45 protein-coding genes are annotated in these 44,865 nt (G+C 71.4%); 19 read left to right on the forward strand and 26 right to left on the reverse strand.

Annotation, left to right across the window (positions count from 1 at the left end):
- Positions 1-217 precede the first annotated feature (217 nt).
- Positions 218-2,260, forward strand: coding sequence for a tetratricopeptide repeat-containing sulfotransferase family protein (locus G3573_RS04230; protein WP_163259606.1), 2,043 nt, complete (start codon positions 218-220; stop codon positions 2,258-2,260).
- 137 nt (positions 2,261-2,397) lie between these two features.
- Here G3573_RS04230 and G3573_RS04235 read toward each other — a convergent pair whose 3' ends face one another.
- Positions 2,398-3,018, reverse strand: coding sequence for a TetR/AcrR family transcriptional regulator (locus tag G3573_RS04235; protein WP_163259607.1), 621 nt, complete (start codon positions 3,016-3,018; stop codon positions 2,398-2,400).
- A gap of 103 nt (positions 3,019-3,121) precedes the next feature.
- Between G3573_RS04235 and G3573_RS04240 the strand changes: the two genes are divergently transcribed.
- The 3 genes from G3573_RS04240 (at position 3,122) to G3573_RS04250 (ending at position 7,766) form a co-directional block, all read left to right on the forward strand.
- Positions 3,122-3,862 (forward strand): 3-oxoacyl-ACP reductase family protein, encoded by a 741-nt coding sequence (locus tag G3573_RS04240; RefSeq protein WP_205598066.1) that lies wholly within the window; start codon positions 3,122-3,124, stop codon positions 3,860-3,862.
- 154 nt (positions 3,863-4,016) lie between these two features.
- Complete coding sequence (locus G3573_RS04245; RefSeq protein ID WP_163259609.1) at positions 4,017-5,198, forward strand: low temperature requirement protein A; 1,182 nt, start codon at positions 4,017-4,019, stop codon at positions 5,196-5,198.
- A 243-nt stretch (positions 5,199-5,441) separates the two neighbouring features.
- On the forward strand, positions 5,442-7,766 hold the full coding sequence (locus G3573_RS04250) for a TonB-dependent receptor (RefSeq protein ID WP_240454508.1): 2,325 nt from the start codon (positions 5,442-5,444) through the stop codon (positions 7,764-7,766).
- Between the two features lie 85 nt (positions 7,767-7,851).
- Here the strand turns inward: G3573_RS04250 and G3573_RS04255 are convergent, their stop codons facing one another.
- From G3573_RS04255 to G3573_RS04265, 3 genes are all read right to left on the reverse strand, one after another.
- Entirely contained in the window at positions 7,852-8,493 is a 642-nt protein-coding gene (locus tag G3573_RS04255; protein WP_346427341.1) for a LysE family translocator, read from the reverse strand.
- Entirely contained in the window at positions 8,490-8,888 is a 399-nt protein-coding gene (locus tag G3573_RS04260; RefSeq protein ID WP_163259611.1) for a cupin domain-containing protein, read from the reverse strand. The genes G3573_RS04255 and G3573_RS04260 overlap by 4 nt, the downstream gene beginning before the upstream one ends.
- A gap of 131 nt (positions 8,889-9,019) precedes the next feature.
- Positions 9,020-9,430, reverse strand: coding sequence for a hypothetical protein (locus G3573_RS04265; RefSeq protein ID WP_163259612.1), 411 nt, complete (start codon positions 9,428-9,430; stop codon positions 9,020-9,022).
- A 161-nt stretch (positions 9,431-9,591) separates the two neighbouring features.
- Between G3573_RS04265 and G3573_RS04270 the strand changes: the two genes are divergently transcribed.
- Positions 9,592-9,993, forward strand: coding sequence for an SseB family protein (locus tag G3573_RS04270; protein WP_163259613.1), 402 nt, complete (start codon positions 9,592-9,594; stop codon positions 9,991-9,993).
- 163 nt (positions 9,994-10,156) lie between these two features.
- Here G3573_RS04270 and astB read toward each other — a convergent pair whose 3' ends face one another.
- The 4 genes from astB to G3573_RS04290 form a co-directional block, all read right to left on the reverse strand.
- The gene (gene astB, locus G3573_RS04275; protein WP_163259614.1) at positions 10,157-11,494 is read right to left on the reverse strand and encodes an N-succinylarginine dihydrolase; all 1,338 of its coding nucleotides are present in this window, start codon (positions 11,492-11,494) and stop codon (positions 10,157-10,159) included.
- Between the two features lie 202 nt (positions 11,495-11,696).
- Entirely contained in the window at positions 11,697-13,160 is a 1,464-nt protein-coding gene (gene astD / locus G3573_RS04280) for a succinylglutamate-semialdehyde dehydrogenase (RefSeq protein WP_163259615.1), read from the reverse strand.
- Positions 13,157-14,164 carry an arginine N-succinyltransferase gene (locus G3573_RS04285; RefSeq protein ID WP_163259616.1) on the reverse strand — a complete coding sequence of 336 codons (1,008 nt, stop codon included), beginning with the start codon at positions 14,162-14,164 and terminating at the stop codon, positions 13,157-13,159. The genes astD and G3573_RS04285 overlap by 4 nt, the downstream gene beginning before the upstream one ends.
- Positions 14,164-15,453 (reverse strand): hydrolase, encoded by a 1,290-nt coding sequence (locus G3573_RS04290; RefSeq protein ID WP_163259617.1) that lies wholly within the window; start codon positions 15,451-15,453, stop codon positions 14,164-14,166. Before G3573_RS04290 ends, G3573_RS04285 begins: the two co-directional genes overlap by 1 nt.
- A gap of 462 nt (positions 15,454-15,915) precedes the next feature.
- On the opposite strand from G3573_RS04290, the gene G3573_RS04295 reads away from it, so the two are divergent.
- On the forward strand, positions 15,916-16,533 hold the full coding sequence (locus G3573_RS04295) for a hypothetical protein (RefSeq protein WP_163259618.1): 618 nt from the start codon (positions 15,916-15,918) through the stop codon (positions 16,531-16,533).
- Positions 16,534-16,575: 42 nt separating this feature from the next.
- On the opposite strand, the gene G3573_RS04300 is transcribed toward G3573_RS04295, so the two are convergent.
- On the reverse strand, positions 16,576-17,028 hold the full coding sequence (locus tag G3573_RS04300) for a chemotaxis protein CheW (RefSeq protein WP_163259619.1): 453 nt from the start codon (positions 17,026-17,028) through the stop codon (positions 16,576-16,578).
- Between the two features lie 219 nt (positions 17,029-17,247).
- The gene (locus tag G3573_RS04305) at positions 17,248-17,673 is read right to left on the reverse strand and encodes a hypothetical protein (RefSeq protein ID WP_163259620.1); all 426 of its coding nucleotides are present in this window, start codon (positions 17,671-17,673) and stop codon (positions 17,248-17,250) included.
- Positions 17,674-17,836: 163 nt separating this feature from the next.
- Between G3573_RS04305 and G3573_RS04310 the strand changes: the two genes are divergently transcribed.
- The 3 genes from G3573_RS04310 (at position 17,837) to G3573_RS04320 (ending at position 19,111) form a co-directional block, all read left to right on the forward strand.
- On the forward strand, positions 17,837-18,136 hold the full coding sequence (locus G3573_RS04310) for an antibiotic biosynthesis monooxygenase (RefSeq protein ID WP_163259621.1): 300 nt from the start codon (positions 17,837-17,839) through the stop codon (positions 18,134-18,136).
- A 424-nt stretch (positions 18,137-18,560) separates the two neighbouring features.
- Positions 18,561-18,947 carry a GreA/GreB family elongation factor gene (locus G3573_RS04315; protein ID WP_163259622.1) on the forward strand — a complete coding sequence of 129 codons (387 nt, stop codon included), beginning with the start codon at positions 18,561-18,563 and terminating at the stop codon, positions 18,945-18,947.
- On the forward strand, positions 18,944-19,111 hold the full coding sequence (locus tag G3573_RS04320) for a hypothetical protein (RefSeq protein WP_163259623.1): 168 nt from the start codon (positions 18,944-18,946) through the stop codon (positions 19,109-19,111). Before G3573_RS04315 ends, G3573_RS04320 begins: the two co-directional genes overlap by 4 nt.
- Positions 19,112-19,135: 24 nt before the next feature.
- Here G3573_RS04320 and G3573_RS04325 read toward each other — a convergent pair whose 3' ends face one another.
- The 4 genes from G3573_RS04325 to G3573_RS04340 all read right to left on the reverse strand — a co-directional run bounded on the left by G3573_RS04325 (position 19,136) and on the right by G3573_RS04340 (position 26,714).
- Complete coding sequence (locus G3573_RS04325; RefSeq protein WP_163259624.1) at positions 19,136-19,618, reverse strand: hypothetical protein; 483 nt, start codon at positions 19,616-19,618, stop codon at positions 19,136-19,138.
- A gap of 248 nt (positions 19,619-19,866) precedes the next feature.
- Positions 19,867-20,226 (reverse strand): hypothetical protein, encoded by a 360-nt coding sequence (locus G3573_RS04330; RefSeq protein WP_163259625.1) that lies wholly within the window; start codon positions 20,224-20,226, stop codon positions 19,867-19,869.
- 289 nt (positions 20,227-20,515) lie between these two features.
- A complete protein-coding gene (locus tag G3573_RS04335; protein ID WP_163259626.1) occupies positions 20,516-24,688 on the reverse strand; it encodes a translocation/assembly module TamB domain-containing protein in 4,173 nt (1,390 codons plus the stop codon).
- 241 nt (positions 24,689-24,929) lie between these two features.
- The gene (locus tag G3573_RS04340; RefSeq protein WP_163259627.1) at positions 24,930-26,714 is read right to left on the reverse strand and encodes an autotransporter assembly complex family protein; all 1,785 of its coding nucleotides are present in this window, start codon (positions 26,712-26,714) and stop codon (positions 24,930-24,932) included.
- Positions 26,715-26,929: 215 nt separating this feature from the next.
- On the opposite strand from G3573_RS04340, the gene G3573_RS04345 reads away from it, so the two are divergent.
- Positions 26,930-27,490: a lipid-binding SYLF domain-containing protein gene (locus G3573_RS04345; protein WP_163259628.1), complete on the forward strand. Its 561-nt coding sequence runs from the start codon at positions 26,930-26,932 to the stop codon at positions 27,488-27,490.
- A gap of 353 nt (positions 27,491-27,843) precedes the next feature.
- A complete protein-coding gene (locus G3573_RS04350) occupies positions 27,844-28,245 on the forward strand; it encodes a hypothetical protein (protein ID WP_163259629.1) in 402 nt (133 codons plus the stop codon).
- A gap of 10 nt (positions 28,246-28,255) precedes the next feature.
- Here G3573_RS04350 and arsC read toward each other — a convergent pair whose 3' ends face one another.
- The 6 genes from arsC to G3573_RS04380 all read right to left on the reverse strand — a co-directional run bounded on the left by arsC (position 28,256) and on the right by G3573_RS04380 (position 31,411).
- Positions 28,256-28,672 (reverse strand): arsenate reductase (glutaredoxin), encoded by a 417-nt coding sequence (gene arsC, locus G3573_RS04355; protein WP_163259630.1) that lies wholly within the window; start codon positions 28,670-28,672, stop codon positions 28,256-28,258.
- A 4-nt stretch (positions 28,673-28,676) separates the two neighbouring features.
- Entirely contained in the window at positions 28,677-29,384 is a 708-nt protein-coding gene (locus G3573_RS04360) for an MIP/aquaporin family protein (RefSeq protein ID WP_163259631.1), read from the reverse strand.
- Between the two features lies 1 nt (position 29,385).
- Positions 29,386-29,736: a metalloregulator ArsR/SmtB family transcription factor gene (locus tag G3573_RS04365; RefSeq protein WP_163259632.1), complete on the reverse strand. Its 351-nt coding sequence runs from the start codon at positions 29,734-29,736 to the stop codon at positions 29,386-29,388.
- A gap of 75 nt (positions 29,737-29,811) precedes the next feature.
- A complete protein-coding gene (locus G3573_RS04370; protein WP_163259633.1) occupies positions 29,812-30,273 on the reverse strand; it encodes an ArsI/CadI family heavy metal resistance metalloenzyme in 462 nt (153 codons plus the stop codon).
- A 56-nt stretch (positions 30,274-30,329) separates the two neighbouring features.
- Positions 30,330-30,647, reverse strand: coding sequence for a helix-turn-helix transcriptional regulator (locus G3573_RS04375; protein WP_240454509.1), 318 nt, complete (start codon positions 30,645-30,647; stop codon positions 30,330-30,332).
- Positions 30,648-30,796: 149 nt separating this feature from the next.
- A complete protein-coding gene (locus G3573_RS04380; protein ID WP_163259634.1) occupies positions 30,797-31,411 on the reverse strand; it encodes an FMN-dependent NADH-azoreductase in 615 nt (204 codons plus the stop codon).
- Positions 31,412-31,541: 130 nt separating this feature from the next.
- On the opposite strand from G3573_RS04380, the gene G3573_RS04385 reads away from it, so the two are divergent.
- Both G3573_RS04385 and G3573_RS04390 read left to right on the forward strand, forming a co-directional pair.
- A complete protein-coding gene (locus tag G3573_RS04385; RefSeq protein WP_163259635.1) occupies positions 31,542-32,453 on the forward strand; it encodes a LysR family transcriptional regulator in 912 nt (303 codons plus the stop codon).
- Between the two features lie 104 nt (positions 32,454-32,557).
- On the forward strand, positions 32,558-33,187 hold the full coding sequence (locus G3573_RS04390; RefSeq protein WP_205598068.1) for an exopolysaccharide biosynthesis protein: 630 nt from the start codon (positions 32,558-32,560) through the stop codon (positions 33,185-33,187).
- A 161-nt stretch (positions 33,188-33,348) separates the two neighbouring features.
- Here G3573_RS04390 and G3573_RS04395 read toward each other — a convergent pair whose 3' ends face one another.
- The gene (locus G3573_RS04395; RefSeq protein ID WP_163259636.1) at positions 33,349-33,681 is read right to left on the reverse strand and encodes a hypothetical protein; all 333 of its coding nucleotides are present in this window, start codon (positions 33,679-33,681) and stop codon (positions 33,349-33,351) included.
- 128 nt (positions 33,682-33,809) lie between these two features.
- Here G3573_RS04395 and G3573_RS04400 point away from each other — a divergent pair, with 128 nt between their 5' ends.
- The gene (locus G3573_RS04400) at positions 33,810-34,139 is read left to right on the forward strand and encodes a hypothetical protein (RefSeq protein ID WP_205598069.1); all 330 of its coding nucleotides are present in this window, start codon (positions 33,810-33,812) and stop codon (positions 34,137-34,139) included.
- Positions 34,140-34,256: 117 nt separating this feature from the next.
- Positions 34,257-35,390 carry a sterol desaturase family protein gene (locus G3573_RS22520; RefSeq protein ID WP_205598070.1) on the forward strand — a complete coding sequence of 378 codons (1,134 nt, stop codon included), beginning with the start codon at positions 34,257-34,259 and terminating at the stop codon, positions 35,388-35,390.
- On the opposite strand, the gene G3573_RS04410 is transcribed toward G3573_RS22520, so the two are convergent.
- The gene (locus G3573_RS04410; protein ID WP_163259637.1) at positions 35,372-36,340 is read right to left on the reverse strand and encodes a WYL domain-containing protein; all 969 of its coding nucleotides are present in this window, start codon (positions 36,338-36,340) and stop codon (positions 35,372-35,374) included. The two genes, G3573_RS22520 and G3573_RS04410, sit on opposite strands and share 19 nt — an antisense overlap.
- A gap of 105 nt (positions 36,341-36,445) precedes the next feature.
- Here G3573_RS04410 and G3573_RS04415 point away from each other — a divergent pair, with 105 nt between their 5' ends.
- Complete coding sequence (locus tag G3573_RS04415; protein ID WP_163259638.1) at positions 36,446-36,928, forward strand: hypothetical protein; 483 nt, start codon at positions 36,446-36,448, stop codon at positions 36,926-36,928.
- Between the two features lie 68 nt (positions 36,929-36,996).
- Complete coding sequence (locus G3573_RS04420) at positions 36,997-37,707, forward strand: NIPSNAP family protein (protein ID WP_163259639.1); 711 nt, start codon at positions 36,997-36,999, stop codon at positions 37,705-37,707.
- A 37-nt stretch (positions 37,708-37,744) separates the two neighbouring features.
- On the opposite strand, the gene fixJ is transcribed toward G3573_RS04420, so the two are convergent.
- Positions 37,745-38,347, reverse strand: coding sequence for a response regulator FixJ (gene fixJ, locus G3573_RS04425; RefSeq protein ID WP_163259640.1), 603 nt, complete (start codon positions 38,345-38,347; stop codon positions 37,745-37,747).
- The gene (locus G3573_RS04430; protein WP_163259641.1) at positions 38,340-39,863 is read right to left on the reverse strand and encodes a PAS domain S-box protein; all 1,524 of its coding nucleotides are present in this window, start codon (positions 39,861-39,863) and stop codon (positions 38,340-38,342) included. Before G3573_RS04430 ends, fixJ begins: the two co-directional genes overlap by 8 nt.
- Before the next feature lie 186 nt (positions 39,864-40,049).
- Here G3573_RS04430 and G3573_RS04435 point away from each other — a divergent pair, with 186 nt between their 5' ends.
- Entirely contained in the window at positions 40,050-40,754 is a 705-nt protein-coding gene (locus tag G3573_RS04435; RefSeq protein WP_163259642.1) for an alternative oxidase, read from the forward strand.
- A gap of 404 nt (positions 40,755-41,158) precedes the next feature.
- On the forward strand, positions 41,159-43,006 hold the full coding sequence (locus G3573_RS04440) for a potassium transporter Kup (RefSeq protein ID WP_276208672.1): 1,848 nt from the start codon (positions 41,159-41,161) through the stop codon (positions 43,004-43,006).
- A 196-nt stretch (positions 43,007-43,202) separates the two neighbouring features.
- Here the strand turns inward: G3573_RS04440 and G3573_RS04445 are convergent, their stop codons facing one another.
- Both G3573_RS04445 and G3573_RS04450 read right to left on the reverse strand, forming a co-directional pair.
- Entirely contained in the window at positions 43,203-43,895 is a 693-nt protein-coding gene (locus G3573_RS04445; RefSeq protein WP_163259643.1) for a response regulator, read from the reverse strand.
- The coding region (locus G3573_RS04450) for an ATP-binding protein (RefSeq protein WP_240454510.1) at positions 43,895-44,865 on the reverse strand (971 nt) is incomplete at its 5' end. The genes G3573_RS04445 and G3573_RS04450, both read right to left, overlap by 1 nt.

Below are 44,865 nucleotides of genomic sequence, written 5' to 3' on the forward strand. Positions count from 1 at the left end.
CCTTGACCACGGGCGAGGGGCCGGCCGCGCCGCGCCGTCCGCCGCGCGGCGCGCCGGCCGCGCCGCCGAGGATCTGGTCCAGCAGTCCCATGGGCTCGTCCTTTCGTTTGAATTCCAACGCCGAACACGCGGCCGGGCGTGGGCGTTCCGGACGATTGACAGGCCCGCGCGAAGCGCCGCTCATTCGTGGCGTGACTTCGCGGGGGCGGGGGTTTTGGTGACGCGTACGGCTTCCGAGCCCTCAGGCTCTCTGGCGACGGCGCTGGCCCACGGCGCGCGGCTGCTGGAACGCGCCCCGGCGCTGGCGGCGCAGCAGGCCCGCGAGATCCTGGCCGCGGCCCCCGGCCATCCGCAGGCGACCCTTCTGCTTGGAACGGCGCTCCGCGCCGCACGCGACATTCCCGGCGCGCTGGCGGTGCTGACCCCCTTGGCGACGGCGGCGCCCGACTGGCCGGCGGCCCAGGTCGAGGCCGCGCTCGCCCTGGCCGACGCGGGGCGCACCCGTGAAGCGGTCGACGCGCTGCACCGCGCGGTCCGCCATAACCCCCACCACGCCTTCGCCTGGCGGGCCCTGGGCGATCAACTGACCCTGACCGGCGACACCGACGGCGCCGACGCGGCCTACGCCCGACACCTGGTCTCTTCGGTGAAGGACCCGCGCCTGGTCGAGGCGGCCGAGGCGCTGTGTGAGAACCGCCTGGCCGTGGCTGAGCGCCAGCTGAAGGCCTTCCTGAAGGCCCACCCCACCGACGTGGCGGCCATGCGCATGCTGGCCGAGGTGGCCGGCCGGTTGCGCCGCTATGAGGACGCCGAAAAGCTGCTGGCCCGCTGCCTGGAGCTGGCCCCGGGCTTCGCCATGGCGCGGCACAACTATGCGCTGGCCCTCTACCGCCAGAACAAGGGCGCCGAGGCGGTGGCCGAACTGGACGTGCTGCTGGCCCGCGAGCCGGGCCACGCCGGCTACATGATCCTGAAGGCCGCGGCGCTGGGCCGGATCGGCGAGTACGAGCGGGCCATCGACTGCTACGACGCCGTTCTGGCCCGCTGGCCCGAACAGCCCAAGGCCTGGATGAGCTACGGCCACGCCCTGAAGACGCTGGGCCGCCAGGGCGAGGCGATCGACGCCTACCGCAAGTGCATCGCGCTGCTGCCGGGCCTGGGCGAGGCCTGGTGGAGCCTGGCCAACCTGAAGACCGTGCGCTTCTCCGACGACGACGTCGCGGCGATGCGGGCCCAGCTGCAGCGCGCCGACCTGTCCGAGGAAGACCGCTTCCACCTGCACTTCGCGCTGGGCAAGGCGCTGGAGGACGCGGGCGAGGCGGCTGGATCGTTCGAGCATTACGCCGCGGGCAACGCCCTGCGCCGCGCGGGGCTGGACTATGACGCCGACGAGAACCGCGCCCACGTCGACCGGTCGAAGGCCTTCTTCACCCCGGCCGTGTTCGCGCAGCGGGCGGGGCAGGGGTGTTCGGCGCCCGACCCGATCTTCGTGGTCGGCCTGCCGCGGGCCGGCTCGACCCTGATCGAGCAGATCCTCTCCAGCCACTCGCAGGTCGAGGGGACCATGGAGCTGCCCGACGTGGTCTCCATGGCCAAGCGGATCGGCGGCAAGAAGACCAGGAGCGCCGTCTCGACCTATCCGGAGGCGCTGGCCGAGCTCGACGCCGACGCCCTGCGCGCGCTCGGCGAAGAGTACCTCGAGCGCACCCGCGTGCAGCGCAAGACCGGCCGGCCGTTCTTCATCGACAAGATGCCGAACAACTTCGCCCACGTCGGCCTGATCCGGCTGATGCTGCCGAACGCGAAGATCGTCGACGCGCGCCGCCACCCGCTGGGCTGCTGCTTCTCCGGCTTCAAGCAGCACTTCGCCCGCGGGCAGGGCTTCACCTACGACCTGACCGAGCTGGGCCGCTACTACGCCGACTATGTCGAGCTGATGGCCTGGTTCGACCGGGTCGCACCGGGCGCCGTGCATCGGGTGATCTACGAACGCATGGTCGCCGACCCGGAAACCGAGGTGCGGGCGCTGCTCGACTATTGCGGCCTCCCGTTCGAGGAGGGCTGCCTGCGCTTCTACGAGACCGAGCGGGCGGTGCGCACCGCCAGCTCCGAACAGGTGCGCCAGCCGATCTTCACCGACGCGGTCGAGCACTGGAAGGCGTACGAGCCGTGGCTGGGGCCGCTGAAGACGGCGCTCGGGCCGGTGCTGGACGCTTATCCGGAGGCGCCTGACTTCAACACGCCGTCATCCCGGCCGTAGCGGAGCGTTAGCTCCGCGTAGAGCCGGGACCCAGCAAGCGCGCCGCTTGTTGCAGCGCGTTGGACCGTTGATCTCGAGCTTGCTGGGTCCCGGCTCTCCGCGCTTCGCGCTGCGGCCGGGATGACGGAGGTTTTTGGCTAGGTCTCCGGCCACGCCCGCATCGCCGTGCGCCCCACCGCCAGCAGCTCCTCGCGGCTGGCGCCGTCGCGAGCCTGGACCGACAGGCCCTGCTGCACGGTCATGAGGAAGCGGGCCAGCGCGCCGACGTCGATGTCGGCGGCCAGGTCGCCGCTCTCGATCCCGCGGCGCAGCCGATCCTCATAGGCCCGGACCGCCTGCAGCCGCCGCTCGGCCACCGCCGCGCGCACGCCCTCGGCCGCGGGCGAACACTGGGTCTCGGTCGCGGCGACCATGCAGCCGCGCGGCTGGTCGGCGCGGGTCAGTTCGAAGGCGGCTGTCTCATACAGCCGTTCGAACGCCGTCCGCGTCGGCAGGTCGGCGGCCAGGATGGGCAAGACGTAGGCGCCCGGCCCGGCCACGTAGTGGTCCAGCGCCTGCGCGTAGAGCTGGGCCTTGCCGCCGAACGCGCCGTACAGGCTGGACGGGCTGATGCCCATTGCGACGGTCAGCTCGTCCATCGACGCCGCCTCGTAGCCGCGGTCCCAGAACAGCCGCATGGCCTTGTCCAGCGCCAGCTCGCGGTCGAAGCCGGGCGGGCGGCCGCGCGGGCGGCGGGCGGTCGGGTCGACATTTTCCATAACGATCGTTCCGAATATCTCTTGAACCCCTCGGGGCGGTTCCCCACCTGCCGCCCCATGGATCGGGAGCAATCGTTCCCGAAATAAGAAGATGGGTCCAGACATGACGGATTTGAAGCGGAAGGTCGCCCTGGTCACCGGCGGTTCGCGGGGCATCGGCGCGGCGATCGCCAAGCGGCTGGCGGCCGACGGCGCGGCGGTGGCGATCACCTACACGGCCTCGTCCGAAAAGGCCGACGCGGTTGTGAAGGCGATCGAGGCTGACGGCGGAAAGGCCCTGGCCATCCAGGCCGACGCCGCCGATCCCGCCCAGGTGAAGGCGGCGGTCGCGCGTACGGTCGAGGCGCTGGGCGGGCTGGACATCCTGGTCAACAACGCCGGCGTCCTGGCTCTGGGGCCGATCGGCGAGCTGGCCCTGGAGGACTTCGACCGCACCCTGGCGGTGAACGTGCGCGGCGTGTTCGTGGCCAGCCAGGAAGCCCAGCGCCACATGAAGGACGGCGGGCGCATCATCAACATCGGCAGCGTCAATTCCGACATCGCCCCGTTCCCGGGCCTAACGGCGTACTCGGCCAGCAAGGGGGCGGTGGCCGCCCTGACCATCGCGCTGGCCCGCGAGCTGGGTCCGCGCGGCATCACCGTCAACAACCTGCAGCCCGGCCCGGTCGACACCGACATGAACCCGGCCGCCGGCGACTTCGCCGACACCCTGCGCGGGATCATGGCGCTAGGGCGTTACGGCCACGCCGACGAGATCGCCGGCCTGGTGGCCTATCTGGCCAGCGACCAGGGCGGCTACGTCACCGGCGCCAACCTGCGCATCGACGGCGGCTTCGGGCTGTAGGTCCTCCCCCGAGCGAAGCGGTGGAGGGGGCTCCAGCGGAGCGCCTCGGTCTCAGCTGCGCCGTCGCGCCAAGACGAGCCCCCTCCACCATGCTACGCATGGTCCCCCTCCCCCAGAGGGGGAGGATTGAGCCGCCGCGTAGGGGCCCTGGGGCATGACCATCTTCGCCGCGCCGAGCGGTCTGCTGCGTGAACGACGCGGCCACGACCACGCCCGGGTCACCTTCGTCGAGCTGTTCTTCGACCTGGTGTTCGTCTTCGCGGTCACCCAGCTGTCCCACACCCTGCTGCACGACCTGAGCCTGGGCGGCGTGCTGGAGGTCGGCCTGCTGGCCATGGCCGTGTGGTGGGTGTGGGTCTACACCTCCTGGCTGACCAACTGGCTGGATCCGGAACGCAGTCCGGTGCGGCTGGGCCTGTTCGTGCTGATGCTGGCGGGCCTGGTGCTGTCGACCTCGCTGCCGCGGGCGTTCGGCGACCGCGGCCTGGCCTTCGCGGCGGCCTACGTCTTCATGCAGGTCGGGCGCACCGGCTTCATGCTGTGGGCGCTGGGGCCCCACAGGCCGACCCTGACGCGCAGCTTTCAGCGGATCGGGGCCTGGTTCGTCGCGTCCGGCGCGGCCTGGCTGGCCGGCGCCTTCGTTGAGGGCGAGGCGCGGCTGGCGTTCTGGGCGCTGGCCGTGCTGATCGAGTATCTCGGTCCGTCGGCGGGCTACTGGTCGCCGGGACTGGGGCGTTCGTCCACCGGAGACTGGAACATCGAAGGCGGGCATCTGGCCGAGCGCTGCGGCCTGTTCGTGATCATCGCCCTGGGCGAGTCCGTCCTGGTCACCGGCGCGACCTTCGCCGAACTGGTCTGGACCTTCGACACCGCGGCGGCCTTCGTCGTCGCCTTCGCCGGCAGCGTGGCCATGTGGTGGCTCTACTTCGACGGGGTGTACGAGGCCGCCAGCCAGCGCATCGCAGGCTCCGCCGACCCGGGCCGGATCGGCCGGTCGGCCTACACCTACGTGCACCTGCCGATCGTCGCGGGGATCATCGTTGCGGCTGTGGAGGACGAGCTCACCCTGCACGAGCCGCTGGGGGCGCTGGAGCCGGCCATGGTCGCCGCCGTTCTGGGCGGGCCGGCGCTGTATCTGCTGGGCCTGTTGCTCTTCAAGCGGACGGTGTTCGGCTACTGGTCGCCGAGCCGGCTGGGCGGGCTGGCCATGCTGGCCGCCCTGGTCCCGCTGGCGGGCGTGCTGACGCCGCTGTGGCTGTCCACCGGCGCGGCGGCGGTGCTGGTGATCGTGGCCGCCTGGGAGCGGCGGCTGCAACGCCGGCAGGCTCGGGCCTGAGCGACATTTCCTTGGGTTGAAAGGCGATTTCTAGAATTCGTGCCGTATCGGCACGTCTTCGCCGTGTCGTCGGCGACACGTTCGTGAAATCGGGCTTTTCTTCCAGCTTGACAGTTACCATGACTCCGGCGCGACACTACCGCTTAGCTTGAGGCTGATCCTGGGGGGATGAGTATGCGTCGGCTGTCGCCCGCTAAACTGCGGGGTGCTCAACTGTTTTCTGCGACGCTTCTGGCGTCGACCATGCTCACCGGGGTCGGCGTCGCCGCCGCCCAGGACACCGCGACCGCCACCCTCGACGAGGTGGTGGTGACCGCCCAGAAGGTGTCGCAAAGCCTGCAGGACGTGCCGTTCAGCATCCAGGCCATGGGCACGGAGAAGCTGGAGCAGCTGCAGGTCGCCGACTTCAACGACTTCGCCAAGTTCCTGCCCAGCGTCTCCTACCAGACGGTCGGGCCGGGCTTCACCAGCATCTACATGCGCGGCGTGGCCAGCGGCGGCGACGGCAACCACTCCGGCTCCATGCCCAGCGTCGGCATGTACCTGGACGAACAGCCGGTCACGACCATCCAGGGCCCGCTGGACATCCACGTCTACGACATCGAGCGGGTCGAGAGCCTGGCCGGGCCGCAGGGCACGCTCTACGGGGCCAGCTCGCAGGCCGGCACCATCCGCATCATCACCAACAAGCCCAGCATGGCCGGCTTCGAGGCCGGCTGGGACGCGGGCGTGAACACGGTGGCGCACGGCGGCGTCGGCTACGTGGCCGAGGGCTTCGTCAACCAGCCGCTGGCCGACAACGTCGCGGTCCGCCTGGTCGGCTGGTACGAGCACGACGCCGGCTACATCGACAACGTCCCGGGCACGCGCACCTACCACGAAGGCGAGAACGCCGACGCCGGCGGCGACGAGATTCCCGACTTCACCATCAACAACAACGCGCTGGTGAAGGACGACTTCAACGACGCCGACACCTACGGCGCGCGCGCGGCCCTGCGCATCGACCTGAACGACGACTGGACCATCACGCCGCAGCTGATGGCGCAGGACCAGAAGACCAACGGCGTGTTCGGCTTCGATCCGGACGTCGGCGACCTGAAGGTCGACCGCTACAAGCCCGACAGCTCGCACGACCGCTGGGTGCAGGCGGCCATGACCATCGAGGGCCGGATCAGCGACTTCGACCTGACCTACGCCGGGTCGTACCTGAAGCGGAACGTCGACTCCGAGTCCGACTATTCCGACTACTCGTTCTTCTACGACAACCTGTACAACTACGGTCAGTACTGGGTGGACGACACCACCACGCCGCTGGGCGACCCGTCGCAGTACATCCAGGCCAAGGACCGCTACACCAAGCAGACCCACGAAATCCGGCTGGCCTCGCCGCAGGACAAGCGGTTCCGCTTCATCGTCGGCGCCTTCTACCAGCGCCAGTACCACAACATTCAGCAGGACTACCGGATCGACGGCCTGGCCGACTTCGAGTCGGTCACCGGCTGGGACGACACCCTGTGGCTGACCAAGCAGGAGCGCGTCGACATCGACACCGCCGCCTTCGGCGAGGCGTCCTTCGACATCACCGACAAGCTGTCGGTCACCGGCGGCGTGCGCTTCTTCAAGGTCGACAACAGCCTGAAGGGCTATTTCGGCTTCTCGTCCTGGTACAGCGGCTCGACGGGCGAGGCGGCCTGTATCTCGCCGACCCCGGTGGTGCCGGGCGGGCCGTGCACCAGCTTCGACAAGAGCGTCCAGGAAGACGGCAACACCCACAAGCTGAACCTGACCTACAAGTTCGACGAAGACCGGATGGTCTACGCGACCTGGTCGACCGGCTACCGTCCGGGCGGCCTGAACCGTCGCGGCACCCTGCCGCCGTACCTGTCGGACTTCCTGACCAACTACGAGCTGGGCTGGAAAACCACCTGGGGCGGCAACCTGCGCTTCAACGGCGCGGTGTTCATGGAGAAGTGGGAGGACTTCCAGTTCTCGATCCTGGGCCCCAACGGCCTGACCGAGATCCGCAACGCCGCCCAGGCCGAGATGAAGGGCGTCGAGACCGAGATCAACTGGCGGGTCAACGAGGGCCTGACCATCTCCGGTTCGGCCGCCTACACCGACGCCCAGCTCAGCGCGAACTACTGCGGCTTCACCGATCCGGACGGCACGCCGGTGACGGACTGCCCGAGCCCCCTGGCGCCCAAGGGCCAGGAACTGCCGGTCACGCCGAAGCTCAAGGCCAACCTGACGGCCCGCTACGAGTGGACCTGGGCCGATTTCGACGCCCACCTGCAGGGCTCGCTGGTCACCCAGAGCGGCGCCTGGACCGACCTGCGGACCACCGAGCGCGGCATCGTCGGCCGGATCCCTGGCTACACCAGCGCCGACGTCGTGTTCGGGGTGGAGAAGAACGACTGGACCGCGGAGCTGTCGATCCTCAACGCCCTCGACGAGCGCGGCGAGGTCACCCGTACGGTGGCCTGCGCCGAGGCGGTCTGCGGCACCCGCGCCTACACCGTTCCGATCCAGCCGCGCACCATCGGCGTGCGGATCGGCAAGCGTTACTAGAGCGCGTTCAACGCGCCCCGGGGCGGGAGAGGGCGGCGTCGCGAGAGCGGCGCCGCCCTTCTTCTTTGGCTCGCGCGGGTCCGGCTCAGCCGCGGGTGTCCCAGGCCAGCCACAGCGCCACCACGGCGATCGCGACGGCGAAGGCGCGGCGCACCCTGCGGGCCTTCGGATGGTCGCCCGCCGCCCCCAGCCCGGTCCCGGCCCTGGCGGCCAGCAGCACGATCGCGCTGTGCACGACGACGCTGATGGACAGGTGCATGGCCCCCAGCGTCAGCGCCTGGGGCAGGGCGGGCCGCGCCGGCGAGATGAAGCTGGGCAGCAGCACCACGTAGAAGGCCGCCGCCTTGACGTTGAGCAGGTTGGCGAACAGGCCGTGCCGGAACCACTCGCCGTAACATGCCGCGCCCTGCGGCCCGCGCGGCGCGGCCTCGCGCTCGGCCGACCACGCCTCGAAGGCCAGCCACAGCAGGTAGATCACCCCGGCCCAGCGCAGGGCCTGGTAGAGCAGGGGATAGGCCAGCAGCACCCCGGTCAGGCCGAAGGCGGCGGCGATCATGTAGGCGGCCAGGCCCAGCGTCACGCCGGCGACCGCGGTCAGCCCCGCCTTCCGGCCGCACGCGGCCGAAAGGGAGGCGAGGTAGCCCATGTTCGGCCCGGGCGTCAGCTCCACCACCGCCATGGCGACGAAGAAGCGGGGCAGGACGTCCGGGTCGAGGCCGCCGATCACTCGGTGGTTTTGCCGTCGAAGTGCTCGTCTTCGTCCGCGTCGGCCTCGGCCTTGGTGCGGTGGACGATCCCGTCGCGGTGATGGGGCGGGCTGTAGAGGGTGTAGAGCTTCAGCGGCTCGGCGCCGACGTTCTTCACGTTGTGGCGCGCGCCCTTGGGCACGATCACGGCCGAGCCGTCGCCGACCTTGTGGGTGACGCCGTCGATCAGCACCTCGCCTTCGCCGCTCTCGACGCGGAAGAACTGGTCCTCCTTGTCGTGCACCTCTTCGCCGATCTCGCCGCCGGCGGGGATGGCCATCAGCACCAGCTGGGTGGAGCGGGCGGTGTAGAGCACGCGACGGAAGTCGGTGTTCTCCTGGGTCAGGCGCTCGATGTCGTCGACATAGCCCTTCATGGGTCGTCCTCTCGCCGGTGTGCGTGCAAAAAACCCCGGCGCGGCGGCCGGGTTCTCGCACCCACTTAATGACGCGGCGAGCGGGGCGGTAGGGGGCGAACGGCGTTACGCCCGCCCCCGGCCCTGAAGCGTCAGCAGCCGGCCTGGGCCAGGCCCTGTTCGCGGGCCTTGGCGCTGACCGCGGCCGAACCGCCGCCCGCCGGGGCGCCGCCCTTGGCGGAGTCGCGCGCCACGTCGACGGCGACCTGGGTGGCGGCGGCCGTCAGCGGATTGTCGGAGCGGGCGGCGATCTGCGGCGCGGCGGCCTGCAGGGCCGAGGCGGCGAAGCCCAGCAGCTTGCGGGCGGACTTGGAGCGCTCGGTCTCGTTCGGCTTGGCCGGGGCGGCGGCGACCGCCTGGACGTCGCCCTGGTTCTGCATGATGGAGCGGGCGATGGCGCAGGCCTCGGCCGGCGGGCGCTCCTGGCGGGCGGCGGCCGGCTGGGCGGCGGCCACGACGGCGGCGACGGCGGTCAATAAGGCGACGGTCTTGCGGACGGTCATGGTGGGGTCCTCTGGCGTCTGCGCCGGGTCCCAGGCCGATCCCGCCCCGCGCGTCCCCTCCGCTCTAGCTCCGGCCGGACCGCGAAGGGCGCGAGGTGCGACGAGGATTCGACAAGCGACGAAGCTGAGACGAAGGTGGCCGCCCGGCCCGGAGACGCCCGATGGACGACGCGCACCTGACCTTTCAGCCGCTGAACGAGCTCGAAGCGCTGATGGTCGCCGCCCACGCCGACCCGGCCCGCAAGGCGGCCTTCCGCGACGCCCTGCTGGCGGCGCCGCTGTGCGCCCTGACCCAGGCGGTGGTCGACGGCGGCCGCAAGCTGGAGCCCGGCGACCGGGTCCAGTTGGCCACCGCGCCGCAAGCGGACGGGCGCGCCGCGATCATCCTGTTCACCGCGCCGGCCCGGATCGGGCAGGTCTATCCGGTGGGCGTGTCCTACATCCAGGGCCCGGGCGTGGAGATGCTGAAGCTGGCCCGCGACGGCGCGGCGATGCTGAACCCGGGGATCCCGTACGGGGTGCTGTGGACGTCGGGCGAGATCGAGGCGCTACTGGCGGGGTAAATCCTCCCCCGAGCGAAGCGGTGGGGGAGGGGGACCGCGAAGCGGTGGAGGGGGCTCCAGCGGAGTGCTCCCTCTCAGCTGCGCGGTCGCGCCAAGACGAGCCCCCTCCACCATGCTTCGCCCAAGGGCTAAGCACGGTCCCCCTCCCCCAGAGGGGGAGGATTTAGACCCGCTGGAACGGGTAGAAATCCCCGCCCAGGTTCAGGATCGCGGTCAGCTGGTCCAGCGCGCCGCGGGTCTCGGTCAGCAGTTGCGGGTCGGCCAGGTCGGCGGGGCGCAGCTCTTCGCGGTACCAGCGCTCGGCCCATTCGCAGAGACGCCCGTAGAGGCCGGCGTTGAGGCGCTGGAAGGCGTTGGCCGAGGCCAGCTCCTGTTCGGTCAGCACCACGCGCAGGCGCAGGCAGGCCGGGCCGCCGCCGTTGCGCATGCTCTGGCGCACGTCGACGTACTCGACCCGCCCGATGGGGCCGTTGGCGGTGGCCAGGGACTGCGCCGCCGCATGCGCGCGCGGATTGTCGGCGGTCTCGGTCGGGGCCAGCAGGACCAGGCGGTCCTCGCCCGGCACGACCAGCAGCTGCGAGTTGAACAGGTAGGACTTCACCGCGTCCTCCAGCGGCAGGTCGGCCGCGGAGATCTCGACGAACTCGGGCTGGAACAGGCCCTCGGCGGCGGCGCGGATGGCGGCCAGCGTGCCCGCCTTGTCCTCGAAGGCCAGCTCGTGGAACAGCAGGGCCGTCCGCGTGCCCACGCAGACCACGTCGTTGTGGAAGGTGCCGCCGTCTATGGCCGCTTTGGCCTGGCGGGCGAAGACCGGGCGGTGCGCGCCGTGGCGGCGGGCGATCGCCTGACAGGACTCCAGCGTCTGGCGGGCCGGGTACTTGCCCTCCCAGCGCTCCCAGGCCTCGCGGCCCCAGACCAGCAGGTTGACGCCGGGCGCGCCGTGCTCGGCGGCCAGGCGCACGTGGTTGGCCGCACCCTCGTCGGCCAGGTGGGCGACCGGGTTCAGCGCGTCGTGCACCGCGAAGCGGCGCGGATCGGGGAACAGCCGGCGCAAGGATCGCGTGGTCTGCTCGTGCTCCAGGCTGCGGTGCAGGTTGGTGACCAGGTTGGCCGGGGTGAAGTGCACCCGCCCGTCCGGCGCGTCGACCGAGGGCGTGACCGTGGCTGCGTTGGCCGCCCACATCTGCGAGGACGAGCAGGCCGCCGCCGCGAAGGCAGGGGCCTCCTTCCAGGCGCGCTCCAACACCTCGGCGTCCGTGCCGGAGAAGCCCAGCGCGCGCAGGAAGGGCGTGAAGGGCCGCTCGTGCGGCGGCAGGACGAACTGCGGGATCCCCAGATCGGCCAGCCGCTTCATCTTGGCCAGGCCCTGCAGGACCGCCGCGCGCGGGTTGGACGCCTCGCCGGCGTTGACCTGGCTGGCGATGTTGCCGGGCGCGAGCCCCGCGTAGGAGTGCGTCGGCCCGACCAGGCCGTCGGCGTTGGCTTCCACCGTGGACATCACATCCCCCTCGCACTGACCCCTCTCCCCCTGAGGGAGAGGGAGGGTCCCACGCACCGGAGCGTAGCGTAGGTCTGCGTGGGAGGGTGAGGGGTCGCACGCCGGCCGGCGGCGGCGAGACCCCTCATCCTCCCGCGCGGGCCTTCGGGCTTCCGCCCTCCGGCGCGCGGGCTCCGTCCTTCTCCCTCAAGGGGAGAAGGAAGAACTAGGGCCGCAGCCCCTTGATCTCGCCCAGGATCGACCTGGCCTTGTCGGCCTCGAAGGTCGCCACCGGGTAAGCCACGTAGTCGGCCGCGTAGTAGGCGCTTGGGCGGTGGTTGCCGCTGGCCCCCACGCCGCCGAACGGCATGTCGCCGGCCGCGCCCGTGGTCGGGCGGTTGCGGTTGACCACGCCGGCGCGCGAGCGGGCCAGGAAGCGGCGCCAGCGGGCCTCGTCGTCGCTGATCAGGCCGGCCGACAGGCCGAACTTCGTGTCGTTGGCCTTGGCGATGGCGGCGTCGAAGTCGGAGACGCGGAAAACCTGCAGCACCGGCGCGAAGATCTCGTCGTCGGGCAGGCCCTCGACCCCGGTCATGTCGAACAGGCCCGGCGTGACGAAGGCGTGCGTGCCGTCGACGCGGTGGAACTTGCGCACCACCTTGCCGCCCATCTCGATCAGGCCCCGCGCCTTGGTCAGCGCGCCGTCGGCCGCCTTGGCCGAGATCAACGGGCCCATGTAGGGCTCGGGGTTGGCGTCCCAGGGGCCGACGGTCAGGCGGTCGGCCAGCGCGGCCACCGCCTCGATCACCGCGTCGCCCTCGGCGCCGTCCTTGACGATCAGCCGGCGCGCGCAAGAGCAGCGCTGGCCGGTCGTGACATAGGCCGACTGGACGACCAGCGAGGCGGCGGCCTGCGGGTCCTCGACGTCCCAGACCACCAGCGGATTGTTGCCGCCCAGCTCCAGCGCCAGCACCACGTGCGGGTTGTCGGCGAACTTGCGGCGGAAGAAATCGCCGGCCTGGGCCGAGCCGGTGAACAGCAGGGCGTCGATCGGCTGCTCGATCAGGGCCGCGCCGGTTTCGCGCCCGCCCTGCACCAGGTTGACCACGCCCTTGGGCAGGCCGGCCGCCTCCAGCGCCTCGACCAGCATCTGGCCGGCCAGCGGGGTCTCTTCCGAGGGCTTGAACACCACGGTGTCGCCGGCCAGCAGGGCCGGGACGATGTGGCCGTTCGGCAGGTGGCCGGGGAAGTTGTAGGGGCCCAGCACGACGGCGACGCCGTGCGGCTTGTGGCGCAGCACGGCGCGGCCGAAGGCCATCTCCGCCTCGCGCTCGCCGGTGCGCTCGCCATAGGCGCGGATCGAGATGTCGACCTTGCCGATCATCGAGTTCAGCTCGGCCGTGGTCTCCCACAGGGCCTTGCCGGTCTCGCGCGACAGGGCCTTGGCGAACTGAGGCGCGCGTTCCTGCAGCACCGCCTTGTAGCGGCGCATGAACTCGACGCGCTCCTCGCGCGGGCGCTCGCTCCAGTCCTCGAAGGCCTTGCGGGCGCAGCGGACGGCCTGCTCGACCTCGCCGCGGGTCGCCGACGCGCCGGTCCAGACCTGCTCGCCGGTGGCCGGATCGGTCGAGACCAGTCGTTCGCCCGCGCTCTCGCGCCACTCGCCGTCGATAAACAGACGCCCGTTCATGCCTTCACCCGAACCAGTTCCCCGCCTTTCACGCGCAGCAGGTCGGCGACGTCGCGGGTCATCAGGACCTGCTCGTCCTCGGCCGTCACCGCTGCGCGGGTGGCGCGGAAGTTTTCGATATCGTCCACCGAAACCAGCGAGGGCGTCGCGTGATCCAGCGCGTCCACGAGGCGCACGACGAGGCGGCGGCTGTCGCGCACGGTGCGGATTTCGTCGCGGGGGCAGGCCACGGTCGGGCCGGCGTCGAAGATGTCGACCAGGCCCGTCGCGCGGAAGCCCTCGCGCTCCAGCAGGGCGCGGGCCGCTTCCCCTTCGCGGTGGACGTTGCCGATCACGCGGCGCGCCGGCTCCGGCAGAAGCTCCACATAGATGGGGTGGCGCGGCGCGAGGTCCAGGATGAACTGGCCGTCGGAGGCGGCGCTCATGCGGTCGGCCTCGCCGAACGGCATGTGGAAGAACTTGGCGGCCACGTGCTCCCAGAACGGGCAGGAGCCGTCCTCCTCGAACCAGCCGCGCAGCTCGGCCAGCACGTTCTCGGAGAACCGCTGCGGGTCCGACCCGATCAGCATGTAGCGCGACTGGGCCAGCAGGCGCCCGGCGCCGCCGGTGCGCTTCTCGGCCTTCAGGAACAGCGAGCCGACCTCCGACCAGCCGGAGCACTCGTTCACCAGCACGAGCGCCTTGTGATCGAACTTCAGGCCCAGGTTGGCCGAGTACTGGGTCAGGCCCACCACGCGGAACGAGAAGAACGGCCGCTTCACACCCACCGCCGCCTTCACGCCGGCCACGCCGTCGATCTGGCCGGTCTCGGCGTCCTCGAGCATCAGCGTGTACCAGCACTCCAGCGGGGCCAGCTCGCCGCGGAAGCTGGCCTGGGAGACCTCCAGCCGCTCGCGCAGGGTCGGCTCGTCCTCGGGCAGGCTGGTGAAGCCGGGGCCGGACAGCACGGCCAGTTCCATCAGGGCGTCGAAATCGGCGGGACCCGCCGGACGGACCACAAGCATCACTCAGTTTCCTCAGCCAGGGCCCGATCGTTCGTACTTGCCGGGCCCGCGTCGCGCAGCGCCCTGATGCCGGCGGCGTCGATCTCGCCGGAGGCCAGCTTCATCAGGATCAGGGCGGAGAGCTGCGCGCGCTCCACAAAGCTTTGCGGCCACGCATACTCGGCTTCGCTGTGGATGTCGCCCCCGCGCACCCCCAGCGTGTCGACGTTGGGCAGGCCCACCGCATAGAGGTTGTTGCCCTCGCACACCCCGCCCGACGGCTTCCAGCCGATCGGCTGGCCCAGCAGGTCGCCGACGGCCTTCACCGCCCCGAACAGGGCCTGCTGCGAGGCGTCGAACGGCTTGGCCGGGCGGGTGAAGCCGCCGTGGCGGTGGATGCTGATCCCCTCGAACGGCGGCCGGGCACAGACCTCGTCGATCGCCCGGTCGATCCAGGCCGCGCCCTCCGCGTCGGGCACGCGCACGTTGAAACGCACGACAGCGTTGTCAGCCACCACATTGAGCGGCGCACCGCCGGAGATCTTGGCGACGTTGACGGTGACGCCTTCGTGCACGCCGTTCAGCGCATGCAGGCGGCAGGCCAGCTCGGCGGCCGCGGCGATGGCGTTGCGGCCCAGCGCGAAGTCGCGCCCGGCGTGGGCGGCCTTGCCCTTCACCACCAGGTGGAAGTTGCCCGAGCCCTTGCGCGCCCCGGCCAGGGTGCCGTCCGACAGGGCCGGCTCGTAGGTCAGGCCGACGTGGCCCAGGCGGCCGATTTCGGCCAGCACGGCGCCGGAGCCCAGCGAACCGATCTCCTCGTCGGGCGACAGCAGCACGCGGTAGCCGACCCGATCGCGCAGGGGGTGGCGCTCGAATTCCTCGAGGGCGGCCAGCATGACCGAAACGCCGCCCTTCATGTCGGCGATGCCCGGGCCGTTCAGGGCGCCGTCGTCGCGGGCCACGACTTTCTGGAACACGCTCTCGGCCGGATAGACGGTGTCGTAGTGGCCGGTCAGCACGACCTGCACCGGCGCGCCCGGGCGCACGGTCATCAGGAGCGCGTCTGTGTGCGGCTGGTGGCGCAGGGTGCCGTCGTCGGCGACCTCGGGGCTGGCCGTCAGCGCTCGATGGCGCAGCTCGCCGGGCAGGTCGTCCAGCAGCTCGGCCAGGATCAGCTTCTGCTTTTCCAGTCCGGCGATGTGCCGGCTGCCGGAATTGATCGCGCACCAGTCGACGGCGCGCTCGACGATCTGCGCCTCGCGCGCCTCCAGCGCGTCGAGCACGCGCCGGTCTTCAGGGAGAATCCGCATGCGGGCTGGACACTAGCCGGAACGACGTTCGCGGTTCAACGCGCGGACGCTTCCATTTCGGAAGCGGCGGGCGGGATTCACCGGGCATGCGTCCAGTCCGCGGGCGATGTCCAATCCGTACGCCCCGGCGAAAGCCGGGGGCCAGGTGAAGCCGACAAAGCGTCGTGGATGAATCTGGGTCCCGGCTTTCGCCGGGACGTACGGAGTAGGGGCGGGCGCCAACAACGAGGTGTTCGGATGAAATCCGCCGCGCCCCTACGCCTTTTTGGGTAGTCGGCCACGGAAGGCCTGAGGAACTGGCAGGTAGAGGGTCGGGTTGTGGGGCGCGGTTCGGGTGCGCGCGACGCGGTTACTCCGCGGCGGGGGCCGGGGCGCGCCGAGGGAATACTTCTCCGGTGAGGGTTTGGCGGCCGATGCGGTCGCTCGCGCCGCGACGTTTCAGGTTCAGCAGGAGTATCCGAGATGATGGAGACCCACACCGGTTTCGGCGGCTGGCAGGGCGCCCCGCAGGGCTTCGGCGGCCAGGGCTTCGGTCAGCAGTTCGGCCCCACGCCCGGCGCGCGCCTGGGCGAGTTCGCCGGCCAGGGCGGCGACATCGCCGACCTGGTGCGCACCCTGGTCGCCCAGCGCCTGCAGACGGGCGGCGGCCGCGCGCTGAACTTCGACATCGGCGACCTGGTGCGCGCCATCGTGGCGATCCGCATGCAGACCGGCGAGCCGCTGATCGGCGGGCCGGGGCCGGACATCGGCGACATCGTGCGGCTGGTGGTCGGCGCCCGCCTGCGCGGCGGCATGGGCGGCCAGTCGGACGTGGGCGATCTGGTGCGCGGCGTGATCGGCGCCCGGATCCAGGCCGGCGGCCCGCTGCTGGGCGGCGAGAGCGACGTCGGCGAGCTGGTGCGCACGGTGGTCGGCGCGCGGCTGCAGTCCGGCGGCCCGCTGCTGGACATCGGCGACCTGGTGAAGGCGATCGTGCTGACCCACGCCATCCAGGCGCGCACGGGCGGCGGCCAGGCGTTCGGCCAGGGGGGCGGCCAGGGCTTCGGCCAGCACATGGGCGGCTTCGGCTACACCCACTGAAGGCTTGTGGCGGGTTCCGGCTCCGGCCGGGGCCCGCCCCACTTACGCCGCCTGGGCGATCTCCACGTCGGGGACCACGCGCTCCAGGCTGAGCAGGCCGGCCATCCAGCCGTCCATGGCCAGCACCCCGTCGATCAGGTCCTCGCCGGCGCGGGCGACGTCGGGCGTCGGCTGCAGCTGTTCGGCCGTCACGGTCAGGATGTCGGAGACGGCGTCGACCAAGAGGCCGATGGTGCGGCCGTGGATCTCGCAGACCACCACGGCGCTGCGCGCCCCGGGCTCGGCCGCCTCGGCGCCCAGCCGCACGCGCAGGTCCAGGATCGGCAGCACCAGGCCGCGCAGGTTGATCACGCCCTTGATGTAGTCCGGCGCGCCGGGGATCGGCGTGGCCGGCGTCCAGCCGCGAATCTCGCGCACGGCGGAGACGGCGACGCAGTAGTCCTGACCGCCGACCCCGATACGGATCAGCTCGCGGCCGGCCGAGGCGATGTCCATCGCGAAGTCTCCTGCTCGTTCTGAGCGACGAGCGGGCAGGATGGCAGGTGAGCGTTAAAATCCTCCCCCGAGCGAAGCGGTGGGGGAGGGGGACCGCGAAGCGGTGGAGGGGGCTCGCCCAGGCGCGACGGAAACCGCGCACTCCGCTGGAGCCCCCCACGGCGGCTTCGCCGCCTGCTCCCCCCAGCGCTGACGCTCGGGGGGAGATCTAGGACGCGCTCACTCCCCCGCCGTCCGCGGCATCGTCGCCAGGTCCATGCCCAGTTCGGCGCAGCGGGCGGCGTACTGCTTGGCGCGTTCGGCCAGGTAGGGAGTGGTGCGCGGCGTCGCGCCTTCGGCGGCGGCGACCTGGGGCGGGGTGGTCTCGCCGGGCGCGAAGGGCTGGTTCAGCTCGATCAGGAAAGGGATGTCCTCGTCGCCGCCGACCCGCAGCAGGCCGCAGGCGGTCTTGTGGTCGGGGGTCTCGGCCACGGCGACGACGCGGGCCTGGCGGCCGTCCGGCGTACGGGCCAGGGCGGCGGCGGCGGCGTAGTCGGCCAGCGTGGCCGGCCCCTGATCCGCGCCGCTCTCCGGGCGCTTCGAACAGGCGGGCGCGGCCAGCAGCGCGAGGGCGCAGGCGAGCCGGGCCAGCTTCAGCGTCTCCATTCCGATCCCCTGCGAGGCTCCGACCCATAAAGCTTTTCGAGCCCGTGGCGGTTGCGGCGGGGGCGGTTTTGCGGGAGGAGGCGGGCCAGAGCGCGTTCCGCGAAAGTGGATCCGGTTTTGCGATCAGAACGCGCTCGAGCTTTGAACCGAACGGAGATCCGTGATGACCACCAAGGCCCTCTACGCCCGCCTGGAAGCCAAGCCCGGCAAGGAGGCCGCCGTGGAGGCCCTGCTGCGCGACGCCCTGGCGCTGGCCCGGGCCGAGCCGGCCACCACCGCCTGGTTCGCCATCCGCATGGGCCCGACCTCGTTCGGCGTGTTCGACGCTTTCCCGGACGAGGAGGGCCGTCAGGCCCACCTGGACGGCGAGATCGCCCGCATTCTGAGCGAGCGCGCCGGCGAACTGTTCGAGCACCCGCCGGCCATCGCCGAGTTCGACGTGCTGGCGGCGAAGCTGCCGTAATTCACCTCTCCCGTGCGGCCCGGCTTTAGCCGGGCCATACGACCTTCTGGGCGCCCCGTTCACGGGAACGGGAGGTTCACCGTGCTTGACACCCCCGTCCTCGCGGGCCACGCTCAAGTCGTCATGCGCAAACGTATCGCCTTCGCGCGTAAATCGCATCATGCGGGCCGCCTGCTCGAAGGCGCTCCACCCCGGGCCTGAGCGTTTCAGACCCGGGGACGACTTCCCGTTGCTTTCATCATAGCTGACCAAGGCCTGGACTGATCTGTCCGGGCTGCGAGAGCGTATGTCCGACACCTGCCGCGCGCGGCCGGCGTGCTGTCCGTTCTGCGGACGGTCTTCGCTGTCTCGCGCCTGTTTGCTTTGCGGGGCGTCTCCGACCGAGCCGGAGCCCCGCCGCCGATCCGCCGCCAGAGGAATTCCGATGACCGAGCGTCCGCCCCTCCACCTCGCCGAAGCCGACTTCGACGCGCTCAGCGTCCTGGTCGGCGACCATCCGTCGACCGACGCGCCGGGCCCGGCCCTGCTGGCCGAGGAGCTGGCGCGCGCGAAGGTGGTGGCCGAGGCCGACCTGCCGGTCGGGGCCGTGCGGCTGGGCTCGGAAGTGGCCTATTTCGACAGCCGCTCGAAGATGATCCGCCGCGTCGTGCTGGTCCCCCCGGCCGAGGCCGACCTGACGGCGCGGCGGGTGTCCGTGCTGACCCCGGTGGGCGCGGCGCTGATCGGCCTGTCGGCCGGCGACGCCTTCTGCGACGACAGCGGCCGCGAGCTGCGGGTGATCGAGGTGGTCGCGCCGGGAGCGCTGGTGTGAGGTCTCGTATCGCCAGGCGTATCCAGGCCGACGAGACCGGCGCGCCGCGCCCGCCGGTCTATCTGCGTACCTTCCCGGCGCGCCGGCGCGCGCGCTTCCCGTGGCTGGGCGTCCTGCTGCTGCTGGTCGCCATCGGCGCCATAGCGGCGACGGCGTTCGCGTAAGGTTTTGGCGCCAGGTTGCGGAGGTCAGCCGGCCGTGCAGGCCGGCCCCGGCGCGAACAGCTCGGCGCAGGTCAGCACGCCGTTGCGGTCGACGTCGTCGGCGGCGAAGTCGGCGCGGAACAGGGCGGCGAGTTCGCTCTCGCGCAGCTTTCCGGCCTTCGCGTTGTCCCGCCAGAACCGGTCGAACTCGGCCAGCGCCGCCTGGCCCTCGATCTTGCGGCGCTGGGGCACATCGCGGAGGAACAGCGCCTCGTAGCGGTCCAGCGCGCCGTCGTCGTCCAGGTCGGCCAGCCGGGCCAGGCGCAGGTTGGCTTCGACCCACTCGTCCGGGCCGACCCGGCCGTTCCCGTCGCGGTCGTAGGCGGCGAAGCCGGTCGAGCTGTGCGCGCGCCAGTCGGCCAGGCGGGCGTCGTAGGCTTGCTGGTCGTCGCGATGGACCAGCGGCAGGCCGGTCGCGGCGCAGCCGCCGATGAGGGCGGCGCAGGCCGCGAGCAGGATCAGGCGCATGGAGTCTCCCCCGTTCCGGACGTCTCCGAACGGTGGGTCAACCGAGAGCCAAGCTTCACAGTTCCGCCACAGTGACGGGGAACCTTCGCCGTCTGCGCTTGGTTGGGCGCAGGATTCGAGGAAGCGCCAAGCTGGCGGCGCGGTTCGATGGCCGAGACGTCGGCCCTCCGTCGACCGCGTCGGCGTTTCCACCCCAACTCGGATCAGGCGCGCGCCGGGGCCGCTTCCGGGGCCGCGTCGCCTCTCTCTCAGTTCAGGGTGTGCACGAACGGCGCGGCCAGGCGCACGCCGGCGGCGGCGACGTCGATCAGGCGCGCGGCCGGCAGGCCCATGCCCAGCACCGCCGGCACGAAGGCGGCCACGGCCATCGCCAGGCCGATGGTCTGGCGGGTGCGCCGGGCGGCCCGCTCCGGGCTAGGGTCGAGCGCGCCGGTCTTGCCCAGCGCCCCGAAGGCGATCACCGAGCCGATCAGGCCGGCCAGCACCACCGCCATGCCGGCCGCGACCGCGGCGCTGTCGGCCTCGCCCATGGCCGTGAAGGCCGCGCCGATGCCGACCAGGGCGTTGGCCCCGAAATAGACCGCCTTGGCGTCGTCCCGTGAAATCATGCCGCCCCCCCGCTGTGCCGCGAGGTTGCTGCTACGCCCGGCCAGGGAGCAGCGCCACGCGCCCGGGAGTCGCAGGGGGCGGTCGGCGCCGAGGGGGAGGGCTATCGCATCCCAAACGCCGTCATCCCGGAAAGCGCGCAGCGCTTATCCGGGACCCAGCAGCTCGACCTCGACGCTGCGGACCAGGGCTGCAACAAGCGCGGCGCTTGCTGGGTCCCGGCTCTCCGCTGCGCTTCGCTTCGCTGCGGCCGGGAGGACGGGCGATATGTGAAGGCCGAGGCTGGCCTCGCTAGCGCGACTCCTTGCGCCAGCGGATCGACAGGGTGGCGGCGCCGGTGGCGGCGATGCGGGAGACGATCGACAGGTTGCGACGCGCGCGCCATTCGGCCTCGACCGCCGAGCCTTCGACGCCGCCGCCGATAATCTCCAGATAGATATCCTCGGTGACGTACTTGCCGCCGGCCACGGTCATGCCGGACTGGTCGCCGCCGCCGAAGGTCAGCCGGTCGAGGCCGGCGAACTCGCGCAAGTTGCCGAACACGTCCAGGCCCCCGCCGCCGGCCATGGAGGCGAGCGCCGAGGCCAGCTGGGCGGCTTCCAGCGGCGACAGCTGAGAGGCCGAGCGGCCGAACAGCACCTGGGACAGGATCTCGTCCTGGGGCAGGGCCGGCTCGGAGGTCAGCTTGACCTCGGGCTCCTGCGCCGTGCCGCGGATCTCGACGATGGCGGTCAGCGACGGGTCTTCGCGCACCGCGCGCAGGTTCAGGTCGATGGCCGCCAGGTTGGTGCTCAAGCCCACCGTGCCGCCCTCGTCGAACACGAAGCGGGCCCCGGCGAACTCCCAGTCGCCGCGCACGACGGTGGCCAGGCCCTTCAGCTCCGGCTGGGCGACCGTGCCGCCGACGTGGGCGTCCAGGGCCAGCTCCACGTCCAGGCCCCGGCCGCGGACAAACACGCGGTTGTCGGCCTTCAGGGTGACGTCCAGCGCCACCGACGGCCCCGGCGCGCGCGGCTGGATCATCTGCTGCTCGCCGAACGGCTTGTTGATCTCGATCACGTCCATCTTCACGACGCCGCCGCCGCGGCCGCCGACCCGGGTGGCCGAGATCTCGGCCTCCTGGACGGCCAGGTCGCCGACCAGGGCCAGCTTGCCGTCGGCGGCGCGGGTGACGGTCAGCGGGCCGGTGGCCCGGGCGTCGGCCAGGTCGTTGTCGATGATCCGGAAGTTGCGCAGGGAGACGGTGAAGCTGGAGGCGCCGCCGGCGCGCAGATCCAGCCGGCCGTCGCCGGTGACCGTGCCGCGGCCGCCGTCGGCGGCGGTGAAGCTCTCCACGACCGCGCCGCCCTGGTCGAACCGGGTCTTCATGTCCAGCGCGGTCAGCTTCAGGCCGGTGGCGAAGTCCTCGAAACGGCCGCCCTCCAGGTTGGCGTAGCCCTGCACCTTCGGCGCGTTCAGCGTGCCGGCCAGCGAGCCCTCGGCCGAGATCTGGCCGGAGAGCCGGCGGTCGCCGCCCAGCAGCAGGTCCCAGATCGGCTGGATCTCGCCGGCGGCGGAGAAGCGCCCGTTCATCGGCTTGTCGCGCACGATGGCCAGGTGCAGCGGCCGGGCCGAGGCCTCGACGGGCAGCACCAGCGAGGTGTCGGCGCGCACGCCGCCCTCGTCGAAGGCCGAGGCGTCGATCGCCAGGCTGCGGTCGGTCAGCTTGGCCTTCACGGTGGCGTCGACCGCCAGCTTGCGCGGGCCGTCCAGGCTGCGGGCGTCCTCCAGCCTGGCGTCCAGCGAGCCGCCCAGCTGGTCGCCGCGGCCGTGCAGGTCGAGGCTGCCGGTGAGCTTGCCCTCGAACCGGTCGCTGAGCGCGTTGAGCTGCACGCCGGCCACCTCGGCGCGGGCGTCGACGTTCTCGCCGGCCTGGCTGGCGTCGGCGGTCAGCCGCCCGCCGCCGACACCGACGTCCAGCTTCAGGCTGCGGCCGTCCGGATCCAGGGTGACCACGGCCGGGGCCAGGGTGTTGAACTTCACGCCGCGCAGGGCGCCGTCGCCGCTCAGGCTGACGCTCTGGCTCTGGCCGGCGCGCGAATACAGGCCCGTGCCGTTGAACCGGCCGGGGTTGGGGCCGGCCACGTCGGCGGTGACGGTGAAGGGCAGGCGCGCCAGCGTGCCGGTCCCCTTCAGGCTGAGCGTGCGAAGCGCCCAGGTGGCGCCGCGCGGGCGCACGTCGGTCCCGCTGACGTCCAGCACGGCGGCGGCCGTGCCCGGCCCGTCGGTCAGGCGCACCGTGCCGGCCAGCTTGCCCGACGCCAGGAACACGCCCGGGCCGGCGGCGAAGGTCAGGTCGGCGGCCGAGGGCGCGCTGTTGCGCAGCGCCAGGCCGCCCTTCGCCTGTACGCCCGCGCCGTCGACGTTCAGGTCGCGCAGGGTCACGCCGCCGGGCACGAACTGGAAGGCCGACGCCGCCCGCACCGGGCCGTAGGCCGAGCCGCCGACCACGCCGATGCGCCCGTCCGAGCCGCGCGGATCGCTCTGGAAGGTCAGGTCGACCATGGCGTCGGTCAGGGTGATGACCGGGGTGTCGATCTGCTGCAGCCGCGCCTTCAGGTCGATGCGGGGCGCGCCGAGGTTGCCGGTCAGGTTTCCGGTCCCCTTGGCCTGGCCGGCGATCTCCACCGGGCCGGCCTGGAACGGGCCCTTGGCCGACCAGTCCAGCGCCAGGTTCAGACTGCCGTTCAGGCCCATCGCGCCCTTGCCGTCGGCCTGGGCCGCCTTGCCCTCGAGCCGGCCGCGATCGATCTCGATGACGTTGTTGACCAGGGCGCCGGTCGCCTTCAGGCGCGGCTCGGTCCCCATCAGTCGATCGAACTGCGACAGCCCCGTCGCGAAGCGCCGGCCCCGCGCGTCGGCCGTGACGTTCCAGCGGTTCACGCCGTGGGGACGGTTTCCCTTGAAGTCGGCGACGATCTCGCCCTTGGCGCCTTTGCGGATGGTCGACGGGTCGGTCAGGGTCGCCTGGCCCTGGAAGGTCAGGGTCCCGGTCAGGCCGCGCGCGCCCGAGCCCTTGATCTTCAGGCCAGCGCCGGTCGCGTCCACGCGGGTCAGCAGGAAGCGCCCGTCCTTCAGCCGCGCCAGCTCGATGTCGGCGCGCGGGCGCGGTCCGAACAGGCGGGGCAGCACGCCGTTCCCCATGCCGCCGGTCCCGGTCAGCTTGGTCTTGACGTCCCAGCGCCCGGCCTTCCAGGCGATCTCGATAGGCCCGGCGGCCTTGCCCAGCCTGTAGCCGACCGCGGTGAACTGCTCGACCGAGGTGTCGCCGGTGAAGCGCCAGGCCGTCGGATCGCCGTTCCACACGCCCTTGATGCGGCCGGCCCCGGCCAGGTCGTGGCCGATCAGCCGGGAGATCGAACCGGTGGCCACGTCCAGGCGCACGCCGTCGGGCGCCGTGCGGCCTTTCGGCTCGAACACGCCGAACGAGCGGGCGGTCAGGTTCGGCGCGCGCGCCTCCCAGGCCACCGCGAACCGGTCGGCGGCCCGCTGCCGGCCGGCCAGGCCGAACTTGACCTCGTCGCCCAGGCGCCGGGCGAAGGGGGCGAACAGGTCGGAGCCCGCGAACACCATCCGCCCGCCGATCAGCGCGCCGCCGTCGTCCCAGCGGCCGTCGACCAGCAGCGGGGTGAAGGCGCCCGACTTCAGCAGGGCCTCGACCCGGCCGTCCTTGGTCGCGCCGCCGATCCTGGCCTTCAGCGTGAAGGGCAGGTCGGGCGAATAGCCGAGCGAGCCGGCGATAGGTCCGCCTTTAGATTCAACGGCTTGGACATCGACCTTGAGGGTGTCCTTCAGATCGCCGCGGCCGCCGATCGACACGTCGGCGGTGACGAAGTCGCCCGGCCGCGAGACGCTCCTGGCGTCCAGCTTCACGGCCTTGGCACCCTCCCGGTCGATGTCGGCCTCGCCGGCGATGGTCCAGCGGCCGTACTCCTTGGAGAACTCCGGCAGCAGCTCGATCTGGCCCTCGAACCGGTCGATGTCGATCGACAGCGGCATGGGGGAGGGCGGCTCCAGCTGCGGCTCCAGCTCCGGCCGGCGGATCAGGCGCAGCACCTCGGCGCTGATCAGCTCGGCGTGGAAGCGGCGGCCGATCAGCGGCGTCCAGCTCCAGTCGACGCGGACGTTTTTGGCCTCCAGCCACACGCCCTTGGCGTCGGAAACAGCCACCCGCTCCAGGGTGAAGTCGTTCCAGAGATCGCCCTTCAGCCCGTAGACGTCGAGGGTGCCGAAGCGGCCGACCTTCTTGCCCTGCACCAGGGTCAGGACGAATTCGCGGCCCGGTTTGGAGATCAGGCCGTAGCGGCCGACGGCGAACACGCCGAACAGCAGGCCGACGAGCACGGCCGCGGTGACCAGCAGCCACCACAGGGCGGTGCGGCGTCGGCGTTCCGCGCGCTCCGGAGCGGGGGTCTCGTCGGTCAAAGCGCCTGCCCCCGGCTACGGTGGAGCTTCGACGGTAAAGCTGTGGGGAGCGGCCAAGGTTCCTTCTCTCCCCTCTCCCGGAGGGAGAGGGAGGGGCCCACGCGAAGCGTGGGAGGGTGAGGGGTTAGGCGGCCGGCCGGATGTCCCTCATCCTCCCGCGCAGACCTCCGCGCTGACGCGCTCCGGTGCGCGGGGCCCGTCCTTCTCCCGACCGGGAGAAGGGAGATGACGCCGGCCCCGCTCAAAACGCCTGCCCGATGCTGATGTAGATCTGGAAGCTCGGGTCGCCTTCTTCGGGGTTGACCGGCACGGCGACGTCGGCGCGGATCGGGCCGAACGGCAGGAAGTAGCGCGCGCCCACGCCCAGCGAGAACTTGGCCCCGTCGAAGCTGGGCGACGGCTCCAGGCCCACGGCGCCGACGTCGCTGAACAGCACGTAGCCCCAGTTCTCGAAGATGCGCTGGCGCAGCTCCAGCGAGCCTTCGGCCAGCGACAGGCCGCCGCTGGGGGTGTTGTCGGGGAAGCGGGGGCCGACCCCCTGGTAGGCGTAGCCGCGCACCGAACCGCCGCCGCCGGCGAAATAGCGTTCGGCCGTGGGCATCTCGGGCAGGGTCCCGCCGACCAGCGAGCCCAGCCGCAGCCGCCCGGCCACCACCGTGCGGCCCTGGTTGAACGGCACGTAGTAGGTGCCCTGGGCGTCGACCCGGCCGTAGGTCAGCTCCTCGTCGCCCAGCACCTGGGTGGGCTCCAGCCGGCCGTTGATCCGCCAGCCGCGCGTGGGGTTCAGAGGATTGTCGGAGCGGTCCAGCGCCAGGCCGCCGATCGCCCGCAAGGTGACCAGGTCGCGCTCGACCGTCGGGCTCAGGCCCGTGGCGGGATCGAATTCCGGCTCTTCGTTGTGGCTGGCCTCGACCTTCACGCCGTAGGTGATGAAGGAGGTCTTGCCCAGGCGGTGGGTGAGGGCGGCCTCGGCCCCGACGCCGGAGCGCACGTAGGCTTCGGTGTCCTCGTAGAACAGCCCGCCGGCTAGCCGCAGGGTGCGGCCCGGCTTGCGCCAGTGCGGCAGGCTGAGCGCGCCGCCGATGCGGCTTTCCAGCTCGGCCAGGCGGACTTCGGCGGTCAGGGTGTCGGCGCGGGCCAGGCGGTTGTACCAGGTCCACTGGGTGTCCAGGCCGAAGCCCTCGGCGGTGGACCAGCCGACGCCGGCCTCCAGCACGCGCCGCGGCCGGTCGGCCAGGCTGACCACCACCGGGCGCAGGCCGTCGGCGTCGGATTCCGGCGCCAGGGCCACGGTGACCGAGGTGTAGACGGACGTGTCCAGCAGCCGCCGCTCCAGCTCGGCCACGTCGTCGGGGTCGTAGACGGCGCCGCTCTTCCACGGGGCCAGGGCGACGACCCAGGCGGGGTTGGTCCGCCCCGCGGTCTCCACCCGCACGCCGTCCAGGTGCACCAGCTCGCCCGCGGAGATGCGGAAGGTCGGCTGCACGGTCTCGGCGGCGTGGTCGACGATCACCTCGCGCGGCTCGGCTGCGGCGTCGGCGTAGCCGTTCTGGTTCAGGGCCGAGATCACCCGGCCCTCGCCGGCGATCACGTCGGCGGCCCGGCCGGGTTCGCCGGGACGCAGCTTGATGGCGGCGACGGCCGCGTCGGCGCTTTCCGGGTCGGGCGGCGGCGCCACCCACGTCACCCGCGGGTCGGCCAGCCGGAAACGCGGGCCCGGATCGATGCGCACCACGGGCTTGGGCGGATCGGAGTCGGTCAGCTCCGGCTCGACTTCGTAGGCGTAGTAGCCTTCGGAGCGTAGGGCGGCGACGGCGTCTTCGGCCGCCTCGTTGGCGCGCTGGCGGGCCTGGAAACGGCTGTCGGCGGGATGTTCGACCACACCGATCGAGCGTTCGATGCGCTTGCGCAGGTCGTCGTTGGTCACGCCCTCGACCGAGGCCTTGGGCGTGTCGGCGCGCGCCGGGGATCCGACGGCCGCCAACCCGAGCAGGGCCGAAGCCGCCGCCGCTTGCCCAAATCGCATCAACAAACTCGTTCCGCCCTGCCTCGCCGCCGCGCTTGTGCGAGCGGCTACGCTTCAAACCACGGTCTAGCTGCACAGTTCCATAACGGGGCTGTGCGAGTCGCAGAACCTCGGCGTCAGAGAATCCCCCGCATCGGGTCAGGTATGTACCCGATGGTCCCGCCGCTCCGGTCGGAGATGATCCCGCGCTCGTGGGCGGGCTCAGGAGAGAGTTCATGACCGAGGGACCTTCGAACGCGACCCGGCGCGCCGTCGTCGTGGCGGGCGGGGCGATGCTGGCGCTCAGCGCCTGCGCTACGGGGGGCGGCAACAGTCCCAAGCTGCAGACCGAGGCGCAGCAGGCCCTGCAGGAGCTGGAGAGCAAGAACCCCGCCGCCCGGGCGATCGCGAGCCAGTCGCGCGCCGTGCTGGTGTTCCCGCGCATCACCCGCGCCGCCTTCGTGTTCGGCGGCCAGGGCGGCCGCGGCGTGCTGTTCGAGGGCGGTCGGCCGGCGGGCGATTATCAGTTCACCGGCCTGACCTGGGGCTTCTCGGCCGGGGTGCAGGCCTTCTCCTACGCGCTGTACTTCATGAACGACCGGGCGCTGGCCTCGCTGAAGGACGCCAAGGGCTGGGAGTTCGGGGTCGGGCCGACCGTGGTCGTGGTCGACGCCGGCAAGGCCGCCCAGCTGAGCACCACCACCGCCCGCGACGACGTCTACGCCTTCGTCTGGGGCCAGCAGGGCCTGATGGCGGGCGTGGACCTGCAGGGCTCGAAGATCAGCAAGGTGAAGTGAGGCGTGCGTAATTCCTTCTCCCCTTGCGGGAGAAGGTGGCCGGCGGAGCCGGCCGGATGAGGGGTGGCGGCGCCGAGGCGTCAGGATGAGGAGCGTGGCCGCGCCAGCCGGTTCAGGCGTCGCGCAGACACCCCTCATCCGACGCGCTCCGCGCGCCACCTTCTCCCGCAAGGGGAGAAGGAAGCCGCCACGCCTCCGCTCCTCCTCCCTTCGGCTTAGGGGCCGCACCTTTTCCGACGTACGCACGTTCATTGGAGCGTAAAGGCGCCCCGAACACGCCTGGGCCGAAGACGGCGACGGGGGCTTAGCGCGTACCTTTCGGCCCGGGATCGACGGGGACGGAGTATGTCCCGATGATCCTGCGTTCCTTGCTCGCGACTTCGACCCTGCTGGCCGCGACGGCGGCGCTCGGCGCCTGCGCCGGCGGACCGATGGAGCCGCCCAATCCGGTCCAGGTTTCCGAAGCCACCTACGTCTGCGACAGCGGCGAGCGGCTGACCGCCCGGTTCGAGTTCGGCTCGCAGCGGACCCTGTTCCTGGGGACCGCCGACCTCGACGGGCGGGTGCTGAGCGCGCCGAAGAACGCGGTCGTCGTGATCGCCGACAATAGCCCGCCGGTGCGCATGGAGCAGGGGCCGTCGTGGACCGACACCGGCTTCGACTACCACGCCGACGGCGGCTATCGCCTCACCGGCGACGCGGGCCGCGTGATCCTGACCACGCCGGCCGGCATGCAGTTCTGCCGCACGGGCTGAGGGCGGGCGTTCACCGCGGCCCCAGCTCCACCACCTCGCCGTCTTCCTTCACGAAGCGGTCGGGCCGGCGCTCGAGCACGTCGAACACCCGTTCGGACGGGCGGGCCAGGACGACGCCTTTCGGCGTCACCACGAACGGGCGGTTCACGAGCTCCGGGTGGGCGACCATCGCATGGAGCATCTGATCGTCCGTCGTCGCGGAATCCAGAAGCCCGAGGTCGGCCGCGGGCGTGCCCTTCTCGCGCAGAGCCTCGCGGGGCGACAGCCCCGCTTCGCCGAACAGCTCGACGAGTTGCTCCCGATCCCAGCCGTCCTGCAGGTACTCGATGACGGTCGGTTCGTAGCCGGCCGCACGGATCATGGCGACGGCGTTGCGGGAGGTGCCGCAGGCCGGGTTGTGGAAGACGATCACCGGAAAGGGGCTCATGGGGTCACTCGGCGGCTTGGGCTTGAGGGGCGGCGGCGCGGAGGGGCGTGGGCGCGCGGCCGAGCAGCCAGCCGAACACGCCGGCGGCGGCGAGCGCGCCGACGAACTGGGCGGAGACGAAGACGGGAACGGAGGCCGGGGCTATGCCGGCGAAGCTGTCGCTGAGCGCGCGCGCCACGGTGACGGCCGGATTGGCGAAGCTGGTCGAGGCGGTGAACCAGTAGGCGGCGGTGATGTAGAGGCCGACCAGGGCGGGCACGGCCGAGGGCCGGAATCGCAGGCCGCCCAGGATCGTCCCGATCAGGCCGAAGGTCGCCACCGCCTCGGCGAAGCCCAGCGGCAGGCCGTCGCGGGTCTTGGTCGAGAGCTGCAGGACCGGCTCGGCGAACATCAGGTGGGCCGTCCAGACGCCCAGCACGGCGCCGACCTGCTGGGCGCCGACGTAGGCCAGGGCGGCCTTCCGGCCCAGTTCCCCGCGCATGAGCATGACCAGGGTCACGACCGGGTTGAAATGCGCCCCGGAGATCGGGCCGAACACGCTGATCAGCACGACCAGCGCCGCGCCGGTCGCCAGGGTGTTGCCGAGCAGGGCGAGGGCGACGTTACCGCCGGCCAGGGTCTCGGCCATGATCCCGGAACCGACCACGACCGCCAGCAGGGCGGCCGTTCCGAGCGCTTCGGCCGCGAGGCGGCGGGAGAGGCTGAAGGTCATCTCAGCAGCTCGGGGCGCCGCACAGGGGGCGCGCGGCCTTCTCCACCACCGGTCCGCAGATCTCGGACCGGCCGTCGCAACAGTCCTCGACCAGGAAGGCGAGCAGGTCGCTCATGCGCTCGTAGGCGGCGCTGTAGATGATCGAACGGCCGTCGCGGCGCGACTGCACGAGACCTGCCCCGGCGAGGACGTTGAGATTGGCCGACAGGGTGTTGGGCAGGGAGCCGGTGGCGCGCGCGATGTCGCCCGCGGCCATGCCCTCGCTTCCCGCGCGCACCAGCAGACGGAAGGCCTCCAGGCGGCCCGGGTGGGCGAGGGCGGAAAGAGCGGCGACGGCGATATTCGATTCCATATTTCGAGAATAATGGAATGAATTGGATCCGTCATCCCGGCCGCAGCGCGGTTCGGCCGGGATGACGGTCTGGAATCAGGCGCCGCAACAGCCCTTGGTCTGAGCTGTCTCGGCCGCCGCCTCCGGCCTGGCCGGCAGCAGCACGGCGGCGGCGCGGTCGTCACCGTAGACGGCGATCTGGCGCATCGAGTGGAAGGTCTCCCACACCAGGCCGTCGGGGTCGGTGGCCCAGTGCTTGTCGCTTTCGGCGTAACAGCACTTGGCGCAGGTCTCGTCGTGGGTGCTGACGTTGGCCGCTCCCAGGGCGGCGTGCAGGGCCTCCAACTCGCCGTCCGTCTCGGCCTGGACGCCCAGGTGGTTCAGTCCCGGCGCGTGCTCGCCCGTGGCGGAGATGGCGAAGTTCACGCGCGGGTCTTCCAGCATCCACTTGGCGTAGTCGGGTTTGCTCACGCTCGGCTCTGCCTGGAACAGGGCGCTGTAGAAGCCGATCGACCTCTTCAGGTCGCTGACGCTGACATGGACGTGCAGGCGTTTCATGCCCGTTCTCCTATAAAACCGGTTTGATCGTTATTTTGGGGCAAAAAGGGGGAGGGTCACGAACACCCTCCGAACCCTTCACAGCAGCGCTCGATCAGGAACGTCCCGAGCGACTGGACGGCGTGGAAGTCGACCCGCGAACGGACCTCGCGCCCGAGCTTCTCCTGGACCACCAGCCCGGAGCGCACGAGCGCGTTCAGGTGATGGGCCTGGGTGGAAAGGGCCAGGCCGGAGTGCTTCTGCAGCTCCCCGACCGTTAGGCCGTCGGCGCCGGCCCGCACCAGCAGCCGCAGCAACTGTACCCGCGCCGGCGCGCCGAGGGCGGCGAACCGGTCGGCCATCTGAACTTCGAGAGCGGCGTCGTCACGGGTCATAATGTCGATATAACCAGAAATATCGTTTTGTCTAGGGCCGGCCGCTTCCGTCACGCGCAAAAGAAAAAGGGCGCCGGCCGGAGCCGACGCCCTTGGTCAGTCCCGCCGGCGCCAGGGAGGGGGAAGGGCGCCGGCGACAGGATTGGCGGTCAGGCCGCCAGGGCGACGTCCGCGATGCTGCGGTGGGCGGCCTCGATGGCGTCGCGCTTGTGGTCGGGGCCCAGGTTCACCCCCTCGGCGCGGACGAACTCGACGTCGGTGACGCCCAGGAAGCCGAACACCGAGCGCAGGTAGCGCTCCTGGTGGTCGATCGCCTCCAGCGGGGTGCCGTTGTAGACCCCGCCGCGCGAGGACACGATGATCACCTTCTTGCCGCCGGCCAGGCCCTCGGGGCCGGTCTCGGTGTAGCGGAAGGTCTTGCCGGCCACCGCCACGCGGTCGATCCAGGCCTTCAGCTGGCTGGGGATCGAGAAGTTGTACATGGGCGCGCCGATCACCACGACGTCGGCGGCCAGGAACTGGTCCATGGTCGCGTCGCTGGCGACCACGTCGCGCTGCTGGTCGGCGCTGCGCTGGTCTTCCGACACGGCGCGAGCGGCGAACAGGGAAGAGGACAGGTGATCCAGCGGCTCGGCCGCCAGGTCGCGATAGGTCACTTGCGCGTCCGACGCGCGGCGGAGCTGCTCGGCCACGACCGCGGCGGTGAGGGCGCGGCTCACGGAGTCGCCGCCCATGATGCTGGAGTCCACGTGCAGGATGTTCATGCGCCACCTCTGAAAAACGTTCGCGACGGGGCGTCGCGGGGTGGCGTACATCTATTGCAACAGCGGCAGATACATTAGATGGGAATATAAGAACTGACCGTTCCCCCGGTGGAACGATGCGTGGGGCCTCATGCGCGACCTGAACGACCTGTCCTTCTTCGTGGCGGTGGTGAACCATCGTGGGTTCGCGCCGGCCGCCCGGGCGCTCAACGTGCCGAAGTCCTCGCTCAGCCGGCGGGTGGCGCGGCTGGAGGAGCGGCTGGGCGTGCGCCTGCTGGAACGCTCCACCCGTCGCTTCGCCGTGACCGAGGTCGGGCAGGAATTCTATCGCCGCAGCCGCCAGGTGCTGGAGGAGGCCGACGCGGCCGAAGAGGCGGTGGCGCGCGTGCGGGCCGAGCCGCAGGGCCTGGTGCGGGCCAGCGTGCCGATCAGCTTCGCGCCGGCCCTGGCGCGCGCCCTGCCGACCTTCATGGAGGCCCACCCGCGCCTGCGCGTGCAGATCCTGCAGACCAACCGCCGGGTCGACCTGATCGAGGAAGGCGTGGACGTCGCCCTGCGCGTGCGCGACCGGCTGGACACCGACGCCGCCTTCCAACTGAAGCAGCTGGGCAGAAGCCGCAGCTTCCTGGTCGCCAGCCGCGACTTCCTGGACCGCCACGGCCGCCCCTCCAGCGTGGCCGACTTGGCCGGCCTGCCGACGCTGGGCCAGAACGAAGGCTCGGGTCCGGCGACCTGGGCGCTCAGCGGGCCGGACGGGGCGCTGCAGACCCTGAGCCATGAGCCGCGGCTGTCCTGCGGCGACTTCGCCGTGCTGCACCAGGCGGCGCTGGACGGCCTGGGCCTGGCCCTGGTGCCGGACATCGTCGCCTGCGCCGACCTGCGCGAGGGGCGCCTCGAGCAGGTGCTGCCGGACTGGTCGGGCCGGGAGGGGATCGTGCACCTGGTCTTCCCCTCGCGCCGCGGCCTGTTGCCCGGCGTGCGCGCCTTCATCGACTTCCTGGCCGAGACCGTGCAGGCGGCGATGGGCGAGGGGCGGTGTTGAGGGCGTATCTGGGGGGAGACAAACAGCGAGATTTCGACGCAAGGGCCTAGCGCAACCGCCGCCACGGGCGCATATGCGGCCCCGCTGCACAGCCTGGTGACCCCTTGAACAAAGCCGTCCATCCGCACCCCCAGGTCTCCGACCTGCTGGAGGGGCTCGCCCACCACGAGGGCGGGACCCTGACCGTGCGCGACATCCTCGACCATTTCGGCGAGCGGGCGTTCGGGGCCCTGATGCTGGTGTTCGCCGCGCCGCTGGTGCTGCCCATGCCGCCGGGCCTGTCGGCCATCCTGGGCGCGCCGCTGGTGTTCATCACCGCCCAGCTGGCCATGGGCCGGCCGCGCCTGTGGCTGCCGCGCATCCTGGCCGACCGCGAGTTCCGCACCGCCGACTACGCCGCCCTGGTCGAGCGCATCCTGCCCTACCTGCGCAAGCTGGAGGGCCGCCTGCGGCCGCGCATGACCTTCCTGCTGGGCTTCCTGGCCGAGCGGGTGGTGGGCCTGGTGGCGCTGATCCTGGCGATCATCGTCTTCCTGCCGGTGCCGTTCGGAAACATGCTGCCGGCCCTGGCCATCGCCGTGCTGGGCCTGGGCCTGGTCGAGCGCGACGGCCTGGCGACGCTGGTCGGCTGGCTGGTGGCGGTGGCGAGCCTGTTGCTGCTGGCCTTCCTGGCCAAGGCCTTCGCCGCGGCGCTGGCGGCCTTCTTCCTGACGCTCGCGACGGATCCGATCTGATCCCCGTACGTCACCCTCGGGCTTGTCCCGAGGGCCCATGGCTCAGCTCCTCGAACGGCGGAATTGTTCGCGCCGCCGTCGCTCGCGCCTAAAGTCCTCGCTGATGTTCCAGCGGAACGATGGGCCCTCGGGACAAGCCCGAGGGTGACGGGGTTTGGTGCTCATCCCCCGCCGCGCTTGCCCAGCGGGTCGCTGATGCAGGCCTCGCGCACTCGGGCGTTCAGCTTTTCGCGCTTGTCGTCCTGGGCCGCGTCCATGGCCAGCGAGGCGGCCGTGCCGGCGAAGGGCGCGGCGAGGTTGCCCAAGAGGCCGACCACGCCGCGCTCCTTGCCCTTGTCGTCGTAGCGAGCGACCGCCTTACGCGCGGCCACGCACTCGCCCGACGTCCATCGCTTGTCGGTGGTGTCCAGATTGAGCACCGTCTCCTTGGGCGATGATACGCAGGCTCCCAGGCTCAGGCCCAGGAAAGCGACTGTGAACGCGTACTGCCTCACACGCTACTCCGACGCTACTGTAACGGCGGTATCTAAAGCGCATGCGCGGTGGAGGTTCCGTCGCGCCCCTAAGGGAACGGCTCGGCCGTGCGCCCGTTACGACCGCCGTAGCGTTACGGAGTAGAGTAATGGCGACCGAACGAGTGACCGAGCGCAACGACGGTTCGACCCGCGAGCGGGTCGTCGAGCGCAACGAGAATGCCGGAACCACGGTGGTGGAGCGCGGCGGCGGCGGAAGCGGCCTGGGCGCGATCGTGGCGATCGTGCTGGGCCTGATCGTCATCGCCGTCGCGGCCTACTTCCTGAGCGGCTTCTATCGCCAGGAAGCGGTCGAGACCGCCGCGGTCAGCGACGCGGCCGAAAGCGTCGGCGCCGCCGCCGACAATGTGGGCCAGGCGGCCCGCGACGCGGCCGATAGCATTCCGGCCCCGGCCGCTCCGGCCGCGCCGTCCAAGTAAGCCTGGGCGCAGCTCGTCCCGGCGCCGCGCTGGGGCGGGCCGCCTTCGGCGACAGGTCCCGTTAACCCCGACCGCCTAGAGCTGGGCGTCTGCAAACGCAGAAGGGGAGCGGCGGCCGTGGTTCAATCAAAGCGTTCCTGGATCGCCTGCATCGCCTGCGGGCTGGGCCTGATGTCCCTGCTGGGCGTGCTCGCCTTCCATTTTCCAGATCTCCTGACCAGCCAGCAGTTCCGCGCCGTCTACACCGAGCACTTCGCGCGCACCCTGCTGCTGATCGGCCTGGTGGCCGCCTTCGGCCTGGGCACCTTCGCCGTCCTGACCGGCCGCAACCGAAAGATCGCCCTGACCGGCGTGCTGAGCGCGGGCCTGGCGGTGCTGCTGGGCGGGGCCACGGTGCGCTTCGGCCCGATCGCGCAGACGCCGTTCTCGCTGGGCCTCGACTGGTTCCTGATCAGCCTGGTGATCTCGGCCATCGTCTTCATCCCGATCGAGCGGATGATGGCGGTGCGCCCCATGTCGCCCCTGCGCCCCGAGTGGCGCACGGACATGGGCTACTTCTTCATGAGCCACATGCTCATCCAGTTCATCTTCATCGCCGTGACCGCGTCCACGGCGACGGTGGCGGCCTTCGCCGTCTTTCCGGCACTGAAGGGTTTCCTGCAGGGCCTGCCGGTGTGGGTGCAGTTCCTGATGTGCGTGTTCTTCGCCGACCTGTTCCAGGCCGGCCTGCACCGCGCCTACCACAAGCTGGGCTTCCTCTGGCGCTTCCACGCCGTGCACCATTCCAGCCGCCACATGGACTGGCTGGCGGGCAGCCGCGTGCACCTGGTCGAGATCGTCCTGACTCGCTGCGCGGTGCTGTTGCCGCTGGTGGTGCTGGGCTTTTCGGCCGAGGCGGTGAACGCCTACGTGGTGCTGGCCGGCGTCCAGGCGGTGGTGGCCCACGCCAACCTGAGGCTCGACTTCGGCTGGCTGGAATACGTGGTCTGTTGCCCGCGCTACCACCACTGGCACCACGCGCGCGACGAGGCCTATGTCGACGCCAACTACGCCATCCACCTGCCGCTGATCGACATGATGATGGGCACCTTCCGCCGCCCGCCGGCCGGGACCTGGCCGGAGGAATACGGCGTGATTGAGCTGGAGAGCGTGCCGGCCGGCTTCGTGGCCCAGCACGCCATGCCGTTCGGCAAGCAGCAGACCTTCGAGCGCTACGTCGGCGCGCCCGAGGCTCAGCGCGCCTCGGCGTAAAGCGCCGCCAGCCGCCGGGCCTCGGCCGCGATCGCGGCGCGCAGGTCCGGCGGGCTCAGCACCTCGGCTTCCGGCCCCAGCTTCATGACTTCGCCGAGCGCGTGCGTCACGGATTCGATGGGGATGCTCACGGTGCGCCAGCCGTCCGCGTCGGGCGGCCCGGCGCTCGCGGCGCGTTCGGCCACGACGCGGCCCAGGCGCGAGAGGCGGGCGAGGCCCGTCCCGGTGACCCGCAGCACCGCCTCGCCGGCGTAGATCTCCTGCTCGAACGCCTGGGTCCGTTCGCTCCACCAGGCCCCGAGGTCGAACCCCGCCGGGCGGGCGAAACCTTCATCGGTCCGGGTCAGGGCCAGCATGTTGGCGACGCGGTAGGTGCGCACGCTCTCGCCGGCGCGGGCGACCAGGTACCAGAGCCCCGCCTTCAGCACGAGGCCGAGCGGGTCGAGCGTGCGGCGCACCGGGCCTTTCCAGCTCTCGTAGTCGACCTCGATCCGCGTTTCGGCCCACAGGGCCTCGGCCACCCCCGTCAGGTGCTCGACCTTGTCGCCCTGCGCGTACCAGCCGACCGGATCGAGGTGGACGCGCGCGCCCTTGCGCCCGGCCTTGTCGCGCCAGTCGGCGGGCAGGGCGGCGGTCAGCTTCAGCTGGGCCGCGGCGATCGCCGCCTGCAGGCCCAGCGCCTCGGCCGGACCGGGGAGGCCGGAGAGAAACAGCGCCTCGGCCTCGGCCAGGGTCAGGCCGGTCAGCTTGGCCCCGTAGCCGTCCAACAGGCGCACGCCGCCGTTGCGGCCACGGTCGGCGTAGACCGGCACGCCCGAGGCGCTCAGCTCGTCGAGGTCGCGGTAGACGGTGCGAACCGACACCTCCAGCTCCTCGGCCAGGGCGCCGGCGGTGGTCGCGCCGCGGACCTGCAGCAGCATCAGGATCGAGAGGAGGCGGCTCGCGCGCATTTTTCGATCCTAGCCCAGAAAAGCTGACATTCGATGTCAGATTATCGGTCGTAGGAGGACCTCGTGCTCGCCCGCGTCCGGGCTGGCGACTGAGGAGACCCGACCATGTCCGCGCCTGCGTCGACCCGACACGACGACTTCGACTTCCTGACCGGCGCCTGGGCCGTCACGAACCGCCGGCTGAAACAGCGCCATGTGGGCGCCGACGACTGGGACGAGTTCCCCGGCTCCATGACCTGTCGGCCCCTGCTGGGCGGGGTCGCCAACGTCGACGAGATCGTCTTCCCGACCAAGGGCTTCTCCGGCGCCACGGTCCGCACCTTCGACCGCGCCAGCGCGCAGTGGTCGCTCTATTGGATCAACAGCGCCACAGGCGGCCTATTTCCGCCGGTTCACGGGCGGTTCGAGGACGGCCGCGGCGAGTTCCTCGGCGACGACGAAGACGACGGCCGACCGGTGAAGGTGCGCTTCGTCTGGTCCGACGTCACGCCGGTGTCGGCCCGCTGGGAGCAGGCGTTCTCGATCGACGGCGGCCGGACCTGGGAGGTGAACTGGGTGATGGAGTTCAGCCGCACGGGGTTCCAGTGAACCGCCGCGCCGTTCTCGCCGCCGGCCTCGCCCTGGTCCCGTCCGCCGTCCTCGCTGGAGCCCCGTCCGTGCAACCCTGTCCGCCGGTCGTCGAACTGCGCCGCTACACCCTCAAGCCCGGCCGCCGGGACGACCTGATCGCGCTGTTCGAGCGCGAGTTCGTCGAGACCCAGGAGGCGGCGGGCATGACCCTGCTGGGCCAGTTCCGCGACCTCGACGCGCCGGACCGCTTCGTCTGGATGCGCGGCTTCCCCGACATGGAGCGCCGGCGCGAGGCGCTCGGCGCCTTCTACGGCGGACCGGTGTGGAAGGCGCACCGGGAGGCCGCCAACGACACCATGATCGACTCCGACGACGTGCTGCTGCTGCGCCGGGTCGTTCTCCCTCCCCTTTATGGGGAAGGACAGGCCGCGTCAGCGGCCAGGGTGGGGGACCGGACCGCTTCCCCACCCGGCCCCTCCGGGGCCACCCTCCCCATGAAGGGGAGGGAGAGCGTGATCACCGCCACCGTCCTCTACCTGGCCGAACCGGCCGACGCCGACCTGAAGGCGTGGTTCGAGGCGGAGGTCCGGCCGGCGGGCGATGTGCTGGGCGTGTTCGAGACGGAGGCCGCGGCGAACACCTTCCCGGCCCTGCCGGTGCGCGAGGGCGAACACGCATTCGTCTGGCTGGCGCGGGGCGCGGGGCCGGAGCGCCTGCCGGCGTGGCTGGAGCGGCGGCTGGTCCGTCCGCCGGAGGTCATGCGGCTGGCGCCGACGCCGCGGTCGCGGTTGAGGTGAAAAGATCTCCCCCCAGTGGGGGGAGATCTTGTTTCAGTCACCCCGCCGCCAACGCCATACGCACCAGCTCCGACAGGCTGCCGGCCTGCATCTTCGACATGACGTGGGCGCGGTAGATTTCGACCGTGCGGGGGCTGATCCCTAAGTCGAAGGCGATCACCTTGTTGGCCTTGCCGGCGACCAGGCCGTCCAGCACCTGGCGTTCGCGGCCCGACAGGGCGTCCAGGCGCTCGCGCACGGCGGCGCGCTCGGCGTCCTGGCGCTCCAGGCCTTCGCGCTGAGTGAGCGCCGCGCGCACGGCGGCCAGCAGCAACTCGTCGTCGAACGGCTTTTCGATGAAGTCGGCGACCCCGGCCTTCATGGCCTCGACCGCCAGCGGCACGTCGGCGTGGCCGGTGATCATCACGATCGGATGCGGCGCGCCCAGGGTCTTGAGCCGGCGCACCAGCTCCACCCCGTTCATCTGCGGCATGCGCACGTCGGTGACCACGCAGCCGGGCTCGAGCTCGTCGTAGGCGTCGAGAAGGGCGGTCGCGGCGTCCCAGGTGCGCGCCTTCAGCCCGGCGCTCTCCAGCAGGAAGGCGATGGAGTCGCGCACCGCCGCGTCGTCGTCCACCACGTGCACCACCGGCTCAGTCATCGGCGTCCTCGTCCAGTTGTTCGTCGAAATGCTCGGGGCCGACCGCCCGCAGGGTGAAGTTGAAGACCGTGCCGCCGTTCGGGTTCGGCTCGGCCCAGATGCGCCCGCCGTGGCTTTCCACAATGGTACGCGAGATCGACAGGCCCACGCCCATGCCCTCGGCCTTAGTGGTGAAGAACGGCGTGAACAGCTGGGCGGCGGCTTCCGGAGCCAGGCCGCAGCCGGTGTCGGCGACGCTGACCTGGACCATGTTGTCGGAGGCGGGGACGGCGCGGATCTCCAGCACCCGCGTGGGCGCGTCGTCCATCGCCTCGAGGCCGTTGCGGATCAGGTTCAGCAGGACCTGCTGGATCTGCACCTTGTCGGCCAGCACCTGATCCACGTGCGGATCCAGGGCGAAGCGCACGTGCACGCCGCGCTCGCGGGCGCCGACCAGGGCGAGCGCGCTGGACTCCTCGATCATCCGCGGCAGGTTCTCAACCCGCCGCTCGGTTTCGCCGCGGGCCACGAAGTCGCGCAGCCGGCGGATGATGTCGCCGGCGCGCAGGGCCTGCTCGCCGGCCTTGTCGACGGCCTCGGCGACGCGGTCCAGCGGCACGGGATCGGCCTTCAGCAGCCGGCCGGTGCCCTTCAGGTAGTTGGTGGCCGCGGCCAGCGGCTGGTTCAGCTCGTGGGCCAGGGCCGAGGCCATCTCGCCCATGGCGGTCAGGCGCGACATGTGGACCAGCTCCGACTGCAGCTCCTGCAGGCGCGCCTCGGTCTGGTGGCGGTCGGTCAGGTCGCGCACGAAGCCGGTGAAGAAGCGCTGGCCCCCCGAGCTCATCTCGCCGACCGCCAGCTCCATGGGGAAGGTCGAGCCGTCGCGGCGCTCGCCGACCACGACCCGGCCCAGGCCGATGATCCGCCGCTCGCCGGTGGTGAGGTAGCGGGTCAGATAGCCGTCGTGCGCCTCGCGGTGCGGGGAGGGCATCAGCATGGAGACGTTGCGGCCGACCACCTCGCCCTCGCTCCAGCCGAACAGGCGTTCGGCCGCCGGGCTGAAGGTGACGATCAGGCCAGCCTCGTCGATCACCACCATGGCGTCGGGGACGGTGTCGAGGATGGAGCGCAGGTGCGCCTCGCGCGCGGCCAGGTCGCGGCGGTGGGCGTCGGCCCGGTCGCGGGCGCGCTGGTACCACTCGCCGCCGACGCCCAGCGAGGCGCCCAGGGCCACGAAGATGACCACGCTCAGCGCGTCGCCGAGGTCGAGCGGATGGGACAGCACCAGGCCCGCCGCCGCGCCCAGCACGGTCGCCGCCACGCCGGGTCGCCAGCCGCCGAAGGAGGCGGCCACCACCACGCCCGGCACGAAGAACAGGAAGACCTCCCGGTCGCCCAGCAGCGGCGTCAGCGCCCAGCGCACGACCAGGGCCGCGGCCGCGAACAGCACCCCCAGCGCCAGGGCGACATAGCTCCGCCGGCCAGGACTCCAGGAGGTCGGGTCGAACCAGGACAGTTTAGGCAATTCCCTCAGCATGGCCGTCCCGACACGCGCGCGCGGTTCAGGACCGCGCCAATCTAGAGAATACCCAACGCGCACGGAGACTAAGGGATTCCCCGTATGGCGAAGACCTGAATGTCGCCGTTCGGCGGCCGGGCGTACCTCTCCCTCAACACCGGCTTACGGCCGGACCGGCCTTCGGGCCATCAGAGAGGTGCTCTCATGACCGCTCCCCTTGTCGACCTTTCGGTTCACCATCGGGCCCACGGCGCTTCGGACCGCGTGGCCTTCGGTTTCGTGAAGGCGCTGCGCCTGTTCGCCGACACCTTCTTCGCCAAGCGTTACGGCCACCGCGCGGTGGTGCTGGAGACGGTGGCGGCGGTGCCGGGCATGGTCGGCGCCACCTTCAGCCACCTGAAGGCGCTGCGCCGGATGCGCGACGACCGCGGCTGGATCAAGACGCTGATGGACGAGGCCGAGAACGAGCGCATGCACCTGATGACCTTCATCGAGGTGTGCAAGCCGACCCTGTTCGAGCGCGCCGTGGTGCTGCTGGCCCAGGGGATCTTCTACAACTTCTTCTTCCTGCTCTACCTGATGTCGCCGAAGACCGCCCACCGGGTTGTCGGCTACTTCGAGGAAGAGGCGGTGATCAGCTACACCCACTACCTCGCCGAGATCGACGAGGGCCGTTCGGAGAACGTGCCGGCCCCCGAGATCGCCAAGCGCTACTGGAACCTGCCCGACACCGCGACCCTGCGCGACGTGGTGCTGGTGGTCCGCGCCGACGAGGCCCACCACCGCGACGTCAACCACGACTTCGCCAACCAGCTGGCCGGCCTGCCGCAGCGCGCCATCGCCGAGTGCCCCCCGCACGCCGAGCTGACGCCCAACTGGAAGGCTGCGGCCTGGCCCAAGGCCGCCTGATCTCCCGGCCGGCAGAGCCGGGCTCCTCCAAAACTGAAAAAGCGCGGGGCCCCCGGCCCGCGCTTCTTTTTTTGCGCTCCGACCGGGGACTCCAGCGGGCGATGTCGCTCGTTGGAGCCCCCGCGCCGCCCGGGGGGCCAGGCGGCGACTCCCGGAAGGGAGCCTCGAAAGGGCAGGGTCCAGTGTTCGCCCGTATGGGGCCAGTCCGTAGCCTTGCGGACGCCGGCCGACCTTTATGCGGTCCTTACGCCCCACGCCCCGGTTCGCCATCGAAACCTGCAGCAGGCCGGCGCTAGACCCCCGCTCGCCCGCAGTCGGGTGAAGGGGAACCGCCCGTGGCCATCGCCGTCGACCAACCAGAAGCCGTACGTTCCGCCGCAGCCGCGCGCCCGCCCGGCCACGGCCTGTTCGCCCTGATGGTCGGCGCCGTGGGCGTGGTGTTCGGCGACATCGGCACCAGCCCGCTCTACTCGATGCGCGAGGCGCTCAGCCACGTGCGCGGCGGCGCGGCCGAGCCGGCCGTGCTGGGCGTCGTCTCCCTGATCGTCTGGGCGCTGATCCTGATCGTCACGGTCAAGTACGTGATCTTCGTGCTGCGGGCCGACAACCGGGGCGAGGGCGGCACCCTGGCCCTGATGGCCCTGGCCCAGCGGGCGATCGGCTACCGCTCGGTGTTCATTTTCGTGCTGGGCGTGTTCGGGGCGGCGCTGTTCTACGGCGACGGGGTGATCACGCCGGCCATCTCGGTGCTGTCGGCGGTCGAGGGGCTGCGCGACGCGCCCGGAGTCGGCCACGCGGTCGACCCGTTCGTGCTGCCGGCCGCCGCGACCGTGCTGGTCGCCCTCTTCCTGGTCCAGTCGCGGGGCACCGCCCGCGTGGGCGCCCTGTTCGGGCCGATCATGGTGGTCTGGTTCCTGGCCATAGCGGGCCTGGGCCTGATGCACGTTCTGCAGAACCCGGCCGTCCTGCTGGCGCTGAGCCCGCACTGGGGTGTGCGGCTGCTGCTCGAGAACGGCGTGCTGGGCTTCGTGATCCTGGGCAGCGTGTTCCTGGCGGTCACCGGGGCCGAGGCGCTCTACGCCGACATCGGCCACTTCGGGAAGGACCCGATCCGCGTGGCCTGGCTGGTGCTGGCCTTCCCGTGCCTGGTGCTGAACTATCTGGGGCAGGGGGCCGCCGTGCTGGCCGACCCGAGCGCCCAGGCCAACCCGTTCTTCCGGATGATCCCGGAGGTCGCCTACTGGCCGATGCTGCTGCTGGCCACCGCCGCCACCGTGATCGCCAGCCAGGCGGTCATTACGGGCGCCTTCTCGGTCACCCAGCAGGCGGTGCAGCTGGGCCTGCTGCCGCGCGTCACCATCAAGCGCACCAGCGAGACCGTCGCGGGCCAGATCTTCGTGCCGCAGGTCAACGTCTTCCTGATGGTGGGCGTGCTGTTCCTGCTGATGACCTTCCGCACCTCCTCGGCCATGGCCTCGGCCTACGGCATCGCCGTCACCGCCACCATGGTGATCACCGTGCTGCTGCTGTTCGTGATCGCGCGCCATTGCTGGAAGTGGCCGCGGGCCGGCGCGGTGGCCCTGGTGGCGCCGCTGCTGGCGCTGGACGTGACCTTCCTGGGCGCCAACTCGCTGAAGATCCACGAGGGCGGCTGGTTTCCGCTGGCGCTCGGCGCCGGCCTGGTGCTGGTGATGTGGACCTGGTCGAAGGGGACGCGAATCCTGGCGCTGCGGACCCGGCGGGACTCCCTGCCGCTGGCCGACCTGATCGCGTCGCTGGCCGTGCGCCCGCCGCACCGGGTCGGCGGCACGGCGGTGTTCCTGACTTCCGATCCCACGGTCGCGCCGGTCGCCCTGATGCACAACCTCAAGCACAACAAGGTGCTGCACGAGAAGAACGTCATCCTGACCGTCGTCGTCTCGGACGCCCCGCGGGTGCCGGAGGCGGACCGCGTCGCCATCGAGCCGCTGAACGCCGACTTCAAGCGGGTGAAGCTGACCTACGGCTTCATGGAGAACCCGAACGTGCCCAAGGCGCTGAGCCTGTGCCGGCGGCAGGGCCTGAAGTTCGACATCATGTCGACCTCCTTCTTCCTGGGCCGCCGCTCGGTGGTCGCCTCGGCCAAGGAGGGCATGCCGGCCTGGCAGGACAGGCTGTTCATCTTCCTGATGAAGAACGCGACCAACCCCACCGATTTCTACCGAATCCCGCCCGGACGCGTGGTGGAGATGGGCGCGCAGGTGACGATGTGAGGTGGGGTCAGGGGGGGCTTCCTTCTCCCCTTGCGGGAGAAGGTGGCGCGCGGAGCGCGTCGGATGAGGGGTGACGGCGGGACGTCTCAAGGTCTTGGGATAAAGGTCGATTCACTCGGAAGCCGAGGCGCTTGCACCCCTCATCCGACCGGCTCCGCCGGCCACCTTCTCCCGCAAGGGGAGAAGGGAGCTTTCCTCAGTCCGCCGAGAACCGGTAGCCGACCCCCGGCTCGGTGAGGATGCGCCGGGGCGCGGCGGGGTCGGCCTCCAGCTTTTGGCGCAGCTGGCCGACGAACACCCGCAAATAGGCGACGTCCTCGGCGTGGGCCGGGCCCCAGACGGCGGTCAGCAGCTGGCGGTGGGTGGTCACCTTGCCGCCGCCCTCCACCAGCCGGGCCAGCAGGTCGTATTCCTTGGGCGACAGCCGCACGGCCTGGCCGGCGCGGCTGACGCGGCGGCCGACCAGGTCGATCTCCAGCTCGCCGGCCCGCACGACCGGGCTTATGCCCTCGCGCTGCACGCGGTGGCGCAGCGCCACGCGCAGGCGCGCCAGCAGCTCGCCGATCCCGAACGGCTTCTCGACATAGTCGTCGGCGCCCAGGTCCAGCGCGTCGATCTTCTCGGTCTCGCGGTCGCGGGCGGACAGGATCAGGATCGGGCCGTCGTAGAAGGCCCGCGCCTTGGCCAGCGCCTCCTTGCCGTCCATGTCCGGCAGGCCGAGGTCCAGCACCACGGCGTCGGGGGCCTTGCGGGCCAGCTCGCGCAGGCCCGACGCGGCGTCGTCGGCGCGGACGACCTCGTAGCCAGCCGCGTCCAGGGCCGGGCCCAGGAAGCGGTGGATCTGCGGTTCGTCGTCGACGACCAGCACGCGGGGCCGGTGGGCGGACATCAGAGCAGCTCCTTGGCGGTCGGCACGGCCTTGGGAAGCGCGATCAGGAAGCGCGAGCCGCGTCCCTCGGCCACCGGGCTGACCACCGCGATCCGCCCGCCCATGGCCTCGATGAAGCCGCGCGCGATGGACAGGCCGAGCCCTAAGCCCTCGCCGCGGTCGCTGGGGGCCTGCAGCCGCCGGAACTTGTCGAACACCCGGTCGAGCGCGTCGGCGGGAATGCCCGGGCCCTCGTCCTCGATGGTGATCAGCACGTTGGCCAGGTCCTCGTGGGTGGCGATCTCGATGCGCGAGTCCTGCGGCGCGTAGGCGGCGGCGTTGTCGAGGATGTTGAGCACGGCCTGCTCCAGCAGGACGGGATCGGTGCGGACCTTCGACAGGTCGCGGGCGAAGTCGCGCTCGATCGTCCGCCCGCCCAGCCGTTCGCCCAGCCGCTCGGCGGCCGCGTCCAGCACCTCGCGCACGTCGGTCCAGCTACGCCGCGGCTTCAGCGCCCCGGCCTCCAGCCGGCCCATGTCCAGCAGGTCGCCGACGTAGCGGTTCAGCCGGCGCGCGTCCTGGGCGATGCTTTCCAGGAGGTCGCGGCGGACCGCCGGCTTCAGGTCGGTCCCGAACTCCAGCAGGGTGGTGGCCGAGCCCAGCACGCTGGACAGCGGCGTGCGGAAATCGTGGCTGATCGAGTTGAGCAGGGCCGAGCGCAGCCGGTCGGCGCGGCGCAGGGCCTCGTTCTCGGCCGCTGCCGAAGCCAGCTGCGCGCGTTCCAGCGCCACCGCGCCCTGCTCGAGCAGGGCCGAGACTCGGCCCTCCGCGTCGGGGGCCAGGCCGCGCAGGCCGACCACGCCGACCCGCTCGCGCAGGCCCTGCAGCGGGCGGAAGGCCCAGCCGGTGTCCGCGTCGGAGGTCTCGCCGCTCTCCCACACCCGGCGCGCGGCCGCCGCGCCGTCGGGGCTCAGCTTCTCCAGCCCGGCGG

The organism is Caulobacter sp. 17J65-9, assembly GCF_010975005.1.
In the GTDB taxonomy this organism is placed as follows: domain Bacteria; phylum Pseudomonadota; class Alphaproteobacteria; order Caulobacterales; family Caulobacteraceae; genus 17J80-11.

What these genes read in the sequence shown, in the direction of transcription:
- G3573_RS04235 (WP_163259607.1), bottom strand. Translation starts at nt 3,018, where the DNA reads ATGGAAAATGTCGACCCGACCGCCCGCCGCCCGCGCGGCCGCCCGCCC.
- G3573_RS04240 (WP_205598066.1), top strand. Translation starts at nt 3,122, where the DNA reads ATGACGGATTTGAAGCGGAAGGTCGCCCTGGTCACCGGCGGTTCGCGG.
- G3573_RS04245 (WP_163259609.1), top strand. Translation starts at nt 4,017, where the DNA reads ATGACCATCTTCGCCGCGCCGAGCGGTCTGCTGCGTGAACGACGCGGC.
- G3573_RS04250 (WP_240454508.1), top strand. Translation starts at nt 5,442, where the DNA reads ATGCTCACCGGGGTCGGCGTCGCCGCCGCCCAGGACACCGCGACCGCC.
- G3573_RS04260 (WP_163259611.1), bottom strand. Translation starts at nt 8,888, where the DNA reads ATGAAGGGCTATGTCGACGACATCGAGCGCCTGACCCAGGAGAACACC.
- G3573_RS04265 (WP_163259612.1), bottom strand. Translation starts at nt 9,430, where the DNA reads ATGACCGTCCGCAAGACCGTCGCCTTATTGACCGCCGTCGCCGCCGTC.
- G3573_RS04270 (WP_163259613.1), top strand. Translation starts at nt 9,592, where the DNA reads ATGGACGACGCGCACCTGACCTTTCAGCCGCTGAACGAGCTCGAAGCG.
- astD (WP_163259615.1), bottom strand. Translation starts at nt 13,160, where the DNA reads ATGAACGGGCGTCTGTTTATCGACGGCGAGTGGCGCGAGAGCGCGGGC.
- G3573_RS04285 (WP_163259616.1), bottom strand. Translation starts at nt 14,164, where the DNA reads ATGCTTGTGGTCCGTCCGGCGGGTCCCGCCGATTTCGACGCCCTGATG.
- G3573_RS04290 (WP_163259617.1), bottom strand. Translation starts at nt 15,453, where the DNA reads ATGCGGATTCTCCCTGAAGACCGGCGCGTGCTCGACGCGCTGGAGGCG.
- G3573_RS04295 (WP_163259618.1), top strand. Translation starts at nt 15,916, where the DNA reads ATGATGGAGACCCACACCGGTTTCGGCGGCTGGCAGGGCGCCCCGCAG.
- G3573_RS04300 (WP_163259619.1), bottom strand. Translation starts at nt 17,028, where the DNA reads ATGGACATCGCCTCGGCCGGCCGCGAGCTGATCCGTATCGGGGTCGGC.
- G3573_RS04305 (WP_163259620.1), bottom strand. Translation starts at nt 17,673, where the DNA reads ATGGAGACGCTGAAGCTGGCCCGGCTCGCCTGCGCCCTCGCGCTGCTG.
- G3573_RS04310 (WP_163259621.1), top strand. Translation starts at nt 17,837, where the DNA reads ATGACCACCAAGGCCCTCTACGCCCGCCTGGAAGCCAAGCCCGGCAAG.
- G3573_RS04315 (WP_163259622.1), top strand. Translation starts at nt 18,561, where the DNA reads ATGACCGAGCGTCCGCCCCTCCACCTCGCCGAAGCCGACTTCGACGCG.
- G3573_RS04325 (WP_163259624.1), bottom strand. Translation starts at nt 19,618, where the DNA reads ATGCGCCTGATCCTGCTCGCGGCCTGCGCCGCCCTCATCGGCGGCTGC.
- G3573_RS04330 (WP_163259625.1), bottom strand. Translation starts at nt 20,226, where the DNA reads ATGATTTCACGGGACGACGCCAAGGCGGTCTATTTCGGGGCCAACGCC.
- G3573_RS04340 (WP_163259627.1), bottom strand. Translation starts at nt 26,714, where the DNA reads ATGCGATTTGGGCAAGCGGCGGCGGCTTCGGCCCTGCTCGGGTTGGCG.
- G3573_RS04345 (WP_163259628.1), top strand. Translation starts at nt 26,930, where the DNA reads ATGACCGAGGGACCTTCGAACGCGACCCGGCGCGCCGTCGTCGTGGCG.
- G3573_RS04350 (WP_163259629.1), top strand. Translation starts at nt 27,844, where the DNA reads ATGATCCTGCGTTCCTTGCTCGCGACTTCGACCCTGCTGGCCGCGACG.
- arsC (WP_163259630.1), bottom strand. Translation starts at nt 28,672, where the DNA reads ATGAGCCCCTTTCCGGTGATCGTCTTCCACAACCCGGCCTGCGGCACC.
- G3573_RS04360 (WP_163259631.1), bottom strand. Translation starts at nt 29,384, where the DNA reads ATGACCTTCAGCCTCTCCCGCCGCCTCGCGGCCGAAGCGCTCGGAACG.
- G3573_RS04365 (WP_163259632.1), bottom strand. Translation starts at nt 29,736, where the DNA reads ATGGAATCGAATATCGCCGTCGCCGCTCTTTCCGCCCTCGCCCACCCG.
- G3573_RS04370 (WP_163259633.1), bottom strand. Translation starts at nt 30,273, where the DNA reads ATGAAACGCCTGCACGTCCATGTCAGCGTCAGCGACCTGAAGAGGTCG.
- G3573_RS04375 (WP_240454509.1), bottom strand. Translation starts at nt 30,647, where the DNA reads ATGACCCGTGACGACGCCGCTCTCGAAGTTCAGATGGCCGACCGGTTC.
- G3573_RS04380 (WP_163259634.1), bottom strand. Translation starts at nt 31,411, where the DNA reads ATGAACATCCTGCACGTGGACTCCAGCATCATGGGCGGCGACTCCGTG.
- G3573_RS04385 (WP_163259635.1), top strand. Translation starts at nt 31,542, where the DNA reads ATGCGCGACCTGAACGACCTGTCCTTCTTCGTGGCGGTGGTGAACCAT.
- G3573_RS04400 (WP_205598069.1), top strand. Translation starts at nt 33,810, where the DNA reads ATGGCGACCGAACGAGTGACCGAGCGCAACGACGGTTCGACCCGCGAG.
- G3573_RS04410 (WP_163259637.1), bottom strand. Translation starts at nt 36,340, where the DNA reads ATGCGCGCGAGCCGCCTCCTCTCGATCCTGATGCTGCTGCAGGTCCGC.
- G3573_RS04415 (WP_163259638.1), top strand. Translation starts at nt 36,446, where the DNA reads ATGTCCGCGCCTGCGTCGACCCGACACGACGACTTCGACTTCCTGACC.
- fixJ (WP_163259640.1), bottom strand. Translation starts at nt 38,347, where the DNA reads ATGACTGAGCCGGTGGTGCACGTGGTGGACGACGACGCGGCGGTGCGC.
- G3573_RS04430 (WP_163259641.1), bottom strand. Translation starts at nt 39,863, where the DNA reads ATGCTGAGGGAATTGCCTAAACTGTCCTGGTTCGACCCGACCTCCTGG.
- G3573_RS04435 (WP_163259642.1), top strand. Translation starts at nt 40,050, where the DNA reads ATGACCGCTCCCCTTGTCGACCTTTCGGTTCACCATCGGGCCCACGGC.
- G3573_RS04445 (WP_163259643.1), bottom strand. Translation starts at nt 43,895, where the DNA reads ATGTCCGCCCACCGGCCCCGCGTGCTGGTCGTCGACGACGAACCGCAG.